General features: G+C 62.9%; 40 protein-coding genes (1 of these 40 running past the window's edge). 28 read left to right on the plus strand and 12 right to left on the minus strand.

Annotated elements, in window-relative coordinates; translation table 11 throughout:
• Positions 1 to 186: 186 nt before the first annotated feature.
• The 4 genes from AC1DCM_RS14530 to AC1DCM_RS14545 all read right to left on the minus strand — a co-directional run bounded on the left by AC1DCM_RS14530 (position 187) and on the right by AC1DCM_RS14545 (position 6,383).
• On the minus strand, positions 187 to 2,058 hold the full coding sequence (locus AC1DCM_RS14530; RefSeq protein WP_477518778.1) for an acetyl/propionyl/methylcrotonyl-CoA carboxylase subunit alpha: 1,872 nt from the start codon (positions 2,056 to 2,058) through the stop codon (positions 187 to 189).
• A 60-nt stretch (positions 2,059 to 2,118) separates the two neighbouring features.
• Positions 2,119 to 2,784 (minus strand): Maf family protein, encoded by a 666-nt coding sequence (locus AC1DCM_RS14535; protein ID WP_477518779.1) that lies wholly within the window; start codon positions 2,782 to 2,784, stop codon positions 2,119 to 2,121.
• A 352-nt stretch (positions 2,785 to 3,136) separates the two neighbouring features.
• Positions 3,137 to 5,662 carry an MMPL family transporter gene (locus tag AC1DCM_RS14540; protein ID WP_477518780.1) on the minus strand — a complete coding sequence of 842 codons (2,526 nt, stop codon included), beginning with the start codon at positions 5,660 to 5,662 and terminating at the stop codon, positions 3,137 to 3,139.
• 1 nt (position 5,663) lies between these two features.
• Positions 5,664 to 6,383, minus strand: coding sequence for a TetR/AcrR family transcriptional regulator (locus tag AC1DCM_RS14545; RefSeq protein WP_477518781.1), 720 nt, complete (start codon positions 6,381 to 6,383; stop codon positions 5,664 to 5,666).
• A 202-nt stretch (positions 6,384 to 6,585) separates the two neighbouring features.
• Between AC1DCM_RS14545 and AC1DCM_RS14550 the strand changes: the two genes are divergently transcribed.
• Entirely contained in the window at positions 6,586 to 7,977 is a 1,392-nt protein-coding gene (locus tag AC1DCM_RS14550; protein WP_477518833.1) for an HNH endonuclease, read from the plus strand.
• 116 nt (positions 7,978 to 8,093) lie between these two features.
• Here the strand turns inward: AC1DCM_RS14550 and AC1DCM_RS14555 are convergent, their stop codons facing one another.
• The 5 genes from AC1DCM_RS14555 to AC1DCM_RS14575 form a co-directional block, all read right to left on the minus strand.
• Positions 8,094 to 8,564, minus strand: a complete 471-nt coding sequence (locus AC1DCM_RS14555; RefSeq protein WP_442019086.1) for a YbjQ family protein — start codon at positions 8,562 to 8,564, stop codon at positions 8,094 to 8,096.
• Between the two features lie 92 nt (positions 8,565 to 8,656).
• Positions 8,657 to 10,090, minus strand: coding sequence for a dicarboxylate/amino acid:cation symporter (locus tag AC1DCM_RS14560; protein ID WP_477518782.1), 1,434 nt, complete (start codon positions 10,088 to 10,090; stop codon positions 8,657 to 8,659).
• A gap of 351 nt (positions 10,091 to 10,441) precedes the next feature.
• The gene (locus tag AC1DCM_RS14565) at positions 10,442 to 12,124 is read right to left on the minus strand and encodes a DUF885 domain-containing protein (RefSeq protein WP_442019084.1); all 1,683 of its coding nucleotides are present in this window, start codon (positions 12,122 to 12,124) and stop codon (positions 10,442 to 10,444) included.
• A 74-nt stretch (positions 12,125 to 12,198) separates the two neighbouring features.
• Positions 12,199 to 12,447 (minus strand): acyl-CoA carboxylase epsilon subunit, encoded by a 249-nt coding sequence (locus AC1DCM_RS14570; RefSeq protein ID WP_442019083.1) that lies wholly within the window; start codon positions 12,445 to 12,447, stop codon positions 12,199 to 12,201.
• Positions 12,444 to 14,027, minus strand: a complete 1,584-nt coding sequence (locus AC1DCM_RS14575) for an acyl-CoA carboxylase subunit beta (RefSeq protein WP_477518783.1) — start codon at positions 14,025 to 14,027, stop codon at positions 12,444 to 12,446. The genes AC1DCM_RS14570 and AC1DCM_RS14575 overlap by 4 nt, the downstream gene beginning before the upstream one ends.
• A gap of 216 nt (positions 14,028 to 14,243) precedes the next feature.
• Between AC1DCM_RS14575 and AC1DCM_RS14580 the strand changes: the two genes are divergently transcribed.
• From AC1DCM_RS14580 to AC1DCM_RS14660, 17 genes are all read left to right on the plus strand, one after another.
• The gene (locus tag AC1DCM_RS14580; protein ID WP_442019081.1) at positions 14,244 to 15,104 is read left to right on the plus strand and encodes an SDR family oxidoreductase; all 861 of its coding nucleotides are present in this window, start codon (positions 14,244 to 14,246) and stop codon (positions 15,102 to 15,104) included.
• A 56-nt stretch (positions 15,105 to 15,160) separates the two neighbouring features.
• Positions 15,161 to 16,084 carry a biotin--[acetyl-CoA-carboxylase] ligase gene (locus AC1DCM_RS14585; RefSeq protein WP_442019080.1) on the plus strand — a complete coding sequence of 308 codons (924 nt, stop codon included), beginning with the start codon at positions 15,161 to 15,163 and terminating at the stop codon, positions 16,082 to 16,084.
• Positions 16,077 to 16,670, plus strand: coding sequence for a PH domain-containing protein (locus AC1DCM_RS14590; protein ID WP_442019079.1), 594 nt, complete (start codon positions 16,077 to 16,079; stop codon positions 16,668 to 16,670). The genes AC1DCM_RS14585 and AC1DCM_RS14590 overlap by 8 nt, the downstream gene beginning before the upstream one ends.
• The gene (locus AC1DCM_RS14595; protein WP_442019078.1) at positions 16,660 to 17,838 is read left to right on the plus strand and encodes an adenylate/guanylate cyclase domain-containing protein; all 1,179 of its coding nucleotides are present in this window, start codon (positions 16,660 to 16,662) and stop codon (positions 17,836 to 17,838) included. Before AC1DCM_RS14590 ends, AC1DCM_RS14595 begins: the two co-directional genes overlap by 11 nt.
• 786 nt (positions 17,839 to 18,624) lie before the next feature.
• On the plus strand, positions 18,625 to 24,714 hold the full coding sequence (locus AC1DCM_RS14600) for an Ig-like domain-containing protein (RefSeq protein ID WP_477518784.1): 6,090 nt from the start codon (positions 18,625 to 18,627) through the stop codon (positions 24,712 to 24,714).
• 54 nt (positions 24,715 to 24,768) lie between these two features.
• On the plus strand, positions 24,769 to 25,740 hold the full coding sequence (locus AC1DCM_RS14605; protein ID WP_416417455.1) for an AAA family ATPase: 972 nt from the start codon (positions 24,769 to 24,771) through the stop codon (positions 25,738 to 25,740).
• 34 nt (positions 25,741 to 25,774) lie between these two features.
• Positions 25,775 to 27,064 carry a DUF58 domain-containing protein gene (locus AC1DCM_RS14610; protein WP_477518785.1) on the plus strand — a complete coding sequence of 430 codons (1,290 nt, stop codon included), beginning with the start codon at positions 25,775 to 25,777 and terminating at the stop codon, positions 27,062 to 27,064.
• Positions 27,061 to 29,568: a transglutaminase TgpA family protein gene (locus AC1DCM_RS14615; protein WP_477518786.1), complete on the plus strand. Its 2,508-nt coding sequence runs from the start codon at positions 27,061 to 27,063 to the stop codon at positions 29,566 to 29,568. The genes AC1DCM_RS14610 and AC1DCM_RS14615 overlap by 4 nt, the downstream gene beginning before the upstream one ends.
• Positions 29,558 to 30,943 (plus strand): RDD family protein, encoded by a 1,386-nt coding sequence (locus AC1DCM_RS14620; protein ID WP_477518787.1) that lies wholly within the window; start codon positions 29,558 to 29,560, stop codon positions 30,941 to 30,943. The genes AC1DCM_RS14615 and AC1DCM_RS14620 overlap by 11 nt, the downstream gene beginning before the upstream one ends.
• Complete coding sequence (locus tag AC1DCM_RS14625; protein WP_477518788.1) at positions 30,940 to 31,836, plus strand: PP2C family protein-serine/threonine phosphatase; 897 nt, start codon at positions 30,940 to 30,942, stop codon at positions 31,834 to 31,836. The genes AC1DCM_RS14620 and AC1DCM_RS14625 overlap by 4 nt, the downstream gene beginning before the upstream one ends.
• Positions 31,823 to 33,601 (plus strand): FHA domain-containing protein, encoded by a 1,779-nt coding sequence (locus AC1DCM_RS14630; protein WP_477518789.1) that lies wholly within the window; start codon positions 31,823 to 31,825, stop codon positions 33,599 to 33,601. Before AC1DCM_RS14625 ends, AC1DCM_RS14630 begins: the two co-directional genes overlap by 14 nt.
• Positions 33,598 to 35,301 (plus strand): serine/threonine protein kinase, encoded by a 1,704-nt coding sequence (locus AC1DCM_RS14635; protein ID WP_477518790.1) that lies wholly within the window; start codon positions 33,598 to 33,600, stop codon positions 35,299 to 35,301. The genes AC1DCM_RS14630 and AC1DCM_RS14635 overlap by 4 nt, the downstream gene beginning before the upstream one ends.
• 48 nt (positions 35,302 to 35,349) lie before the next feature.
• Positions 35,350 to 36,054, plus strand: a complete 705-nt coding sequence (locus AC1DCM_RS14640; RefSeq protein WP_477518791.1) for a hypothetical protein — start codon at positions 35,350 to 35,352, stop codon at positions 36,052 to 36,054.
• Positions 36,051 to 40,511 (plus strand): FtsK/SpoIIIE domain-containing protein, encoded by a 4,461-nt coding sequence (locus AC1DCM_RS14645; RefSeq protein WP_477518792.1) that lies wholly within the window; start codon positions 36,051 to 36,053, stop codon positions 40,509 to 40,511. The genes AC1DCM_RS14640 and AC1DCM_RS14645 overlap by 4 nt, the downstream gene beginning before the upstream one ends.
• 68 nt (positions 40,512 to 40,579) lie before the next feature.
• On the plus strand, positions 40,580 to 42,895 hold the full coding sequence (gene ligA / locus AC1DCM_RS14650) for an NAD-dependent DNA ligase LigA (protein ID WP_477518793.1): 2,316 nt from the start codon (positions 40,580 to 40,582) through the stop codon (positions 42,893 to 42,895).
• Positions 42,892 to 43,716 (plus strand): inositol monophosphatase family protein, encoded by an 825-nt coding sequence (locus AC1DCM_RS14655; RefSeq protein WP_477518794.1) that lies wholly within the window; start codon positions 42,892 to 42,894, stop codon positions 43,714 to 43,716. The genes ligA and AC1DCM_RS14655 overlap by 4 nt, the downstream gene beginning before the upstream one ends.
• Before the next feature lie 33 nt (positions 43,717 to 43,749).
• Positions 43,750 to 44,958, plus strand: a complete 1,209-nt coding sequence (locus AC1DCM_RS14660) for an AAA family ATPase (protein WP_477518795.1) — start codon at positions 43,750 to 43,752, stop codon at positions 44,956 to 44,958.
• 30 nt (positions 44,959 to 44,988) lie between these two features.
• Here AC1DCM_RS14660 and AC1DCM_RS14665 read toward each other — a convergent pair whose 3' ends face one another.
• The gene (locus tag AC1DCM_RS14665; RefSeq protein WP_477518796.1) at positions 44,989 to 46,356 is read right to left on the minus strand and encodes an LLM class flavin-dependent oxidoreductase; all 1,368 of its coding nucleotides are present in this window, start codon (positions 46,354 to 46,356) and stop codon (positions 44,989 to 44,991) included.
• 311 nt (positions 46,357 to 46,667) lie between these two features.
• On the opposite strand from AC1DCM_RS14665, the gene AC1DCM_RS14670 reads away from it, so the two are divergent.
• On the plus strand, positions 46,668 to 47,174 hold the full coding sequence (locus AC1DCM_RS14670; RefSeq protein ID WP_477518797.1) for a GNAT family N-acetyltransferase: 507 nt from the start codon (positions 46,668 to 46,670) through the stop codon (positions 47,172 to 47,174).
• A gap of 76 nt (positions 47,175 to 47,250) precedes the next feature.
• On the plus strand, positions 47,251 to 47,661 hold the full coding sequence (locus AC1DCM_RS14675; RefSeq protein WP_477518798.1) for a RidA family protein: 411 nt from the start codon (positions 47,251 to 47,253) through the stop codon (positions 47,659 to 47,661).
• Here AC1DCM_RS14675 and AC1DCM_RS14680 read toward each other — a convergent pair.
• The gene (locus AC1DCM_RS14680) at positions 47,658 to 48,317 is read right to left on the minus strand and encodes a response regulator (RefSeq protein ID WP_442016957.1); all 660 of its coding nucleotides are present in this window, start codon (positions 48,315 to 48,317) and stop codon (positions 47,658 to 47,660) included. The genes AC1DCM_RS14675 and AC1DCM_RS14680 overlap by 4 nt on opposite strands.
• The gene (locus tag AC1DCM_RS14685; protein ID WP_477518834.1) at positions 48,310 to 50,025 is read right to left on the minus strand and encodes a sensor histidine kinase; all 1,716 of its coding nucleotides are present in this window, start codon (positions 50,023 to 50,025) and stop codon (positions 48,310 to 48,312) included. The genes AC1DCM_RS14680 and AC1DCM_RS14685 overlap by 8 nt, the downstream gene beginning before the upstream one ends.
• Positions 50,026 to 50,223: 198 nt before the next feature.
• Here AC1DCM_RS14685 and AC1DCM_RS14690 point away from each other — a divergent pair, with 198 nt between their 5' ends.
• The 8 genes from AC1DCM_RS14690 to AC1DCM_RS14725 all read left to right on the plus strand — a co-directional run.
• The gene (locus AC1DCM_RS14690) at positions 50,224 to 51,714 is read left to right on the plus strand and encodes a CitMHS family transporter (RefSeq protein ID WP_442006327.1); all 1,491 of its coding nucleotides are present in this window, start codon (positions 50,224 to 50,226) and stop codon (positions 51,712 to 51,714) included.
• Positions 51,715 to 51,915: 201 nt separating this feature from the next.
• Positions 51,916 to 52,737 (plus strand): cytochrome c oxidase assembly protein, encoded by an 822-nt coding sequence (locus AC1DCM_RS14695; RefSeq protein WP_477518799.1) that lies wholly within the window; start codon positions 51,916 to 51,918, stop codon positions 52,735 to 52,737.
• 61 nt (positions 52,738 to 52,798) lie between these two features.
• Positions 52,799 to 53,095: an Asp-tRNA(Asn)/Glu-tRNA(Gln) amidotransferase subunit GatC gene (gatC, locus tag AC1DCM_RS14700; protein WP_017199363.1), complete on the plus strand. Its 297-nt coding sequence runs from the start codon at positions 52,799 to 52,801 to the stop codon at positions 53,093 to 53,095.
• A 5-nt stretch (positions 53,096 to 53,100) separates the two neighbouring features.
• Positions 53,101 to 54,669 carry an Asp-tRNA(Asn)/Glu-tRNA(Gln) amidotransferase subunit GatA gene (gene gatA / locus AC1DCM_RS14705; protein WP_442006325.1) on the plus strand — a complete coding sequence of 523 codons (1,569 nt, stop codon included), beginning with the start codon at positions 53,101 to 53,103 and terminating at the stop codon, positions 54,667 to 54,669.
• The gene (gene gatB, locus AC1DCM_RS14710; protein ID WP_477518800.1) at positions 54,669 to 56,177 is read left to right on the plus strand and encodes an Asp-tRNA(Asn)/Glu-tRNA(Gln) amidotransferase subunit GatB; all 1,509 of its coding nucleotides are present in this window, start codon (positions 54,669 to 54,671) and stop codon (positions 56,175 to 56,177) included. Before gatA ends, gatB begins: the two co-directional genes overlap by 1 nt.
• Before the next feature lie 107 nt (positions 56,178 to 56,284).
• Positions 56,285 to 56,845, plus strand: coding sequence for a DUF5666 domain-containing protein (locus AC1DCM_RS14715; RefSeq protein ID WP_442006323.1), 561 nt, complete (start codon positions 56,285 to 56,287; stop codon positions 56,843 to 56,845).
• A 117-nt stretch (positions 56,846 to 56,962) separates the two neighbouring features.
• A complete protein-coding gene (locus tag AC1DCM_RS14720; RefSeq protein WP_442006322.1) occupies positions 56,963 to 57,295 on the plus strand; it encodes a helix-turn-helix domain-containing protein in 333 nt (110 codons plus the stop codon).
• Positions 57,295 to 57,671 carry the 5' portion of an ImmA/IrrE family metallo-endopeptidase gene (locus tag AC1DCM_RS14725; RefSeq protein ID WP_442006321.1) on the plus strand. 454 nt of this gene lie beyond the right edge of the window, so only the first 377 of its 831 coding nucleotides appear in the window; its start codon is at positions 57,295 to 57,297; its stop codon lies off the right edge, out of view. The genes AC1DCM_RS14720 and AC1DCM_RS14725 overlap by 1 nt, the downstream gene beginning before the upstream one ends.

Here is a 57,671-nt window from a genome sequence, read left to right on the forward strand (position 1 = left end):
CCACGGTCCGGAAGACCTCGAACACGTTGCCCAGGAACTCAACGGCCGCCCACGCAAAACGCTCGGCTGGAAAACTCCCGCCGAGCGTTTACGTGATTTACTACTAACCACCTAACCAACAGGTGTTGCAACGACCCCTAGAAACCGCCCTTCCAGTGCGGGGCCGACGTCGTTAAGTTTGGCTTCTTAGTCCTCGATGGTGGCGATGACAGCGCCGGCAGCGACCGTCTCACCCGCTGTGGCTGCCAGGCCGCGAACAGTGCCGGACTTGTGTGCGGTCAATGGCTGCTCCATCTTCATGGCTTCCAGGACAACGATCAGATCGCCCTCGGCCACGATATCGCCTTCGGCGGCTGCGACCTTGACGATGGTGCCCTGCATCGGCGAGGTCAATGCATCCCCACCGGCGGCAGCCGCTGCGGCCCCTGCCGAGCGGGAACGCTTCTTGGACTTGCCCGACTTGGTGCCCGAGCCGCTGGAAACAGCGGCGACGCTGGCGCCCAGGCCGGACGGCAGAACGACCTCAAGCCGCTTGCCGCCAACCTCGACGACGACGCGCTGGCGCTCACCGGCGTCGGGCGTTTCCGTACCCGCGCCGCTGGCCGTCCAGGCGGGGATGTTGTTGACGAATTCGGTTTCGATCCAGCGGGTGTGGACGCTGAACGGTCCCTCCACAGGTGCGAAGGCGGGGTCTGTGACAACGGCGAGGTCGAAGGGGATGACGGTTGGAATGCCTTCCACCACCATCTCCTCAAGGGCGCGGCGCGAGCGCTGGAGGGCTTGCTCGCGGGTGGCGCCGGTGACGATCAGCTTGGACAGCATGGAGTCGAAGTTTCCGCTGATGACGTCGCCCTGCTCAATGCCTGAGTCCACGCGGATGCCGGGGCCCGTGGGGTTCTTCAACGTGCTGACCGTGCCGGGTGCGGGCATGAAGTTACGGCCCGGGTCTTCGCCGGTGATGCGGAACTCGAAGGAGTGGCCGCGGACCTCGGGGTCCTCGTAGCCAAGAGCCTCCCCACGCGCAATGCGGAACTGTTCGCGGACGAGGTCGATGCCCGTAACTTCCTCGGAAACACAGTGCTCTACCTGGAGACGGGTGTTGACCTCGAGGAAGGAGATAGTGCCGTCCTGGCCCACCAGGAACTCGCAAGTGCCGGCGCCGAGGTAGTTGGCTTCCTTCAGGATCGCCTTGGAAGATTCGTAGAGCCGCTTGTTCTGCTCCTCGCTCAGGTAGGGAGCAGGGGCTTCCTCGACGAGTTTCTGGTTGCGGCGTTGCAGCGAGCAGTCGCGGGTGGAGACAACCACAACGTTGCCGTAAGCGTCCGCCAGGCACTGCGTCTCAACGTGGCGCGGGGCGTCCAGGAAGCGCTCGATGAAGCACTCGCCCCGGCCGAAAGCTGCTATCGCCTCACGGACTGCGGATTCGTACAGCTCCGGAATCTCTTCCATGGTGCGGGCAACCTTGATGCCGCGTCCACCGCCGCCGAAAGCARCCTTAATGGCGATGGGCAGGCCGAATTCCTCCGCAAACTTCAGGATCTCGTCCGCTGATTTCACGGGATCAGCTGTGCCGGGGACCAGCGGGGCGCCTACTTTTTCGGCGATGTGGCGCGCCTGGACTTTGTCGCCCAAGGCAGAGATCGCCTCGGGGGAGGGTCCGATCCAGGTGATGCCGGCGTCGATCACTTTGGCGGCGAATTCCGCATTCTCGGCGAGGAAACCGTACCCGGGGTGGATCCCATCGGCGCCGGCCTGCTTGGCGACGTCGATGATTTTCTCCATGACCAGGTAGGACTCAGCTGCAGTGTTGCCGCCAAGGGCATACGCTTCGTCGGCGAGGCGGACATGGAGGGCGTCACGGTCCGGGTCTGCGTAGACGGCTACGGAGGCGATGCCTTCGTCCCGGGCGGCACGGATGATGCGGACCGCGATTTCGCCGCGGTTGGCAATCAAGACCTTGGTAAGAGGGCTGGAAATGGGCTGCGCCGGGTTAGCTGACAAGTTGTTGACTCCTTCTGTCCTTGAGGAGCCTAGCGTGATTGTGAGGGTTCCGCCCATATTGATGGGGGATTCCGTGTGTGAGGAGAGGTTCCTTTGTAGGGTTGCTACAAATCGCTTCTACTGGCTCTTCGCGTCCCACAGCTCCGTGATGCCCACATTCGCATGGACCAGCAGGTCCCGGAGGGTGGAGATGGAAAGCCCGACGACGGCGTGCGGGTCACCGTCCACCTTGCGGATAAAGGCGCCGCCCAGGCCGTCGATGGTGAACGAGCCGGCGCAGTGCAGGGGTTCTCCGGTGGCGATGTAGGCGTCGATGTCGTTGGTGCTCATCTCTGCGAAATGAACCTCGGCGCTGGACACGGCGCCGACTGTTGCTCCCGAGCCGTCTGTTTCCTCAGTTCCGTCGTCGTCTACGTCCGCGGCGGTGTCCCGGCAGTCCACCAGCCAGTGACCGGTGTGGAGCACGCCCTTGGATCCGCTCATGCGCAGCATCCGCTCCCGGGCGACCTCCGCGGTGTAGGGCTTGCCGTGGGACTCGCCGTCGAACTCGAAAACCGAATCGCAGCCGATCACCAGGGCACCCTCGGCTTCGGGGAGCGCGGCCACAGCTTCAGCCTTTGCCCGGGCCAGCAGCAGCGCGGTGTCATGCGCGTCCGTCACGCCGTAATGCGCCTGCACCGCGTCCTCGTCCACGTCCGAAACCAGGACGTCATGCTGGATCCCCGCTTCCGTCAGTAACTTGGTGCGGGCAGGGGATTGCGAGGCAAGGATCAATCGGGTCACCGTCCCAGCCTAATACGACGTTCTCTCACGTCCTGCCCGTTTCCGGGCGATCTTCTCGCACTTCCTGCCGGTTTCCGGGGGATGTTCTCTCATATCACCTCGATGTGCCGCCGCCAACCCTCACTCGCCACAGTGCGGCCGAGGTAATCAATGCTCTGGTTCAGCTCGAGGCCAGGCACGACCTGATCCCGTGGCGCGGGCACCTGCCAACAATGCACCCAGAAATGCCCGACGTCGGCACCCAAGTTGAGTGCCGACGTCGGGCTTTCTGGGGGATGTGAGAGAACGTCGGTCAGATCGCCGGTGGATGTGAGAGAACATCTGTCACAGCCAGCGTGGATGTGAGAGAAGGTTAGTGGACGAGTTCCTCGGAGCCGGTCTTCGGACGGTCGGTGCGGTTCAGTTTGGCGCCTTCGACGTCCACATCCGGCAGGACGCGCTGCAGCCACTTTGGCAACCACCACGCCTTCTCGCCGAGCAGATACATGWCGGCGGGAACGATGGTCATGCGGACAACGAACGCATCAATCAGCACACCGAACGCCATTGCGAAGCCCAACGGCCGGACCATGGTGAGGTGGCTGAATATGAAGCCGGAGAATACACTGACCATGATGATCGCGGCCGCCGTGACCACTGCTGCGGCGTGGCTGAAGCCGGTGCGAACGGCGTGCTTGGCATTCTCGCCATGCATGAAGGATTCACGCATGCCCGATGTGATGAACACCTGGTAGTCCATCGCGAGGCCAAACAGCACACCGATCAGGATGATCGGCAGGAAGCTTAGGACGGCGCCCGGGTTGGCGACGTCGAAAATCGCACCCAACCAGCCCCACTGGTAAACGGCCACGACGGCGCCAAACGCTGCAGCCAGCGACAAGAGGAAACCACCGGTGGCGAGCAGAGGCACGACAATCGACCGGAACACCAGCAGCAAGAGGATGAGCGAAAGTCCGACGACGATCGCCAAGTACGGCGGGAGGGCAGCCCCGAGCTTGGCGGAAACGTCGATGTTGCCGGCCGTCTGACCGGTGAGGCCGATGCTGACGTCGAGGTCCTGGCGGATTTGGGTGCCCTTGGCGCGGACGTCGGAAACTACCTGGACTGTGCTGGCGCTTGCTGGTCCTTCTTTGGGAATGACCTGGAAGACGGCCGTCTGGCGATCTGCGCTCAGTGCCACCGGCACCGCGGCCGTGACGTTCTCCACGCTGCGCAGCTGATCCGCGACGTCGAACTGCTTGTTCTTGGCATCCGTTTCGCTGAGGCCTTCCGGGAACCCTGCGACGACGACGATCGGCCCCGTGACGCCCTCGCCGAAGCTGTTGCGTGTGAGGTCGTAGGCTTTGAAGGCTTGCGAATCGACCGGCTCGGATCCGCCGTCGGGAAGTGCCAAACGCAGCTGGGAAGCCGGCAGCGCCAAGGCGCCCAACAGCACCACGCTGGCCACGAGGGAAACCCACGGATGCCGTGTGACCAACCCGCCCCAGCCACTGCTGCTGCGCTTCTCTTCCAGGGCCCGGTCCGCGGCTTCGTGGCCCGGCTCGGCATTGTGCTTGGCAGCCTTGGCCCATGCACGCTTGGAAATCAGTCTGCGGCCGATCAAGGCGAGGATGGCGGGGGTCAGCGTCAAAGCCACGACGACGGCGACGGCAACTGTCGCTGCGGCGGCAACCCCCATCACAGCCAGGAAGGGCAGCCCCGGGACCACAAGTGCCGCCAGGGCGATGATGACGGTGAGGCCCGCGAACAGCACGGCGTTTCCGGATGTTCCGGTGGCGAGGGCTGCGGATTCCTCGCCGTCCATCCCGGCCAGAAGCTGGTTACGGTGGCGGTTGACGATGAACAGGGAGTAGTCGATGCCCACTGCAAGCCCAAGCATCAGAGCGAGCATCGGGGAAATGGAGCTCATGGTGATCACGCCGGTTAGGGCGAACGTTCCGCCGACGCCTACAGCCACGCCGATCAGGGCCATGACGAGGGGCAGGCCGGCTGCGATGAGTGTGCCCAGCATAAGGATCAGAACGAGAGCTGCCACGGCGACACCGACGATCTCCGCGACTCCGAAGATCTGCGAGACGTCCTCAGTGATTTCCTTGCTGGCATATGCTGTGACACCCGCGGAGGATACGCCCTGAACGATCTCCTGAACTTGCTTGCGGACGGCGGGATCAACGGCGTTGATGGAGGTCTTGAATTGGACCTGGGCGATGGCGGCCTTGTTGTCCGTGGAGACGAAGCGCATCCCCTCGGAGGCCTCCAACTGGCGCTTTCCCAAGGCCAACGCGGCGGCTCCGTCCGCTGCTTCCTTGGCGCCGGCGTCGAGCTTTGCTTTGTTGGCGGTTAGTTCGGCGTGCTGCGGCGCGAGTTGGGCCTCGATTTGTGCAGGTGTAAGGCCTGAGGCTGCCATCTGCTGTTCCGCTCCCGCAAGCTGGGCTTGGCCGGCTTCCAGTTGGGCGCGGGCGGCGTCCAGCTGGGTCTTGCCTTCGGCGGCCTTCGCTTCGCCAGCAGCAATCTCGCCGGCGGCCTTGTCCAACTGGTCCTGGGTGGTGAACGGATTCACCGTCCCTTGCACGTCCGGCATGGCTTCGAGCTTGTTGAGCGCAGTGGCTACGGCGTCCTTCTTGGCTTGGTCGAAACCAGAGTCTCCGGCGTCGAAGGCCACGCTCGCCGAGCCGCCTGACGCATCGGGCAGGGCTTCTTTGAGCTTGTCGGCCATCCTCTGCGTTTCCGTGCCGGGGATGCTGAAGTTGTTGGACATGGTGCCGTGGAAGGCTGCGGCCGAACCTCCCACGGTCACCAGGACTGCCAGCCACAGCGAGATGACCAGCCAGCGGCGGCGATAAGAAAACTTGCCCAGGCGGTAGAGGAACGAGGCCATGTCAGAACCGATCTGTGGAGGTGGGGGATGCTGCTGGTGAAGTTGACGCCGCTTGCGGGGTGACTTCCGACGACGGCGCGAAGCCGGCTCCCAGGAGGCCCATGGCGTCGATGAGGTGCTGGCGAAGAACCTCAAGCGAATCGGGCGATAGGTCAGGGCCTCGCTCGGCGAACCAGACTGTCATGGCCGCCTTGCCGCATGAGATGACAGATCCGGCAAGGGCATGCAGGTAGAGCTCGCTGGTGTCTGATCCGAGTCTGCTGCGGGCAGCGTCGATAATCTGCCCTGTGCAGTGTTCCCATGCTTCGAGTTCGGAACGGGCCAGGGAGCGGTTGTCCTGAGTGAGGCTGAAAAGTTCGGCCATGGGTGCTACCGACATGGGATCTGCGAGGGCCATCAGCGCGGCCTGCGCGGATTCGAGGATCGATTCCTCCGCCGGGCGCAATCGGAATTGCTCGAGGGCGCGATCCATGAAGCCGTCGGCGACGGACGCGAGGGCAGCTTCGAGGCTCGCGAAGTAGTTGAAGAAGGTCCGTCGGGAAACGCCTGCACTCGCGGTGATGTCCTCCACCGTGAAATTGCCGGGGCCGTTGCTGCGTAGAAGGTCCAGTGCCGCGGTGGCGATGGAGGCGCGGGTTGCTGCCTTGTTGAGCTCGCGCCGCGAGGGGCCGGCGGGCTCGCTGACTTCCGCGGTGATCGGTTCAATACTGTCTAGGGTCACATACTTACACTAAGTGCAACTTTGCACTCTGCGCAATATTAACCTGAGTGGTCGAAAATATCAGTTCTCATTGCCCGGCAAACCCATCCGGGCCGGGGGAGCTAATAATGTCGGCGCCTGCTGAAAGAGTGTGGGTATGGACTTGGACAGCGAAGGGCAAACGATGACCGCACTCTCATCGTCAGCTGTTCCTGCCCGCTTCATGCCTCCCGTTGCGGCCAGCGTGGTGAGCAGGGACCTTATCGATCAGATGCGTGCGCTGGAAGACATGAAGTCCGCTATAGCCGGTTTGCAGGCCAAGATTGCTGTGGCGTTCGACCTCGCCCAGCGCCAAGCCCAGGCCGAGATGGATGTCCCCTCCGCTGAGCGTGGTCAGGGTGTAGGTGCGCAGATCGCCCTGGCCCGGCGCGAATCACCGAACAAAGGGTCCCGGCTCCTCGGACTGGCCAAAGCACTGGTCTCGGAAATGCCGCGCACCATGGCCGCCCTGGAAACCGGACACCTGAACGAATGGCGGGCCACTCTGCTGGTGAAGGAAACAGCCTGCCTGTCCGTCGAAGACCGGGCAGCCGTTGATGAGGAACTCGCCCCCGACACCGGAACCTTCGACGGCGCTGGAGACAAAACCATCATCGCCGCCGCGAAAGCCGCAGCCTACCGGCGGGACCCGCGCTCCGTGACCCAACGCGCAGCCCACGCCGCGTCCGAACGGCACGTTAGCCTCCGCCCGGCCCCGGACACCATGACCATCCTCACCGCATTGCTCCCGGTCGCTCAAGGCGTCGCCGCGTATGCCGCCCTCAGCCGTCATGCTGACTCGGCCCGCTCGGGCGGGGACACCCGGACCCGGGGCCAGGTCATGGCCGACACCCTGACCGAACGCCTCACCGGCACCCCCGGCGGGATCAGCGGTGTTGATGTGCAGCTCGTCATGACCGACCGGACCCTTTTCCAAGGCGACAGCGAACCAGCACGGCTTACTGGCTACGGAATTGTCCCCGCCGAATGGGCCCGGACCCTCGTCGCCGGAGACAGCAGCCAGGCAGACGGCGATCCAGGGAATGGCGAGGCGGACGGAGAGTCGCGAATCAATGGTCAGAGCGGAACCAGCGGCGAGGCCGGGATTGTGGGAAAGGCCGGGACCGACAACCAAGCGGAATCCGGGCAGGCCAACTCGGGTACGAAACGCACGGACCGCGAGGACCTTAGGGTCTTGCTTCGCCGTCTGTACACAGCACCGGCCAGTGGTGAACTGCTGGCCATGGACTCCAAAGCCCGGCTCTTCCCACCCGGAATGCGGCGCTTCATCGAAACCCGCGACGACACCTGCCGCACCCCTTACTGCGACGCGCCCATCCGCCACACAGACCACGTGGTTCCCTGGCACTACGGCGGTGCCACGAGCCTGGCCAACGGCGCGGGGCTCTGCGAAGCCTGCAACCACACCAAAGAAAACCCCGGCTGGAACGTGAAAACAATCCCCGGCGGCAGACATGAACTCGAAGTCAACACACCCACAGGACACAGCTACCAATCCAAAGCCCCACCTTTGCCGGGTCACCCACCACGGTCAACATCGCCGTCCGAAACCTAGGCCAGCAACAGGAATTCACCTCCGGCACGACGAATCCCGCATTTGTTCGCTCTATTCACCGTTCAACTGCGAGTAGAGCGTACAAGGGCGGGACCCGTGGCGCGAAGGGAAGTAGGTCAGAACTGGTGCGGGGGTGCCTGCGGCGCAGGGTGAGTCGGCTGCGCTGGCTGTTGCTGGCCCTGCTGTGGTGCCTGCTGCCCTTGTCCCGGCTGGGACGCGGTCTTGGTCAAGTACACGGACTGCCCAGTGGCGCCGGGTTCGCCTTCGCCGAGCGGGAGCACGTATACGGCCGTGCCATAGGCGCAGACTTCAGTCCAGTTGGTCCCCATTTCGGAGGTGTCGAAGCGCATGGCGACAATTGCGTTGGCGCCGCGCTGCTGGGCCTCGTTGACCATGCGGGCCATGACTTCCTGTCGGCTTTCATAGAGTGCCCTGGTCATTTCAGGCAGCTCGCCGCCACCGAGGGAGCGGAAACCGGCCAGCATCTGGGAGCCGATATCGCGGGAACGGACAGTGAGGCCCATGACTTCGCCGAAGACGGCGTCGATGCGGTGGCCGGGTATCTCATTGGAGGTGACGATCAACATGCTCCGAGCCTATCCAGCTTTCGCCGTTAAACCGCGCAATCCCGGGGGGAGAAGTCCCCAAGGGATTGTGCGGTGCGAAAAGCCAGCTGGTGCTATGCCTTGGAATCGGCCAGTTCGCGCGCCTCGTTCTCGGCAGCAGCCGTGTCGTTGGCGAACTCGTCAGCGAACGCGGCGCCATTGCGGGGCGCGTTGTACAGCGATTCGTCCAGGATGCCCTGGCGCTTGGCGACGATTGCAGGGATGAGCGCCTGGCCTGCCACGTTGACGGCTGTGCGGCCCATGTCCAGGATGGGGTCGATCGCCAGCAGGAGTCCAACGCCGGCCAACGGCAGTCCCAGCGTGGACAGGGTCAGCGTGAGCATGACGACGGCGCCCGTGGTGCCTGCCGTGGCAGCGGAACCGAGCACGGAGACCAGCACAATGAGGAGGTATTGGCTGAAGTCCAGGTTGATGCCAAAGAACTGGGCCACGAAGATCGCTGCGATGGCGGGGTAGATGGCTGCGCAACCGTCCATCTTGGTGGTGGCGCCCAGCGGCACCGCAAAGGAAGCGTAGCCCGAGGGAACGCCGAGGTTACGCTCGGCGACGCGCTGCGTGAGCGGCAGCGTTCCGATCGAGGATCGGGAGACGAAGGCCAACTGCACGGCCGGCCATACACCGGAGAAGTACTGCTTGATGGAAAGGCCGTGGACACGGACCAGGATCGGATAGAGGACAAAGAGCACTAGTGCCAGGCCGATGTAAATGGCGGCGGTGAACTTGCCCAAGGAGCCGATGGTGTCCCAGCCGTAGATGGCAACGGCGTTGCCGATCAGGCCGATGGTGCCCAGTGGAGCGATGCGGATGATCCACCACAGGACCTTCTGGATGACGGCCAATGCCGAGGCGTTGAAGTTCAGGAAGACTTCTGCCTGCTTGCCGACCTTGAGCGCAGCAATGCCGACGGCGATCGCGACCACAAGGATCTGGAGCACATTGAAGCTGACGGAGGTGCTGACTGTGGTGGCCGCGTTGGCGCTCTCCGTGACAGTGGAGCTCGCGCCGAGTCCGAGGAAGTTCTTCGGGAAAAGCCCGATCAGGAACGCCCACCAGTCACCGGTCTTGCCGGCGTACTCGGCCTTCTGCGTGATCCCGGTAGCTGCACCAGGCTGCAGGAGCACACCCAGGCCGATGCCGATGAGCACCGAAACCAGTGAGGTGATGGCAAACCAAAGCAGCGTGTTCCAGGCGAGGCGGGCCGCATTGGAAACCTGGCGAAGGTTGGCGATGGAGCTCACCACCGCCGTGAAGATCAAAGGAACGACGGCGGTCTGCAGCAACGAGACGTAGCTGGAGCCAATCGTTTGAAGAGTTGCGCCGAGGCCGTTGGGGGCGGTCTTGGTACTGCCGGTGTACTTGGCGATGAGGCCAAGGACGAGGCCGATGATGAGGGCGGCAATGATCTGGACGCCGAAGGATCCTGCCCACTTGGGAAGCTGGAAGCCGCTCTTTGCAGGCGCTGAAGTGATGTTATTTGAGGTGCTCACAAGAACACGCTAGGTGCACCCCAAATAACATAGCGAACGGACGTTTAGAAATATTACGCCGCTACAACACCCCTATTCGGGCCGTGCCTTGAATACCGGCGAACTACCGCTCGAGTATGAAGTTATTCCCCAGCCCACTGTGGCCACTGTCTCGGTCAAGGGACGCGCTGCGCCGCCGTCGTCGAYTGGCAAGGCACCATGGCCGGAGGACAGACATCCGGCAGCGTGCGTCAAAGCGACGAAGTGGGCCCACGACGCCAGGGTTCCCTGGCCGAGCTTGCGAGGCGAGGGTGGCGTTGGGGCGCAGCACGCAGAGGATGTGTGTCCTCCGGACACGCCGGACCTTGCAACTTAACCAAGCAACGCCCGGCGCAATACGTCCAAACCGACCGAGCCAATGTTTAGTGCCTTGCTGTGGAAGGACTTCAGATCGAACCCTTCGCGGGTTTCAAGCTCGGCCCGGATCTGCTCCCAGAGCCGCTGACCCACCTTGTACGAGGGTGCCTGCCCGGGCCAGCCGAGGTAGCGGGTGAATTCGAACTGGAGCTGGCCTTCGCTGATGTCGAGGTTGGCCTTGAGGAAGTCAAAGCCCTTCGCGGGCGTCCAGGTTCCGGTGCCCCAGCGTTCGGGGACGGGTAGTTCCAGGTGGACGCCAATGTCGAAAACAACGCGGGCGGCACGCATGCGTTGGCCGTCCAGCATGCCCATGTGGTCGCCGGGGTCTTTTAAGTAGCCCAGTTCCAGCATGAGCTGCTCGGCGTAGAGTGCCCAGCCTTCGCCGTGTCCGGAGACCCAGCAGACGTTGCGGCGCCAGTTGTTGAGGAGTTCGCGGCGGTAGGTGGCGGTGGCGACTTGGAGGTGGTGGCCGGGTACGCCTTCGTGGAAGACGGTGGTTGTTTCGGACCAGGTGGTGAAGGTGTCTTCGCCGGCGGGAACGGACCACCACATGCGGCCTGGCCGGGAGAAGTCGTCGGAGGGGCCGGTGTAGTAGATGCCGCCTTCGTCGGTGGGGGCGATCATGCATTCGAGGGTTTTCATGACGTCCGGGATGTCGAAGTGGACGTCTGCGAGCTCGGATACTGCGCGGTCCGAGAGCTCCTGCATCCACGCCTTCAGTGCGTCTGTGCCTTTGATCTGGCGGGCTGGATCGTTGTTGAGGATGCTTTTGGCTTCTTCGATGCTGGCGCCGCGTTTGATCTGCGCGGCTACCTTTTCCTGTTCGCTGATGAGCCGTTCCAGCTCTTGGACGCCCCACGCGTAGGTTTCCTCGAGATCAACGGCCGCCCCCAGGAACGAACGGGAGGCCAGGGCATACCGTTCCCGCCCTACCGCGTCCTTTTCCGGGGCAGCGGGGAGAAGCTCGTCCTGGAGGAAAGTACCCAATGATTCGTAGGCTGATCGTGCAGCGGAGGCACCGGCGTCGAGCTTGGACTGAACGTCTGCGGGAAGCGGCTGGCCACCAAGGGCAGCGGATGAAGCCATCTTGGCGAAGAATCCGTCCTCGGCGGCGTACCGGGCAGTTTGTTCGATGACGATTCGAACCTGGCGCGCGGCGGCTACTTTGCCGTCTTCCTTGGCGGCACGAAGCGAGGAGATGTAGCCCTCGATGGCGCCGGGAACGTTGGCCGCACGGCCGGCAATGTGCTCCCACTGCTCCGCCGTATCCGTGGGCATGAGGTCGAAGATGGCGCGGATATCCTGGGCGGGCGAGGCGATGTTGTTGAGGTCGGCAGCATCCCAGCCGGTGTCGTGGATCTCCAGCTCCAGCCCGAGCCGCTCGCGCATAGCGTCCAGGGTGACGACGTCGGACTCGTCGGTCGGTTCCAGCGCCGCCAACGATTCCAATGCCTGCCGGGCAGCCTGTGCATGGGCCTCGGCACCCGCAGGCGAGTAGTCCTGATATTCGGTTTCGTGCCCCGGCAACCCCAACGTGGTGGCGAAGCTGGGGTTGAGTTCGATCAGCTTTTCCGTGTACGCGTCAGCAACGGAATCGATGGCGGTCTTGGGTCGTGCAGGCGTGTTTGCAGTAGTCACCCACAGAGCCTAACCGTGAGTCGGCTCACGTGAAAGGGTTGTTGCACTTTCTCGCGCCACCGCGATGAAGCGAACTATCCGCGGCTGCGCTTCCACGCGCCCGGACCCGGCGTGGGGTCCAGGCGCAACTGCTGACGGCGTACCCAATGACGAACGTTCGGCTTTGCAGGCTCCGTCGTCGGGGGTACTCCGACAGAAGCGACGACGGCGGCAAGGGCCGCGAGCTCCTCGGCGGTGGGTTCTCCCTTGACCACGGAGAACATGGGAGCGACGGGTTCGGGCGCTGAAGGGTTATCGTCTGCCCGATGCTTTGCAGGGCTCATAGGGGGATGTTCCCGTGCTTCTTGGTGGGCAGGCTGGAGCGTTTGTCGCGAAGGGCGCGCAGGCCGCGGATGATTTGGAGGCGCGTGTCAGAGGGTGCAATAACGGCGTCGACGTAGCCCAGCTGAGCTGCCTGGTAAGGGTTGAGGAGTTCTTCCTCGTAGCCCTGGATGATCTCGGCGCGCTTGGCCTCGACGTCGCCGCCGGCCTCGGCAACCGCTGCGAGGTCGCGGCGGTAAAGGATGTTCACTGCGCCTTGGGCGCCCATGACACCGATTTGGGCTGTGGGCCACGCGAGGTTCAGGTCCGCGCCCAGCTTCTTCGAGCCCATCACGATATATGCGCCGCCATAGGCCTTGCGGGTGATGACGGTGAGCTTGGGCACGGTGGCCTCAGCGTAGGCATACAGGAGTTTGGCGCCTCGACGGATGATTCCCTGGAATTCCTGGTCCTTGCCGGGGAGGAAGCCGGGCACGTCCACCAGCGTGATGATGGGGATGTTGAAAGCGTCGCAGTGCCGGACAAACCGTGCGGCTTTCTCGGATGCGGAGATGTCCAGGGTGCCTGCGAACTGCATCGGCTGGTTCGCAACGATGCCGACGGTGTGACCTTCGACCCGCCCGTAGCCAATGATCACGTTGGGGGCATACAGCGACTGCATTTCAAGGAAGTGGGCGTCGTCCACGATCTGCTCAATGACCTTGCGCATGTCGTACGGCTGATTGGCCGAATCCGGGATCAGTCCATCCAAGGCGAGGTCGTCGTCGTCGAGTTCCAATTCCTGGTCGTGTTCTACAACCGGCGCCTCGGAGAGGTTGTTGGAAGGCAGGAAGTCCAGGAGTTCGCGGACGAATTCAATGGCATCGGCTTCGTCGGAGGCAAGGTAAGTGGACGTACCGGTGGTGGCGTTGTGCTGGCGGGCACCGCCCAGCGTTTCCATATCCACGTCCTCGCCCGTGACGGTTTTGATGACATCCGGGCCGGTGATGAACATGTGGGAAGTCTTGTCCACCATGACCACGTAGTCGGTCAGGGCGGGGGAGTAGGCAGCGCCGCCGGCGCAGGGGCCCATGATGAGCGAGATCTGGGGGACGACGCCGGAAGCGTGGACGTTGTTGCGGAAGATATCCGCGAACATGGCCAGGGAAGCCACGCCTTCCTGGATGCGCGCGCCGCCACCGTCGTTGATGCCCACAACCGGGCAGCCGTTGCGGAGGGCGAATTCCTGGACCTTGACGATCTTCTCGCCGTTGACCTGGCTCAAGGAGCCGCCGTAGACGCTGAAGTCCTGGCTGTAGATGGCAACGAGCCGCCCGTCCACTGTGCCGTAGCCGGAGACGACGCCGTCGCCCAGGGGCTTCTTTTTCTCCATGCCGAAGGCTGTGGAACGGTGGACGGCCAGGGCATCGAACTCAACGAACGATTCGGGATCGACCAGGAGGTCAATGCGTTCGCGGGCAGTGTTCTTTCCGCGTGCGTGTTGCTTTTCGATCGCTTCCGGGCCGGAAGGCTGCTCTGCACGGGCCTGGCGGTCGCGGAAGTCTGCAATCTTTCCCGCTGTCGTTGTCAGATCGTGGCTCATCAAGTGTCTCCGGCTCTGTAGCTGATTTTCGCTGGCGCAGTTCTGTTGCGAACAAGTAGCTGACTTAAGTAGCTTCCGTACAAAGAAAAGGCCCCGCTGGCCAGTCTAGTGACGCCATTGCCGCGAACCGCTGTAGAAACCCTACAATTTTCAGCGCCCAAGCCAAAGCTGTCGCTATGTTACCCGTCAGTAACATACTTGGGTTAGAGTGTCTGCATGACTCCAACCCCTTATGTAGCCAGCGGTTCACTCAAGGGCCGCACCATCATCATGTCCGGAGGCAGCCGTGGAATCGGATTGGCCATCGCCACCCGTGCCGCACGCGACGGCGCCAATATCGTCCTGATGGCCAAGACCGGAGAACCCCACCCGAAACTGGAAGGAACCGTCTTCACAGCGGCCGATCAACTGGTTGCGGCAGGTGGCCAGGCGCTGCCGCTCGTGGGCGATGTACGCAATGACGACGACGTCGCCGCGGCGGTGAGTGCCGCCGTCGAGCGCTTTGGGGGAATCGACGTCGTCATCAACAACGCGTCAGCGATTGACCTCTCGCGCACGGATGCAATTGACATGAAGCGTTACGACCTCATGCAGGACATCAACGTCCGTGGAACCTTCCTGCTCTCCAAGCTGTCCCTCCCTGCGCTGCGGGAATCCGGGGACGGGCACATTCTCACGCTCTCTCCACCGCTGAACCTCGATCCAAAATGGGCCGGGATGCATCTGGCCTACACCATGGCCAAGTATGGAATGAGCCTCACCACCCTGGGACTCGCCGAAGAGCTTAAGGACGACGGCGTCTCGGTCAACTCGCTCTGGCCTTGCACCCTGATCGATACCGCGGCGATCCGGAACATGCCCGGTGGGCAGCAGATTGTGAAGGCCGCCCGCGGACCGGAGATCATGGCAGATGCTGCGCACGCTGTGCTGACCGGCGCCAACCTTGGCGACGGCTCCACGGGTTCGGGTAACTTCTACACCGACGAAGAAGTCCTCAGGGCTGCCGGTGTGAAGGAGTTTGCGCCATACAGCCTCGGCGCGCCTGAGGACCGCCTGGTGCAAGACATCTTCCTCTAAGCGGATTCCCATGTTTCGGGCAGGTTCTGCGGGCCGCAACTGGATAGGATTCAGCTATGGATGCCGAACAGCCTGCCAGCAGCGAACCCCTCGACCCCAGGCCCGGGGAAGACCGGCCGTCATTGGACCGCGAGGCACTGCTCCAGCCTGATTTCCTGTCGGCAACCGGAATTTCCCAAGTGAATATTGTCGAGTCCACGGGATCCACCAATCAGGACCTCGTGCGTGCCGTAACTTCGGAGCCCAAAAAATGGGCCGACCTTGCTGTGTTGACCGCCGAACACCAGACGGCGGCACGCGGACGGCTGGACAGGCACTGGGAATCGCCCGAGCGCTCCGCCGTCTCCGTGTCGATGGTGCTGCGGCCCGTCACAGCCGAGGGCATGCCCGTGCCGACGCAGAGCTACTCCTGGCTCTCACTGCTAGCCGCCGTTGCCCTGCGCGAAGCATTGCAGGAAACGGCCGGCATAACTGCAGAGATCAAGTGGCCCAACGACGTCCTGATTAATGGACGGAAGGTTGCCGGAATCCTGGCTCAGATGACGCCACTGGGTGACGGATCGGTCCCTGCAGTGATCCTGGGCGTTGGCCTCAACGTCTCGCTGGCGCAGGATGAATTGCCGGTACCAACCGCAACGTCCCTGGCCTTGGAAGGTGCGACGACGACGGACCGCACCGCGCTGCTGAAGAGCTACCTTTCCCGCTTCAGTCGGCTTTACCGCAGCTTCTGCAACTCAGAAGGCGATCCCGCGGCAGGGTTGGCAGGTGGCCCCTCGCTGCATAAGCGCGTTGAGTCGGCAATGGTCACCTTGGGACGCGAAGTGCGCGCGCACCTGCCCGGCGACCACGAAATAGTGGGCCACGCCTCCCGTTTGGACGAGCACGGATCGCTCCTGGTGGTGGACCACGGCGGCCGGGAACACGTTGTGACGGCTGGTGATGTGGTCCATCTGCGCGCCACGGAAAGCGGTTATGCGTAAAGAGTTGCTTCCGGGGGAGCAGGTCATCACCATCACGCGGCAACAGCCCCGCTCGCTGTTCTTGCCAACGCTGGCCTTCATCGTGATTCCTGCCCTGGCGGCGTACGCCTGTGCATGGATCATCAAAGGAAATCCGCAGCGCCTTGCCCCGTTCATTACAGTGGAATGGACGCCATGGCTTGTCGGTACCTGTGTGGGCCTGGCAGCGCTCGTCCTGATGGCCTACAGCGTGAAGCGGCTGTTGAAATGGCGTTCAGTCAGGTTCATCCTGACGAGCCGCCGGATAATTGCCAAGTATGGAATGTTTCGCCGCGGTGACTGGCAGGTGTCATTGATGGCGGTTCGCAGCGTGGGGGTCCACCAGAACCTGCTGCAGCGGACATTGCACTCCGGGAATATATCCTTGGATACCGGGCCCTCCGGCGAAGCCGTCTTGACGGACGTACCGGAGGTCGGAAAATTCAGGGGCTTCATTCTTGACGCCATGGATGAACTGCCCAAGGGTGGGATTTTTGAGGGTGAAGTCCTGTCGGATTTTGATGGGTTGCCGTGGGAATTGAGAGAAGGTGGAAGAGATGAGCGTTGAGGATCAGCAGTCCGGCGAGGACCTGGACGAGGAGTTCGACGCCGTACCCGAACCTTCAGTGGATGAGGACACGGAACCAGCGCCCATCCAGGCGCCCGTGACCACCGGCCCGCCCACCGGCGTGATGTCCGCCGAACGCCTGGCGATCAAAGCGCTTGAGGCGAGGTTGCTTGGTGGCGAACGCAAGCTCCGCCGTCGTGAAGTTGCTGCAGGTGCCGGTGTCTCCATTCTTTCCGCCCGGAAGTTGTGGAGGGCTTTGGGCTTCCCCAACTTCGGGGACGACGACGTCGCTTTCACCGAGCGTGACCAAGCAGCTTTGTCCACCATTCTTGACCTTGTCCGCGCGGGGATCCTCACCGAGGAAGCTGCCATATCCGTTACCCGCTCCATCGGCCAGATGACGGACCGCATGGTGGTCTGGCAGATCGAAGCGCTGGTTGAAGACATGGTCCAGGAACAGGGGATTCCGGATGCCGTGGCCCGCAAGCAGCTGGTGGGCCAGCTGCCGGCGCTGGTGGATTCCCTGGAAGAGATCCTGGTCTACTCGTATCGTCGTCAGCTCAATGCCGGTGTTCAGCGGCTTGCCGTTCGTGCCGAGGCAGGCCTGCAAGCGAGCGAAGAAGGCCGCGAAGGGGACGAGGACGATTCTCCTTTGCCTTTGGCCCGTGCCGTAGGGTTCGCCGACCTCGTCTCCTACACAAGCCTCTCCCGGCGCATGAACGAGAAAACCCTGGCCCAAATGGTCCAGCGCTTCGAGAACAAATGCGCCGAGATCATCTCCGTGGGCGGCGGGCGCCTGGTTAAGACCGTGGGCGACGAAGTTCTCTATATTGCCGAGACCCCAGCTGCGGGCGCGGAAATTTCCCTCGCTCTGGCCCAGGCTTTCACGGAGGACGAGATCCTGCCCCAGGCCCGGGTGTCCATGGTGTGGGGTCGCATCCTGTCCCGACTCGGCGACATCTATGGCCCCACCGTGAACCTTGCGGCGCGGCTGACCACCCTGGCCCAGCCGGGGACGGTGCTGGTTGATGCGATGACCGCTGCTGCACTCGGACAGGACGAACGCTTCGTGCTGGTCCCGCAAAAGTCCGAGAATGTCCGTGGTTTCGGCGAAATCCACCCCGTGATGCTCGCCCGTGGCCGCGGCAAGGGCCTGGTTCTGGACTAACGCTCTCTCACGTCCTGCTGATTTTTGGCGATTGTTCTCTCACGTCCTGCGGGTTTTTGGGCATCCTTCTCTCACGTCCTGCGGGCTTTTTGGGCGTCCTTCTCTCACGTCCTGCGGGCTTTTTGGGCGTCCTTCTCTCACGTCCTGCTGGTTTTTGGGCATCCTTCTCTCACGTCCTGCTGGTTTTTGGGCAATCCTTCTCTCACGTCCAGCGGGTTTTTGGCGATCGTTCTTTCACGTCCCGCCCTTACCGGTTTAGCCGCGAAAGCTTAAGCCCGACGTCGGGAGTTTGCGGTCCTTGGTTTTCCCGAGGCAGCCTCATGCCCCGCGAAGAAGAAGACACGATCAAGGCTGCTCAACGGAACTCCCGCGCGTCGGCCGAAAACCCGTTGGACGTGAGAGAGGATCGGCCAGAAACCGGTTGGACGTGAGAGAGGATCGGCCAGAAACCGGTGGGATGTGAGAGAGGATCGGCCGAAAACCGGTTGGATGTGAGAGAGGATCGGGGTGCGGGTTTCGCAAATCGATGGAATACCTAGAATTCTGATGAGCGGGCGAGGGGAGTTCTCCCCATCGCCACCTGCCCGGGGGAGGCCATAGGCTGTCACAGCCAATGGAGAGTTCAATCTCGGGTTTCCTTGGCTACTCGTGCGGTGCGTGGGATAGTCTTAGGGACTGAAAATTCCGCCGCCGTATGKGGGTACTGCGGAATGCGTGGCTGCCGGCACATGCCGGTTGGCCTGGACGCCGCCTGGGGGCGGCTGTACACAAGGGAATTTTGGGGCTGTGACATCTTTCTTCGGCAAGCTGGGGCTGAAAAAGCGTCGAAACAAGAAACTCGTATCTGCAACTGCTGTGACTGCGGCCGGCGCCTTGCTGGTAGCGGGCGCAGTCCTGTATCCGGGGTTCAAGACGGCCGAGGTCGATTTGAACGACGGCGGCGTGTGGGTTGTGAGCAAGACCAAGAACGCCGTGGGACGCCTGAATTATCCCTCTCGGGTTCTTGATGGAGCCGTGACACCGGCAACCACCACCTTCGATGTCCTGCAGCATGACGGCAACGTCTTTGTGGACGATGAGTCCGGCTCCACCATCAACCAGGTCTCGGCGGCGAACCTGAAGTTGGGTGGCGACAAGCAGCTGCCCTCATCCTCGCAAGTCAGCTACGGTTCCAGCGTCCTCTCGGTCACGGACCCCGCCCGCGGAAAAGTGTGGGCACTCTCGCCGTCCACCGTCAACGGCTTTGATGAAGAGTCCACGGAACCCGTCCTCACGGGCGCCCAGAACATGGTCTCCGCCGTCGGACAGGACAACCGCATTTACACGGCGGACCCCGGCAAGGGCGAAATCACCGTCACCACCGTGGATGCCAACGGCGAGCGGACTGCCTCGGAAGTAAGCAAGGTGGACGAGCTCAAGGGTGCGGGTGATCTGCAGATTGCTGTTGTGGGCGACAAACCGGTTGTGCTGGATGCCGCATCCGGAAACCTCTTCCTCCCCGGTGGCCGCAAGCTCCAGCTACAGGACGCCCGGGAAGCCAAGCTCCAGCAGAGCAGCGAAGACAGCGGCTATGTGGCCATCGCTACGCGCAAAGCCCTCCTGAAGCAGCCTTTGGACGGGTCCACGGCAGCGACAGTCACCGTGGACGGCGAGGGAGTTCCCGCCGCGCCCGTGCAGGTCAGCAAATGTGTTCACGCAGCGTGGGCCGGGGCCAACAAATACATTCGTGATTGCGACAATGACGCAGACGACAAGAAAAACGATGTCCCCAAGGCCAGCGCATCGCCCAGCTACGTCTTCCGTGTGAACCGGGACCTCGTGGTCCTCAACGACATCAACTCCGGTAGCGTGTGGCTGGTCAACCAGAACATGCAGCTCGTGAACAACTGGGACGATGTTGTCCCGCCAAAGAACCAATCCGATGACCAGGACCAGGAATCCGCGGACAACAACACCATCAACGTCCTCCCCGACCGTACCAAGCCGAACCGTCCGCCCGAGACCAAACCCGATGAGTTCGGCGTTCGTCCCGGCCGCACTTCCGTTCTGAGCGTCCTGGACAACGATTCAGATCCCGACGGCGATGTCCTCACCGCCTCGGTTGGCACCAACGGCCCGAAGTCGGGTGCGCTGGAGAACATTTACGGTGGCTCAGCATTCCAGATCAAGGTCCCTCCCACCGCGAAGCCCGGCACGGAGGTCTTCGACTACAACGCAGCGGACGGCCGTGGCCTGTCGGCTGGTGGCAAGGTGACGCTGCACGTCGTCGCGCCGGAAGAGAACAAGCCCCCACTGTTCAAGCGTGCCGAGCCCACTACGATGCTCGTGGAACAGGGCAAGTCCGTTAGTCAAAACATCCTTACGGACTGGATGGATCCCGACGGCGACGACCTCGTCCTGCTGGACGCCAAGGCTGACAATGACCAAGACCAGGTCAAGGTCCGCCGCGATGGGTTGCTCACGTACCAGGATTCCGGCGCAGCACCCGGCAAAAAGAACGTCACCATCACCGTCTGGGACGGCCGCGCCACCACCACAGGCCGGGTGGTGGTGAATGTGCAACCGCCCGGAGCCCTCGCACCGGTAGTTAACGCGGACCACGTCACAGCAGTGGTGGGCCAGGACCTGGTCATCTCCCCGTTGAAGAATGATGTTGACCCCAACGGCGGCGCCTTGCGCGTGGCCCATGTTGAGGCCGCCGGCCCGGCAGAGCTGGGTCCAGTGACCGACGGCGGAACCTTCACGTTCCGCAGCAACACCCCCGGTCCTGTGTATTTGAGTTACATCGCCAGCAACGGACCACAAAGCAGCCAAGGTTTGATCCGCGTGGATGTGGAGTCCGGCAAGGACGCCGGAGCCCCGGTTGCTGTCCATGACGTCGCCCTGTTGCCTGTGGGTGGAAGCGTGTTGGTTGATCCCCTCGCGAACGACTCCGATCCTTCCGGCGGAGTCCTCGTCCTCCAGTCGGTGACCGTGCCCGACGGGTCCTCGGCATCGGTCAGTGTGATCGACCACAGCGTCCTTCGCGTCACTGACGTCCTCGGCGCCAAGGAACCTTTCGTGTTCAGCTACACCATGTCCAACGGCCGCGCCTCGGCCACCGGAACGGTGGGCGTCGTCCCGGTGCCGGCCCCCGCCGTCGTCGAGGCTCCCCAGCCGAAACCCGACGAAGTGAACGTACGCGTCAACGACGTCGTCACTATTCCAGTCCTGGACAACGACACGCATCCGCAGGGCGAGAAGCTCTCTGTTGATCCGGTGTTGGCCCAGCCCATTGCCGAACAAGACGGCAAGGCGTTCGTTTCCGAAAACACGCTCCGCTTCATCGCAGGTCCTGCCCCCAAGACCGTGCGCGCCATCTACAACGCCGTGGATCCGCAGGGTCAGAAGAGCGCCGCTGCAGTGACCATCCACATCCTCCCGTTGGAAGGCGCCCAGAATTCGCGCCCACAGCCCAAGAACCTGACGGCGCGGGTAGTGGCTGGCGGCAGCGTCCGCATTCCGGTTCCGTTGGATGGCATAGACCCCGACGGCGACTCGGTCCAGCTCACCGGCATCGACAGCACACCCAGCATGGGAACCGCGACGGCGGGTAGCAACTTCATCGATTTCGTCGGCGCAGGCGACGGCGCAGGTACCGTTACGTTCCGATATAAGGTGATTGACCGCCAAGGAGCGGTCAACACGGGAACTGTCACTGTCGGGGTAGCGCCGCGCGGTGAAGACAACCAGAAGCCGGCTCCGGTGGATGACGAAGTCAAGGTCCGACCAGGCCGTCAGATTGCCGTGGATGCTATGGCCAACGACACCGATCCGGATGGTGACTTGATCCGGATCATGGCCGATGGCATTGAAGCTGACCCGGGCTTGGACGCCCATGTGAGCAAGACCAGTGGCCGCATCCTTATTACGGCGCCCTCTGCTGAAGGCACCGTGAACGTCCGCTATTTCGTGGCGGACGACCGCGACGCCGTGGGCCAGGCCAGCATCAGGGTGATCGTCAAGAACGATATCCCCCTGCAGGCCCCGATTGCCCGCGACGACCGCGTGACGTCGGCGCAAACTCTCGGGAAGACAGCCGTGGATGTTCCTGTCTTGAAGAACGACGAAGACCCCGATGGCGTGGGGGAGAATCTCAAGATCAGTACCGGGTTGGAGACGGCCCGACCCGGATCTGAGGGCAACGTGATCGTTGACCTCACGGAGCAGCCTCAACTGGTGCCTTACACCGTAGAGGACGTGGACGGACAGAAGTCCACGGCTATTATCTGGGTGCCAGGCATCGGGCAGCAGGTTCCCACGTTGGCCAAGGACGAGGTGGTGGAGTTGGTATCGGGCCAGTCCGTCACCGTAAATTTGGCCGACTGGGTCAAGGTCCGTGATGGACGTTCACCCCGCCTCACCCAGGCGGACCGCATCAAGCTCATCGGGGCCGACGGCAGCGATCCTATTGCCAATGGTGGTACTGCAATCAAGTACACCGCAGGCGCAGAATATGTGGGCCCGGGATCCATCAGCTTTGAAGTCACGGATGGAACCGGTCCTGATGATCCCAACGGCTTGAAGTCCACGCTCAGCATCCGTACCAAGGTGCTTCCGGACCCCAATAAGAACAATCCGCCCACGCTGCTTGGCAGCCAGGTTGAGGTTCCCAAGGGGGACTCGGCGAGCCTGGACCTGGAGAAGCTGACCTCGGATCCTGATGCCGACGACGTCCAGAACATGAGCTACGAACTGGTGGGCGCTGCGCCCGGTGGTTTCCGGGTGAGCGTCGACGGCAAGACACTCAAGGTGTCCGCTGATGATTCCGTGCAGATCGGCCAGAGCGGCACAGTCCAGGTGAAGGCCAAGGACCGCCGCGGACTGGAAGCACTCGCTACGTACAAGCTCTCCCTGTCCGCATCCAACAGGCCTAAACCCGTGGCCAATGATGACGTGGAACCCGATGCCCAATCTGGCAAACCGGTCACGGTCAATGCGCTGGCGAACGACTCGAACCCGTTCCCGGATACACCTCTGAAGATCGTCTCGGCTGTAACGGAGACTGGCCAGGGGACGGCGGATTCCAGTGGTGGAAACGTGACGGTGACGCCGGCAACGGGCTTCACCGGAACGATGGTTGTGGCATACACAGTGCAGGACAAGACGGGGGAGCTCTCGCGGTACGCCACGGCGCGCATCCGGCTCACGGTGAAGGACAAGCCGGCGGCCCCGACCACTCCGCTGGCACAGAGCGTCGGCGACCAAACAGCCTTGCTGACCTGGAATGCCCCTGCCGACCGTGGTTCGCCCATCACCAAATATACGGTGTACGGCGAAGGCGGCTTCAAACAGGAATGCCCTGCCAACACCTGCACGCTCACGGGCCTGACCAACAACGTGAAGTACCACTTCGCGGTGACGGCTACCAACGCCATCAACGAGTCCGATCGCTCGCCGCTGTCTGCCGAGGTTCGACCCGACGTCAAACCGGACACCCCCGTGGCGCCGACGCTCAAGTTCGGTGACAAGCAGTTGTCCGTAGCCTGGGTCCCGCCCGCCAGCAAGGGCTCGCCCATCAAGTCCTACGATCTTGAGATCTCCCCGGCTCCTGCGGGCCAGAATCCCCAGATCCAGAACCTCACCGGTGCAAGCTACGTCTGGAAAGGCCTGACGAACGGCGTTGCCTACCAGGTTCGCGTCCTGGCCAGGAACGACGCCAAAGAGCCCTCGGAGTGGAGTCCCTACTCGGCCGCCGAAACTCCGGCAGGGGTACCGGCAACACCGGCTGCTCCCTCCGTGTCCGGCGCAGGATCAGTAGGCAGCCAGAGCCAGTTGAAGGTCAGCTGGGTAGCTCCCAACAACAATGGCGACCCCGTGTCTGCCTACACGCTGACCACCTACCGGGGTGGCGCCGTCGTGGGTTCCCAATCTGTAGCCGCGACATCGCAGAATGTCACCGTGGCAAACGCTGAGGCTGATTACACCTTTACTGTTTCGGCTACCAACAAGGCCGGTGTCAGCGGAGTCAGCCAGCAGTCGGCTGCTATTCGTGCTGCGGGCAAACCCGGCACGGTGGGCAGTGGTTCGGTCGCTGCAACTGGAAGCAGTGGACAGCTCCGGGTGACGTTCACCCCGCTGACCGCCGCGGAACGCAACGGTTCGCAGGACAACGAGATCACCTACCGCTGGCAGACCGCCTACGGTTCGGGTCCGATTGGCCGGGGCGGCGGAGACATCGGTGGCCAGCCGAACGGCACCAACGTGGTGGTCAACATCATCGCCACTTCAGTGAAGAACGGCATGTCCGGCGATGCCAAAGCGATCGGCACGGGGAACCCCTACGGGCCTCCGAACGCGCCGAACGTCAACGGTGGAAAATCGGCAAAGGGTGACGGCCAGGTGCACTGGACGTGGAACAACCCATCCATGAACGGCCGTCCCTTGGATCACTACGAAGTCAGCCTGGATGGTGGCGGTTGGAACGGCGTGGGGAAGGCCACGAGCTTTGATGCCTCCGGTGGCGGTTGGAACAACACCCGCAACCTGAAGGTCAGGGCTGTGACTGTCGTGGCCGGACCGGCAGGCAGTGCCAACTCCACCAGCGGCGACGACCCCACCCCACCGCCGCCAGCGTCACAGATCCAGGTGGACGCCAGCAGCGTCCGCACCTGCCCGGGCAAACCCGGTCTGCCGGACTCCTACACTCCGGGCAGCCCTGCCGGTTGCGGCGTCGGCTGGGTGGAGCGCTCCTGGGGCAAGATCACCATCAATTGCACCAAGGACCTTTACGGCAACGGCACCCCCTGGTACCGGCTCCAAGGCAGTGCCAAGGACGGCTGGTTCGTCAAGTCCACCACGGTGGATCTCTACGGACCCCGGCCCGGCGGTTGCTGAATTGCCCACAACACGTCATCCCAACCCGTCGTACCCAGAAAAGGATTCAACCCCATGACCATGACAAACGAGCAGGCCGCATGGTTTGCAGAAACGTTCGAGAAGCTCGTTGCCAACGTGGGCCAGGCCGTTCTGGGCAAGGACCACGTGATCCGGCTGACCTTCACGGCGATGCTGGCTGAAGGCCATGTCCTGTTTGAAGATGCGCCGGGTACCGGCAAGACCTCGCTGGCCCGTGCCTTGGCTGCGACAGTGCAGGGTTCCCACAACCGCATCCAGTTCACTCCGGACCTCCTGCCTTCGGACGTCACGGGTGTGACCATCTATGACCAGAAGACCCAGAAATTCGAGTTCCACAAGGGCCCTGTCTTCAACAACATCGTCCTGGCTGATGAGATCAACCGTGCCTCCCCGAAGACCCAGTCGGCGTTGCTGGAGGTCATGGAAGAATCACGCGTCACCGTGGATGGCACCACGTACGAGGCAGGCCGTCCGTTCATGGTCCTTGCTACGCAGAACCCGATTGAACAGGCAGGTACCTACCGGCTGCCGGAGGCACAGTTGGACCGCTTCCTGATCAAAACATCCATAGGTTACCCGGACCACGCCTCCACCGTGAGGCTCCTGGGCGGGGCCAACCTGAAGGACCGTTCCAAGGACCTCACTCCCATCATCACCACCCAGGCTGTGGCTGACATGGCGGACCTCGCCGCCACCACCCATGTGGACACTGCAGTGCTGGAGTACATTTCACGGCTCTGCGAAGAGACGCGCAACGCTTCCGAGACCCGCCTTGGCGTCTCCGTCCGTGGTGCTTTGGCCATGGTGCGCGCCGCGAAGGTTTGGGCCGCCGGACAGGGACGCAACTTTGTCCTTCCGGACGACATCAAGGAACTTGCCCCCGTGGTCTGGACGCACCGTTTGGTGATGGATCCCGAGGCCGAATTCTCGGGCGCGACGCCTGAGGTCGTGCTCACTCGTGTCCTGGCCGAGGTGGCGGCCCCGCAGCAACGCGCGAGCGCATAGGGCTGTGCGAACGCTTAACAAAGTAGCCAGTGCATTGCAGCGCAAACCCGGCATCCAGAAGCCTGGCATACTCCATCCCTCGGCCGTATGGGCTGAAGCAGTGGGAACAGCAGGCGAGTTCGTCGCACCAGCATGGGCCAGGGTGCGGGAGCTCTGGCTTCGCTTCGCCTGGCCTGTCCTTTCCGTGGTGAGTGTGCTCGGCTGGGTGGTCCTTGCTGCGGCTATTGGGCTGTGGATCGCCGGGCAGGCCTGGGGTTGGCAGGAGGCGAAGTCTGCCGCGATGGTTGCTTTCCTGCTGTTTGTGTTGGCTGTTGGCTTCATCGTCGGCCGCTCGGCGTACGGCGTGGTCCTGGATCTGGCCCGCACCCGTGTGGCAGTGGGGGACGACGCAGTGGGCAGCATCTCCGTGTCCAACGTTTCGGCCAGGCCGCTGTTGCCTGCTGCCTTGGAGTTGCCGGTGGGCGCCGCGACCGCTGTCTTCCACTTGCCCCGCATGAAGCCGGCCCAGGTACATGAGGACCTTTTCACCATTCCGACGGCGCGGCGTGCTGTGATTGTTGTCGGTCCCGTACGATCCGTGCGTGCTGATCCGCTCCATCTCCTGCGGCGGCGCGTGCTCTGGACTGAGCCAGTGGACCTTTTCGTCCACCCGCGCACAGTACCGTTGGGAGGCTCGGCTGCCGGATTCATCCGCGACCTTGAAGGCATGCCCACCACTGAACTTTCCAGCGCCGATGTGTCCTTTCACGCATTGCGTGACTACGTTCCCGGGGACGATCGCCGCCACATTCACTGGAAGACAACGGCCCGCACCAACAAACTGATGGTCCGGCAATTCGAGGAAACGCGCCGCGCGCACCTGGCTATTTCGCTCTCCATCAACACCGACGAGTACGATTCCGAACCCGAATTCGAAATGGCCATTTCCGTTGCCGCGTCGATCGGCCGGCAAGCCATCCGGGAGCAGCGTGAGCTGGACGTCCTGACCCAAAAGGGACCGCTCCGCTGTGAAACGGGCCGCAACCTGCTGGACGACATGACCAGGATTGTGGGGGCGCCGCTTCGGAAGACCGCCGTCGACCTCGCCCGGAACCTCTCGGATACCGTTCCCAACGCATCGGTCGTGTTCTTCGTGGTCGGGAGCCACGTCACGGCAACGCAGCTTCGCACCGCGGCCGCGTCCGTTCCGCCGGGCGTTCGGAGCCTGGCCGTCCGCGTGCAACCTGGAGCGGCGCCGTCGAGGGCCAACATTGCAGACCTGACGGTCCTCACAGTTGGCGACCTCGATGACCTGGCAATCGTGCTGAGAAAGGCGGCAGCATGAGCACCGCACCAAATCTTCGCGCGCGCCGCAGGGACACCAACCGCAGGGACACCAGCAGTGGCGCCAGGCGTGCCAACGCACGCTCGGTATTCGCCGACGGCCGGCCCCTGTGGCATTTTGCAGTGGACTCCGGCGCCCTGGTGGTCCTGCTGTTCCTGGGCGTGCTTGGCTTCAGCCTGAGCTTCGGTGGCGACCCGCGTTACATCATCGCGGGCCTGGGCGGCATTTTCCTGGGGCTCGGTATCGCGATCCTGAACGCGCATCTCCGTTTGGGACTGCTGATCACCTCCGCACTGGGTTTCGGTGCGTACATGCTGTTCGGTTCGGCGTTGGCTGTGCCGGACTCAGCCGTCCTCGGGGTCCTGCCGAGCCTCGACTCGCTGCGGACCTTGCTCCTGGGCATCGTCTTTGCGTGGAAGGACATGCTCACGGTCGGCGTGCCGGTGGGAACAGCCAATGGCATGCTCATTGTGCCGTTCCTCAGTTCAATGATCACCGCGCTGGCCGCGGGTTTGTTGACCTGGCGGCTGAAGAGTCCGTACTGGCCGCTGTTGCCGGTGCTGGTCCTTTTCGTCACCGGCATCGCCTTCAGTACCAGCGCGGGCTTCCTTAATGTGGAGCGCGGCATTTCGCTGACTATTGTCTCGATCCTCTGGGCGACGTTCCGCCGTGACGCACTCCGGCAGAGCAGCACCAAGACCGTTTCGGCCAACAGGGCTGAGTCCGACGCCGGTGCTGCCCGCCGCGGGAAGCTTCGCCGCCTGGGGACTGCTGCTGTCGTGGTGGTCGCCGCCGTCGGAATCACGGCAGTCGCTTCGCCTTTGGTGACTGCCAGCGACGACCGGAAGGTACTGCGCAACACGATCGTTCCGCCGTTCGACCCCCGCGACTACATCACCCCGCTTGCCAGCTTTCGGAATTTCGTGAAGGACGAGAAAGACCAGACGCTGTTTACTGTGAAAGGTCTACCCAAGGACGCACGCGTGCGACTGGCGGCGCTGGATGCCTTTAACGGCCTGAACTACACCATGGATCCCAACAGTTCCGGGAACTTCAGCAAGGTGGGGGATGCCCGTTCGCTGAACACGCTGGCCGACACGGGAAGCCCTGTAGCCGGAACCAATTACACGCTGGAAATCAGCATCGAGGACTACCAGGGGTACTTTGTCCCGGGCGGCCGCCACACCACAGGTATGAGCTTCCTGCAGAGCTCCGGGGCGGCGTCCGGCCTGTACTTCAATGCCGGCACCGATACGGCAGTGACCACGAAGGGCCTGGCAAAGGGCGACAACTACACAGTCCAGGTTTCTGATCCGGGAACTCTTGAACATGGCCAGCTGACGCAGTACGACTTCGCCAAGCTCACGTTGCCCGAAGCCCAGGAAGTACCGCCGATCGTCGCCTCGCAGGCAAACGAGCTCTCGGCTGACGCTCCCACGGCAATCGACCGGGTGCGGCAGATCGAAGCCCATTTCCAGAAGAGCGGGGCGTTCAGCAACGGACTGGTGGCTGACGGCCAGTTGCCTAGCTTGCCTGGTCACAGTGCGGCACGTGTTCGCAGCCTGCTCTCCGCCAAGCAAATGCTGGGCGATGACGAACAGTACGCCGTCGCGATGTCACTCATGCTGCGCCACCTGGGCATCCCTTCGCGCGTTGTCATGGGGTTCTATCCGGATCCCAAGAGCCCGGAAAACGGTGCAGGGGACGTCAAGATCCTGGGCAAGGACGTGCACGCCTGGGTGGAAGTGGCCTTCGACCGCGTCGGTTGGGTATCGTTCGATCCCACTCCGCCCAAAGACAACATCCCGATCCCGCCGGACCCGGAGAACAAATCCAAGCCCAAGCCTCAGGTGCTACAGCCGCCGCCCCCGCCGCAGGAGCCCGCGGACCTCCCACCGGACTCCACCCCGGATGCCCTGGATGCTGATGAGAAGAAAAACAACCCGTGGCTGTTCTGGGGGCCGCTGCTTGCCGCGATCGGCGTGGCAATGATTCCGCTGGGGATTCTCGCCGTGCCGCTGCTGCTGATACTTCTGCTGAAATCACGACGCCGGAAAGCACGTTTTCGTGATGGCCACCCCGCCCAGCGGGTCGGCGGTGGGTGGAACGAGGTGTTGAGCCTTGCCACTGACATGGGCGCCTCGATCGACACCAAGTCCACGCGGCGGGAATCGGCTACTGTCATCGCCGATGCCTTCCCTGTTACAGGGACGACCACCACGATGTTGGCGCACAGGGCTGACGCCGCGGTTTTCGGGGCGGGGCAACCCAGCGAGGAAGAAGTCAAGGAGTACTGGGAGATCGTGGATTCCTCGCTTGAGGACATCACCGGAAGCGTTGGTTTCTGGAAACGGCAGCAGGCCCGGTTCTCGCCGAGGTCGTTGCTTTCCGATGGCAGGGCCGCGCTGCGCCGGCGGGAACAGACACCCCCGGCCCCCACGAAGGGTGGCATGTTCACCGCGGGCAACCTGTTCAAGAAAAAGGGCAGCATTGATGAGCAGTGAAGCTGAGCTGTGCCCGGCCTGCAAACACCCGGTCCGCCCCGGCGCAGCTTTTTGTACTCATTGCGGATCGCCGCTGACCAATCGTGGAGCCCGGAAGGAACGCAACGTCAACCGTGCCCAGGCTGCGGCCCTTGATTTCGCAACCCGGCAAGGCCTGCCTGATCCCGGTAGTATCTCGGTAGTGCCGGCGTCAACAGCACCGATGCAGCCGGGACGTGAAGCAGCTGCAAACGTACATCCGGGGCCAGGGGGAGGGACCACAATGACTGCACAGCTCGAGCTGGTGCCGGCATCCGCAGGAAAACGACTGGGTGCGGCAGTGCTGGACTGGTTGGGACCTGTTGCCGTCCTGGCAACCACGTTCGCACTTGGCATCGCGGGCATCACCCAAAGCCGGCGGAACGGCTTCATCGTCTACGACACCTCCCTGCTGGTCCTCTTGGGGAGCATCGGCCTCGGTGTCACAGTTCTGTACGTGTTTGTGCTGCTCGGAATCGAAGCCCGGTCCGGAAACACCATCGGTAATCAACTGATGGGCATCCGCAGCTCCGATGCCGATGGCTACGCACCGGGCGCCGGCGTGGTTTTTGTCCGTGGCCTTCTCACAGGCGGACTCCTTCTGCTCGGGACAATCCTGGGTGCTGTGCTGTTGGGCCTTGGCTTGCTTGGGTTGGTCCTGTGGATCACCCTCCCTCTCATGGTCCTTGGTGCGGTTTGGGCCCTCCTGGTGGTTGTTTCCAATGCCTGGGACAGGAACGGCAAGCTACGTGGCTGGCATGACAAGGCAGCGAAGTCCTTGGTGTTCGACGTCCACGCGGGCCGCAATCCGGTCGCTACTGGAGGGATCCAGGGGCCCTACAGCTTCGCGCCCGTGGAGCTACCGCCCGTGCAGCCAGTGGTGTCACCCATGCCATCAATGTCCAGGGCAACCGCAATGGCAAACCCGGTTCCAGCCCCAATGCCAAAGCCAGCTCCCGTTGCCCATGCCCACCCGGACGACGACGTCGAGCGGACGCAGATGCGCCCCGGAAATGCCCGGGCGGAGGCCGTGCTCCGCATCCGTGTTGACGACGGCCAGGACGTCGAGCTGGGTGGTACCGTCCTTGTTGGCCGCAATCCCGCACCCCACCCTGGGGAAGCTGCGGAGCAGTTGTTGGCCGTCTCGGATCCTGGAAGGTCCATCTCCAAGACCCACTTGCACCTCCGGGTTGATCGAGATGGAGTGTGGGTTACAGACCGCAACTCAACCAATGGCAGCGCTGTCACTACCCCCGATGGCCTCCAGACCCGGCTTCAGCCCGGGGAAGCAGTTTTCGTCAGACCCGGTTCCATCGTTCACTTCGGGGACCGTTCCTTCCACCTAGGACAAGCATGAACTCACAGCCGGCCAGCCCCGCCGACGCCAACGCCGCTGGATCCGCCTTCCAACTCAGCTACGGATACGGCACGGACCGCGGACTGCGTCGCGAGCTGAACGAGGACTCCTTCATAGCTTCGGATCCCGTCTTCGCGGTGGCCGATGGCATGGGAGGCCATGAGGCAGGCGAGATCGCCAGTGGCGTGTGTGTGCGGACCCTGGGCAGTTCCCCTGTCCTCGCGGCAGGGGTCCGTTCGGCTTCGGCGGCGGACTTGCAGGAGTGCCTGTTGAAGGCCGACGCCAGCATCCGCGAAGCCACGGGAGGGCGTGCGGGCACCACGCTCTCCGGCGTCGTGGTGGTGGAACAAATGGGCGTGCCCTATTGGCTGGTCATGAACATCGGGGATTCCCGGACGTATCGCCTCAGCCAAGGGAATTTCGCCCAGATCAGCGTTGACCATTCAGAAGTCCAGGAGTTGGTGGACTCCGGTGACATCACAGCCGAGCAGGCTGCCGTTCACCCCCGCAGGCATGTGGTCACACGCGCTTTGGGCACTGGCGACGAAACCGAGGCGGACTTCTGGTTGCTGCCCATCCAGGAGGGGGACAGGATCATGGTCTGCTCCGATGGGTTGAACGGCGAACTGGGGGATGACCACCTGTTCCGCATCCTCAGCACCGTGGCCCATCCGCAGGACGCAGTTGATGCGTTGATCCAGGCTGCACTGCGCAGTGGCGGACGGGACAACGTCACGGTGATTGTGGTTGACGCCAAGAACGTCCTTAACGACGCCGGCATCGCCACCACCGCGCCACGCCCGGAGACCGAATCCGAGGTGGAGGAGGACACTCTCCCCAGGGCCTGGGTGACAGGAACTGACCAGGAGGAGGGCCTGGATGGAAAGCAGTAACAACCCGCCCCACGCCCGATACCAGCGCGGAGACTGGTTCGGGGTCGTCCGTCAGGGCACTGTGGTGCTGCTCGGCCCGGATACGTCGCCTGCCCTGATCGATTCCGTGTGGGAGCTTCTCGCGTCCGCGCCCGAAGCCCATGAGGTCCTCCACGAAGTGACCGAGGCTTTCGGAGTTTCCCTTAGTCGCATCCCGCCCTTTGGCATCATCGACTCCAAAGACGCCCTGCGCGTGTTCCTTCGCGGCGACCTCGAACTCGTTGTGAAAATGTCCGCGGGGGAAGAGGTGCTCTCTGGACGCGACGTGACCACCTGGACGGAGCGCCGGCTCACCGCGGCTGATTCGTACAGCCTGCGGATAGGCTCAAACCCTGGTAAAACCTCGACGCCGGATGGCAGCTTGCCGCTGGAGGAGGGCGTGGTTCTGCTTGCCTCCCTCGTGGTGGTGCTCCAACCCGCCACTGTGAAGGTTCCGGGGCTGGCAGTGGTTTCCGATGAAACCATGATTGGCTACGCCGATGCGGACCTCGGTCTGACCATCGCGCCCGGACATTCCGAAGGTCACCTGCAGCCGGAACAGCCCGAAAGTCATGTTGAGCCGGAGAGTCCCGAACAGCCCGAAAGCGCTGAAGAATCCTCGGGCGTTGGCGTTCACACCAGCACCACGGATCCCATAGTTCCTTCGCTGGAGACCACCACCAACTATGACCACCTGTGGGACAAGACGGTCATGCGCAACATCGAAGACGCAGCTGTGCGCGTGGACGACGAATCTGACGCTCACGATGCTCCGGCGGCCCATACGCCTGCGCCACAAACTCCGGCACCAGAAGTTCGGGCACCAGAAACTCCAGCACCAGAATCTCCGGCGTTAGAAAGACCCACGTCAGCATCGGCATCAAGTCCTGGGCATGTGCCTGCACTGATCGAGTCCGTTCCCTGGCTGCGAAGCCCTGGCGAAGTACCCGCCTCTGATGGACAGTCCGAATCGATAGCTCAGCCACAATCCCCTCCCGCTTCAGCGAATGGCAACCGGCCTGCGCCTCAGGTTCCGGCGGGATGGGAGTCGGCCCCGGCGGGTTTGACGTCGATGCCCGCGCTTCCACCCACCATGCCAACCAACAGCATGCCAACCAACAGCATGCCAACGAACAGCGCGCCAGTGGGCAACCTGCCTTTGGACGGTGTCCCCGCAGAGGGCGATGCTGATCATGACGGGCAGACGATCATGAAGAGCAGCATCGTCAGCCAGGACGCACAAGGTGCTGTGCCCGGGGTTGCACCGAAGGATGCCGCGGCTGGCAATGGTCCCAGCGTTTTAGCACGGGTGTGCTCCCAAGGTCATGCCAACCCGCCTACGTACTCCCAATGCGCTACGTGTGGTTCCGCCCTATCCGGTGATTCCCTCCAGGTCCCGCGTCCCCGCTTGGGCAGGATGCGGTTATCCACGGGTGAACTGATCGACTTGGATCAGTCGCTCATTATTGGGAGGCAGCCGTCAGTATCCCGCGTCCAAGGCGGCACGATGCCCAAGTTGTTGCAGGTGGAGAGCCCCGGCGGGGACATTTCCCGCTCACATGTCGAGGTTCGCTTGGAGGGTTGGCACGTCATGCTGTGCGACCTCAAAGCGACGAACGGAACCGTGCTCATTAGAGAAGGCCAAGCACCCCGCCGACTCGCCCAAAACGAGATGGCCATCCTTTTGGACGGCGACATCGCTGAACTGGGCGACGACATTTCATTGCGTTTCGAGGAGATTCTTTGAGTTCCAAGAGGCCCCCCGCGCCGCCTCCACCCATCCCCGGTTTCAAGTACGTCAGCCTGCTGGGCTCCGGTGGCTTCTCTGACGTGTACCTGTACGAGCAGGACAGGCCGCGCCGTAAAGTAGCCGTCAAGGTGCTGCTGTCCGACTTGAAGACCGAGGGCGCGCGCCGCCGATTCGAGTCCGAAGCGAATCTGATGGCGCAGTTGTCCTCGCACCCGTACATCGTGACGATTTTCGAAGCGGAAATCACGGAGAGCGGCCATTCCTACCTGGCCATGGAGTACTGCTCCCGGCCCAGCCTCGATGTCCGCTACCGCCATCAGCGCTTCAGTGTGGATGAGGTCCTTGCCGTCGGCATCCAGGTGGCATCCGCCGTCGAGACCGCCCACAGGGCCGGCATCGTGCATCGGGACATCAAGCCCGCCAACATCCTGGTCACCGACTACAACCGTCCCGCCCTCACCGACTTCGGCATTTCCGCAACCATCGGGGCCGATACCGAGGACGACGCCGGAATGTCCATCCCGTGRTCACCGCCGGAGCAATTCCGCGGCGGGGCAGTTGATGGCGTTCCGGTGGACATTTGGGCGCTTGGTGCCACGCTGTACACGCTCCTTGCGGGTCGTTCACCGTTTGTTCTTCCCGGCCAGGACAACTCGCAGCGGGAACTGATCTCCCGCATCACCAATTCGCCCCTGCCAAGGCTCGGCCGTGCCGACGTTCCAGAGTCCCTGGAACTCGTCCTGTCCACGTCAATGGCGAAGTCCCCGGAATCCCGCTATTCGTCGGCCCACGCTTTTGCCTTGGCGTTGCAGCGGATCCAGACTGAGCTGAACCTGTCCGTGACGCCCTTCGAGGTGCTTGAAGAACCGGGTCACGGGGACGAGCAACACCCTGACGACAACTTCGAGGAAACACGTGTCCGCAGCATCGCCTCGATCGATCCGGACGCGTCGGGAACTGCTACCACTGGCTCGGCTCCCACGTTCCCGGCACGGACCTTCCCGTCTACCGTTCCCAGTGCCACCCAGGCTCCAGCACAGCCTGGCCAGGCCCACGCCCAGTCAAACCCGGCCCAGCAAACCCCGCCGCAGTTCCACGTGCCAATCAGGGAATACCGACAGGCCGGGGAACCGGCGGTGGCGGAGTCGACGGTTCTCCGCGGCTGGCAGCCTTCGCGTCCGCAGGACGACGTAGGCGCAACGGTCCGGCGGTCGAAGGCACCTGCCGGCGCATCGCCAGCGTCCCAAGACGATGCGCCCGCTCTGGACCATGGCAAGCGCAATCTCTGGCTGGCGGCGACCGGTGCCACGGTTTTGGTGGTCGCCATTGTGGTTGGCGTGGTCCTGGGTGCCCAGGCGCAGCCGAAAGTGGTCCCCACGGAGACCTCAAGCAAGCAGCCCGTCGACGCCTTGGGCGATGGTGGGGTTCCTGACGTGGAAGGCTTGGTCGGCAAGCGCAGGGCGGACAAGCCCGACTTCGCCGATTTCGAGTGGAAGAACCCGCAGCCCAAGAAGGGCGACACGTACAAATGGCGATACAAGACAGCCGTCCTCGACGGTGAATACAGCAGTTCCGAAGTGGAACCCCATGCACTGGCCTACGGTACGGAATCGCCTCTTTGCATCCAAGTGCTGATAGTACGTGCTGACGGCAGTGCCTCGTCCGGAGGACAGGGATCCATTGCCTGCGTGGATTAGCAGGAGTCACATGAAGCTCATTTACGGCCATCTGAGGAGGCACAGATCATGGGGGATCTAGCAATAGATTTCTGTGGCGAATGGTACGAACCATCCGACGAAGACGTCTTTGACATCGGTCGGGAAGGCGACCTGGAGGTCGACGACAACCCGTACCTGCACCGGCGCTTTTTGCAGATTGCACGCTATGACGGCATGTGGTGGCTCAGCAATGTAGGCAGCATGCTCTCGGCGACCGTCGCGGACGGATCGGGCGGGATGCAGGCCTGGCTGGCTCCGGGCGCCCGGATTCCGCTCGTTTTCAGCCACACCAACGTGATCTTCACCGCCGGGCCTACCACTTATGAGTTCGCCGTGCATCTGAAGACGCCGTCCTTCCGGCATGAAGCCAGGGATGAGGACCAAGCGGGGGACACCACCATCGGGCCGGTGGTCTTTACCGACTCGCAGAAAGCACTGATCGTCGCCCTCGCCGAGCCCATGCTGCGGCGGGATGGCACCGGCTTCAGCGCCATCCCGTCGTCGGCGGAGGCGGCCAAGAGGCTGGGGTGGGCCCTGACCCGCTTCAACCGCAAGCTGGACAACGTCTGCGGCAAATTGGATCGCGTGGGCGTCGTGGGCCTGCGTGGTGGCGTGGGCAAACTCGCTACCAACCGCCGTGCCCGCCTGGTGGAGCACGCCGTGACCTCACACTTGGTGACAGCCGCGGACCTGTACCTTCTGGAAACCATGTCGGGAGCAGACGAAGCATGAAGTTCCGCTTGACCTTGCGGCGAGACCCCGCGGAAGCAAAGGACCTCGCCGTTACGGTGGATGGTCGCGCCACCGTGGCGGACATCGCCACCGAACTTTGGACCGCCGACCCCGCACGCAAGGGGACCGAACCGCCGTCGAACCTGTCCATCAGCGTGGACGAAGCGTTCGTGGGCGGAGGGCTTTCAGGCCATGTCCTCAGGCCCTCGGATAATCTGCTCGAGTCCGGGCTGCGGCCAGGCTCCAAGGTTTCGCTCGCGCAGGTGAGCGAGCAGTTCGCCTCGAACGGCAACGGCGGTACCAACGGCCAAAACCGCGGACCAGCAGCGGCGACCCTGCGCGTTATGTCAGGGCCCGACGTCGGACGCGAATTTTCGCTGCCATTCGGCACCAGCTACATTGGCCGGGACAGGGACGCCGACATCCGTCTCTCGGATCCGCTGACGTCCAAGCGCCACGCGCGCATCACCGTTGGCGAGACCGTGGAGATCGTGGACACGAACTCGGCCAACGGACTCCTCATGGAGGGTTTGCCAGTCACTCGGGCAACCCTTGAATCCTCGGATAYGGTGACCCTGGGCGATACCACCGTGGGAGTTGTGTCACTGTCGCGGAACCATGGAGGCGGTCCGTCATCGCCGCTGGTCGACTTCAACCGCTCGCCTCGTGTGCTGCCGAGATTTGAATCTCCCAAGCGTGTGCCGCCAGCTGGCCCCAAACGTCCCGAACACCAACCCTTCCCGTACATCATGTTGATCGCACCGCTGCTGATGGGTGGCGTTCTTTTCGCATTCACCCAGAACCTGCTCTCGGTGCTTTTCATGGCCATGATGCCGCTGTTCATCGTTGGCCACTATGTGGACCACAAGATGCAGAGCAAGCGCCAGGCGAAAGAAGGCCATAAGCAGTTCCAGGCTTCCATGCTTGCGTTCCGCGAGGACATTGACCGGCAACAGAACATTGAACGGGCCGTGCGGCTTCAGGAAGCGCCATCCGTCAGCGATACCGTGGATGCCATCTACAAACTTGGCCCGCTCCTGTGGACCAACCGGCCTGAGCATCAGCATTTCCTTGGCGTCCGGTTCGGACTCGGATCTTCGCCGTCGCGGATTCAGTTCGAAGAACCCGGCGCCAACGAAACCGAACCCCGGTACATGAGGGAAATCCAGGAATGCCTGCAGCAGGTCCGCGTCATTGATGGCGTGCCGATCGTGTCCCAGCTGCGCACTTCGGGTTCGTTCGGAGTGGCAGGGGACCGCAGCGTGGTGGACGATGTCGCCCGGGGCATGGTGCTTCAGTTGGTGGGCCTCCACTCGCCCGCGGAGGTGGTGTTGACTGCACTGACCTCGGCCCGCTCGCGTGAGCGTTGGGACTGGTTGCAGTGGCTCCCGCACGTTGGTTCCGGCCACAGCCCGCTCTCCGGCGACCATCTGGCCGCCGGCCCTGCTGCTGGTGCCTCGCTGCTCTCGCGCCTGGAAGACCTCGTGGAGCAGCGCGAGGCCCAGGCCACAGAGCCCGGTCCGCAGCCACGCCCCGCGCTCAAGGACGAGCACGAAGAGATTCCCGGCCCCGTTGTACCTGCTGTCCTGGTAGTTGTTGAGGACGATGCGCCTGTGGACCGGGGACGGCTGACGCGGCTGGTGGAACGCGGCCCGGACTTCGGGGTGCACGTCATGTGGGTGGCAGCGAATGTGCAGTCCCTGCCTGCTGCTTGCCGGGACTTCCTCTCCGTCGACGGCGATCACGGCACCACTACCGGCCAGGTCCGCCTTGGCCGCCACACCTACCCGGTGAGTTGCGAAAGTCTCGACGCCGGTCTCGCCACGCAGCTGGCGCGCATGATGTCGCCGCTGGTAGACGTCGGAAATCCGCTCGAGGACGATTCGGACCTCCCGCGTGCTGTTTCCTACGCCACCTTGATCGGCAAGGAACTGATGGACAACCCGCAGGCCGTGGCCGAGCGCTGGCAGGAGAACAATTCAGTCCATGCCACGGCCGTGCCCAACCGCAAGGACAACGGAAGCCTGCGTGCCTTGGTGGGCTCCAAGGGCGTTGAACCGTTCTACCTGGACCTCAAGAACGAAGGACCACACGCGCTGGTGGGCGGAACTACTGGCGCGGGCAAATCAGAGTTCCTTCAGTCATGGGTGATGGGAATGGCAGCGGCCTACAGCCCGGACCGCGTCAGCTTCCTGTTCGTGGACTACAAGGGTGGTGCTGCCTTTGCGGACTGCCTGCACCTGCCCCACACCGTGGGGCTCGTCACCGACTTGTCTCCGCACCTGGTACGCAGGGCCCTGACCTCGTTGCGGGCCGAACTTCACTATCGTGAACGCCTCCTGAACCGCAAAAAGGCCAAGGACCTGCTGGCGCTACAGCGGGAAGCAGACCCCGAAGCGTCGCCGTACCTCATCATCATCGTGGACGAATTCGCGGCGCTGGCCACCGAGGTTCCTGAGTTCGTTGACGGCGTGGTGGACGTTGCTGCCCGTGGACGTTCTCTGGGGCTGCACCTGATCCTGGCCACCCAGCGCCCTGCGGGCGTCATCAAGGACAACCTGCGGGCAAACACGAACCTCCGCGTTGCGTTGCGCATGGCAGATGAAGTGGATGCGGTGGACATTCTTGGGGTCCCCACGGCAGCCTACTTCGATCCTTCCATTCCAGGCCGCGGTGCTGCGAAGACCGGGCCAGGCCGCATCCAGGGCTTCCAGACCGGATATGCCGGTGGCTGGACCACCGAGAAGCCACAGCGCCCACGGATCGACATCGTGGAGATGGCCTTCGGATCCGGTCCCTCCTGGGAACCACCTCCTGCCACAGCTGTGGAGGAAGAACCCGCAGGCCCCAACGACATCGCCAGAATGACCGGCAACATCATCCGGGCGGCGGACTTCCTTGCGATTGAACCACCACGCAAGCCGTGGCTGAACGAACTCGCCATGACCTACGACTTCTCCAAATTGCCAAACCCACGCACGGACGAGCGACTCCTGCTGGGCGTGGCCGATGACCCCGCGCACCAGGACCAGCCCACCGTGTTCTATGAACCGGACAAGGACGGCAACATGGCCGTCTACGGTACGGGTGGTTCGGGCAAGTCAGCAGCGTTGCGCGGAATTGCCATCGCCGCCGCCGTCACGCCTCGTGGTGGTCCCGTCCACGTGTACGGTGTCGATTGCGGTTCTTCAGGTTTGAAGATGCTGGATGGACTTCCGCACGTGGGTGAGGTCATCAACGGCGACGACGTCGAGCGGGTTGGACGCCTTCTGCGTTGGCTCAAAGAGGTGGCCGATGACCGCGCTACGCGGTTCGCCGAGGTCCGGGCTTCCACCATTGTTGAATACCGGCAACTCGCAAACCGTCCGGACGAAAAGCGCATCTTCATCCTGGTGGACGGTATGTCCGCCTTCCGTGAAGGCTATGAGTACAGCAACCTGTCCGCACTCTGGGACATCTTCCTGCAGTTGGCCACCGACGGACGTCCCCTGGGTATCCACCTGGTTGTGAGCGGTGACCGAACCAACTCTGTTCCGGCGTCGCTCCTTGCCTCGATCCAAAAGCGTTTGGTCCTGCGTCTTAGCTCCGAAGACGACTACATGACGCTCGATGTGCCCAAGGACGTCCTCAACGCAGCCTCGCCTCCCGGCCGCGGTTTGCTCGATGGCCTGGAAGTCCAGCTGGCCGTGCTGGGTGGCAACTCGAACCTGGCGCTGCAGGCCCGCGAAGTGTCCAAACTCAGCCAGGCCATGGTGCGCCAGGGCCTGGAGCAGGCACCACAGATCCAGCGGCTTCCGGAACTCGTGGATTTGGATATCCTGCCCACCGGTGCCCCGGACACTCCTGTTATTGGTGTGGACGACGAGACCTTGGGTTCGGCCACCATCGCTGCCAAGGGTTCTCTCCTGCTCGCTGGGCCGCCTGGTGCCGGACGCACAGTTGCCTTGGTCACGTTGGCATACGCCCTGCGGCGGTCCAACCCGCGGACAGACCTTATCTACATCGGCTCCCGCCGCTCTGCGGTTGCCTCACTGAACATCTGGAGCAGGTCCCTTGTGGGGCCGGACGAGGTCTCGGACGTGGTGGATGACCTCATCGACAAAGCAACGGACAACCCCGGCAGCATGGYCATCTTCATCGAGGGCCTGACGGAGTTCACGGACACGTTGGCGGAATCGGGCGTGGGGCGGTTGGTCACGGCTGCCATCAAGGCCGATCAGTGGGTGGTAGGTGAGTCCGAAACGTCCACATGGTCCCAGGCATGGTCCTTGGCACAGCCCTTCAAGTCGGGCAGGCGCGGACTGTTGCTCAACCCTGGAGATGTGGAAGGGGATACCCTCCTGAACACCTCGCTGGGCCGGATCAGCAAGGACTTCATCCCTGGCCGCGGTTACATCGTGGGACGTGGAAAGGTACGCAAGCTGCAGATTGCCATGCCGCCGGAGAACCGCAGCTAGGAGTCGGCGGGCATGTGCTCTCATCCTGACGGGTCAATAATGTCCGTGGGTTGCGGCAAGATAGACCTGTGAGCACACCAGAGAATCCAGATCCGGTCCGCACCACAACCCAGGTTGCCGATGCGGCCTTAGTCGCAGAAGAGGGAACACCTCCTTCGGAGAGCCTGCGGGATGAGTACGAGCAACTTGCCGATCTTGTGCGCAAGTACCGGTATGCCTATTACCAAGAGGACGCGCCCACGGTTTCCGACGCCGAGTTCGATGAACTCTACCGTCGCCTGGAAGAAATCGAAGCGCTGCACCCGGAACTCGTCTCCAACGACTCACCCACGCAGGAAGTCGGCGGCGAAGTCTCTGCCGCCTTCACCGCCGTCGCGCATCTACAGCGGATGTACAGCCTGGACGACGTCTTTTCCCTCGAAGAACTCGAGGCCTGGGTACGCAAGGCTGAAGCTTCAGTGGCCAGACTCGGGGACAGCGTCCCGCCCATTGCCTGGCTGACCGAGCTGAAGATCGATGGACTCGCCGTCAACCTGCTGTACAGGGACGGAAAATTGGTGCGCGCGGCCACCCGCGGTGATGGCACAACCGGTGAGGACATCACGCACAACGTCCTCACCATCAAGGAGATCCCGCGTCAGCTCAGCGGCTCGGGTTATCCCTCGGAAGTTGAAATCCGTGGGGAAGTATTCATTCCTTCCAAGGCCTTCGTTGAGTTTAATGAAGCCCTGGTTGCCGCTGGCAAAGCGCCCCTCGCCAATCCACGCAATGCGGCCGCGGGCTCGCTCCGCCAGAAGGACCCGGCTGAAACAGCAAAGCGGCCACTGAGCATGTTCGTTCACGGCATCGGCGCCCGGGAAGGCTTGGATGCCAAGAGCCAATCCGAAACCTACAAGCTGCTGGCCGACTGGGGGTTGCCTGTCAGCCCTTACTTCAAGGTCCTGGATTCCTTTGAGGGCGTCCTGGAATTCATCGCGCATTACGGCGAGCACCGGCACGACCTCCTTCACGAAATCGATGGCATCGTGGTCAAAATAGACGACTTCGCCACACAACGTGCCCTCGGCTACACCTCCCGCGTTCCCAGATGGGCCGCCGCCTACAAGTACCCGCCGGAGGAAGTCCACACCAAACTGTTGGACATCCTCGTCAATGTGGGCCGTACCGGGCGCGTCACGCCATTCGGCCTGATGGAGCCCGTGAAGGTTGCTGGTTCCACCGTGGGGATGGCCACTCTGCACAACCAGGATGTGGTCAAGGCCAAGGGCGTGATGATCGGGGACATCGTCATTCTCCGCAAGGCCGGGGATGTCATTCCCGAGATCGTTGGACCTGTACTGGCGCTGCGTGACCAACAGGATCCACCCGTCCGCGAATTCGTGATGCCCACCGAGTGCCCATCCTGCGGTACCCCGCTGGCACCGGCGAAAGAAAGCGATGTGGACATCCGTTGCCCCAACGCCAAGTCCTGCCCGTCACAGCTGCGTGAGCGTGTTTTCCATCTGGCTGGCCGCGGTGCGTTTGATATCGAGGCCTTGGGCTGGGAAGCGGCAATCGCCTTGACCCAGCCGGCAGAGCCGGAGACTCCTCCATTGACCAGCGAAGCCGGGCTGTTCTCGTTGAAGCGTGAGGATCTGGCCAATGTCATGATCCGCCGGGAGAAGAGGTCCAAGGGCGTTGGCACGGGCCAGTATGAGCTTGTTCCGTACTTCTACTCAAGGGGGACGGCCAAGTCGCCATCGAAGCCAACGGCAACCACGGAAAAACTCTTTGCCGAGCTGGAGAAAGCGAAGAAGCAGCCCCTGTGGCGTGTCCTTGTGGCATTGTCCATTCGCCATGTGGGACCCACTGCTTCCCGGGCCCTCGCAACGGCGTTTGGCAGCATGGACGCGATTCGAAATGCCACTGAAGATCAGCTTGCGCATGTGGACGGCGTTGGACCTACCATCGCGGCGGCACTGAAGGAATGGTTCGCCGTGGACTGGCACAACGAGATCGTGGACAGCTGGGCAGCCGCGGGTGTGCGGATGGAAGACGAACGCGATACCAGCATGCCGCGAACCCTTGAGGGCCTCACTATCGTGGTCACGGGGACGCTGCCCAACTTCAGCCGGGACGAGACCAAGGAAGCCATCATCATCCGTGGCGGGAAGGCCTCCGGATCGGTGTCCAAGAACACCAGCTACCTGGTGGCGGGTGAAAGTGCTGGCACCAAGTTGGATAAAGCCGAGCAGCTCGGTGTTCCGATATTGGATGAGGATGGCTTCCGCGAGCTGTTGGCGAATGGCCCGGCAAAGGCCGACACTGACGTTGACCCCGAGGCCCAGTCCGACGCCGAAACCGACGCTGACGCCGCCGAGACCGTGAAAGTAGAAGCCGAATGACCGGCGCTGTTCAGCTGCTGGAGATTGCGAAACGTGCTGCTGCTGCGGGCGCGGCTGTCCTGTCCCGGAGATCTGCCGCGGGGACAGGCGGCTTGGGGTTGGGAATATCCAACAAAGGCGATGCCGGCGACTGGGTGACCGAGTTCGATATCGCGGCCGAGAACGCAGTCCGCGAGGCTATCCTGGCGGCACGGCCCAACGACGCCATCACGGGCGAGGAGCACGGTACCACGCGGCCCGAGCAAGCCTCGGGTTACCGCTGGTCCATTGATCCCCTTGATGGCACCACCAACTTCATCCGCAACATCGTCTATTACGCCACGTCAGTGGCCGTGGCAGATGCCGACGGCGTCTGGCTGGCCGGCGTAGTTCACGCGCCGGCCTTGGGCCGCGTCTATTCGGCGGCTCGAGGGGAGGGCGCCTGGTTGGAAGTCGCGGGGGAGACCAGCCGGCTGGCTGGCCCCGTTCCCGGACGGACCGGCCTCATCCTTGCCACAGGATTCAGCTACGATCCCGATACCCGCGCCAATCAAGCGGAAGGCCTCGCTGAACTGATGAACGGCTTCGCGGATGTTCGAAGACTGGGTTCCGCGGCTTTGGATCTATGCCTGGTGGCAGATGGCACTTATGACGCCTTCGGGGAGCGGGGACTGAACGAACATGATTTCTCCGCCGGTGCCCTGATTGCCGAAGAAGCGGGCTGTTGGGTGCGCAGGCCACGGCTTGAGAGCCCACTCGACGGCGGTCCAACCATCGAGGATCGCTTGGCCGCGTGGACGTGCGCAGGGGCCCTGGAACTGTCCGGCAAATTTCCCCTGTGACCCTCTTGTACCCGTGAACGGCATCCCGTCCCCGTGATCAAGACCCTTGCGATCGCCAACTACCGCTCCATCCGCGATCTCGCGGTTGAGCTGCATGGCCTTGACGTGGTCACAGGGGCCAACGGCAGCGGCAAATCCTCCCTGTACCGTGCACTGCGCTTGCTGGCCGAATGCGCCGGGGGCGATTCCGGAAACGTGGTGGGATCCTTGGCCAGGGATGGCGGACTGGCGTCCACACTCTGGGCCGGTCCTGAATCAATCAGCGAGGCAATGCGGCGTGGCGAAGTTCCGGTCCAAGGCACGGTGCGCAGGGACTCCGTCAACCTGAAGCTGGGCTATTCCGGGGACGACTTCGGCTACCTTGTGGACTTGGGGATGCCCGTGTCCAGTGGAGCCGGATTCGACCAGGAAACAGGGAAGCCTCGTCCTTCTGCCTTTAGCTTGGATCCCGAGATCAAGCGCGAGCAGATCTTTTCCGGAGCAGTGGCAAGGCCAGGTTCCCTGTTGGTGGATCGCAAAGGAAGCCTTGCGAAGCTCCGGGGACCTGACGGGGACTGGACTGAACTTTCGCGGCGGCTGGACACCTTCCAGAGCATGTTGACGGAAGTATCGGACCAGGACCGGGCTCCAGAAGTACTGCGGGTCCGGGACTCCGTGCGTTCCTGGCGGTTCTACGATCACTTCCGGACAGATGCCGAAGCCCCCGCCCGGCAGGCGCAACTCGGCACACGCACCCCCGTGCTGCACCACAGCGGAAAGGACCTGGCTGCGGCGCTGCAGACCCTGCGCGAAGTGGGATTTGAGCGGCAGCTGGATGCCGCCGTCGATCACGCCTTTCCGGGAAGCCGCCTCGGGATTGCCGTGAGCGACGGCCGCTTCAGTGTGGAGTTGCGGCAGCCTGGCATGCTGCGGCCCATGAAGGCAGCCGAACTCTCGGATGGAACTTTGCGGTTCCTCCTGTTGACCGCCGCACTGCTCACTCCGCGCCCACCGGAATTGATGGTCCTCAACGAACCGGAGACGAGCCTCCACGTAGATCTGATGCCGGCACTGGCTGGACTCATCGTCCAAGCCAGTACCAACAGCCAGATGATCGTGGTGACCCACTCCGAAGCGCTGCTCAGGGCGCTCCGGGAAAGTGGAGCGGCCCACGAGCACGAGCTCTATAAGGACTTGGGCGAGACCAGGATCAAGGGACTCGGTTCCTTGGAAGGCCCGTTGTGGAGTTGGCCCAAGCGCTGACAGCTACAGCCGGGCTTTACCGTAAGGTCATCAGAACGCCGAGCCGATGGAGGTGAGCTTCTGCGCCGCAGAGCCTGCAAAGCGGTTCGCAGGCCGTGCAAGTCCGTAGTGCCCGCGCAGCGTCGACGCCGTGTATTCGGTGCGGAAGAGGCCACGCTGCTGGAGGATCGGCACCACCTGGTCCACGAAGATCTCCAAACCGGAGGGGAGAACCGGCGGCATGATGTTGAAACCGTCGGCTGCGCCAGCTATGAACCAGTCCTGGATGGCGTCGGCTACCTGCTCGGGTGTCCCGGAGAAGGTGCGGTGGCCACGCCCGCCACCCAAGCGACCGATCAGCTGCCGCACTGTGAGCTGCTCGCGACGGGCAAGCTCCACGATCAGCGTGTAGCGGCTCTTCGCACCCTCGATGTCGTCTTCGGCGGGAAGGTCTGCCGGCAGCTGCTGGTCCAGGGGCAGGTCCTGGGGCGCCACACGCAGGGTCTTCGCCAACTGCTCCCGGGCATACTCGGGCTTGATCAGCTCATCGAGTTCGCGCTCAAGCTCCAGCGCTTCTGCCTCGGTGGAACCAATCACCGGGACGATGCCCGGCAGGATCTTGATGCCTTCGGGATCCCGTCCGGCGGCCAAGGTGCGGGCCTTAAGATCGGCGTAGAAAGCCTGGGCATCCTCCAATGTCTGATGGGCGGTGAAGACTGCCTCGGCGTATTGGGCGGCGAGCTTCTTGCCGTCCTCCGAGGAGCCGGCCTGCACGATCAGCGGATGGCCTTGTGGGGAACGGGGGACGTTCAGCGGGCCGCGGACGCGGAAGTGCTTGCCTTCGTGCTCAATGGCGCGGATCTTGTGGGCATCTCCCCACACACCCTCGGCCTTGTCAGCGAGCACTGCGTCATCCTCCCAGCTGTCCCACAGTTTCTGGGCTACGTCGATGAACTCGGCCGCCCTCTCGTAGCGAACCGCGTGTGCTGGCTGGTCGTCGACGCCGAAATTGCGCGCGGCATCCGGTCCCGCCGTTGTGACGACGTTCCAACCGGCGCGGCCCCCGCTCACCCAGTCCACCGAAGCGAAGCGGCGTGCCAGGTTGAAGGGGTCGTTGTAAGTGGTGGAGGCAGTGGCGATCAGGCCGATCTTCTCTGTGGCGGCGGCGATGGCGGTCAGCAGCACGGTTGGTTCCAGCTTGCCGGCAGGGCGACGGCCCACCTCGCCGAAGAGGACAGGGGAGTCTGCGAAGAAGATGGAGTCCAGCTTCCCGCGTTCGGCCGTGCGGGCCAGGTGCTGATAGTGCTCCACCTTGGTGGAGGCGAAAGGATCACTTTTGGGCAGGCGCCACGAGGCTTCGTGGTGGCCGGTGCTCATCAGGAAGGCGTTGAGGTGGAGTTGGCGTGGTGGCGTGGACATAAGGTTCTCCTTGTTTTTGCTGAGGGGTTGGGGGTCCGGTGAGGGCTGCGTGTGGCAACTCAAACACGGTCCCAGCACCCTTCGCCAGCTCTTCGACACGTGCCCGCAACACCGGGAAACCGGGCTTCACAGCACGCCATAGGACTCAATCAAGCGCCACAGAAGGCAACAGAAAAGCAGCCCGGCGATACCCGGCCTCATCCACATGACGCAACAATCCGCCGTCGGGAATTCAGCGCCGGACTGATAGTTCGGTCACGGAAAGGGCTGTTTGGCGTTTGGTGCCGTGACCGCGCCACTACCATTGATAAGTGCATTCGTCGATTACTGTCCGTCCAGCCCTGCCCGAAGACTATGACGACGTGGCCCGCATCACGCAGGATTCATACGTCGCCGCGGGGTACTACGGCAGTGCCGACCACCCGTACCTGCGTCAACTCCAGGACGTGGCAGCGCGCGCGGAGCACGCCGAGATCTTCGTCGCTGAACGGAACGGCCAGGTGATCGGTTCCGTCACGGCAGCACCAGCGGGTGGCGGTTTCTCTGACATCGGCCTGGACGACGAACTGGAACTGCGCACCCTCGTGGTAGATCCCGCAGTGCAGCGTTCTGGCGCCGGCCGGGCTTTGGTGCAGGCCGTCGTCGAACAAGCCAAGGCGATGGACGGCATCGGTGCTGTGTCCCTCACCACCGGAGCCACGTGGGAAAGTGCCAATGCCCTCTACGCCCGGACCGGTTTTGCCCGCGCTCCGCACCGCGACTGGTTCGTCCCCGGCACCGACATAAAGCTGTTCGTTTACAGGCTGGACCTCGCGTAGTCATAAAGTTTCCTTTCGTAAACCCCGTCACGTTTCGTATACCCGGGACGGGCACGGCGATCAGGAAAGGCGCGGCATGCGCAAGACATATGGCACGGGTTCCGTTTGGGAACAGACCCTTGGATACTCCCGCGCGGTCCAGGTGGACAACACACTCTTCATTTCTGCCACGGCGGCCAGTGGGCCTGACGGCATTGTGGGCGATGACTTCTACTCGCAGACCAAATACATCCTCGAGAAGCTCGGAGCGGTCCTGGAAGAAGCCGGTTTCTCCTACGAGGACGTCGTTCAGTCCAAGCTGTACCTGACGGATATCAGCAAGTGGGAAGACGCAGGCCGCGCCCACGGCGAGGTTTTCGGCGAGATTCGTCCCACCCTTGCCTTGGTGCACGTGCTGCCGTTCCTGGATTCCAAGATGCTGGTGGAGATCGAGCTCGTCGCGCAGAAGTCCCGCGTAGTTCACCCAACTGCGACCTACTTGGGCTAGCCCGGAATGCCGTAGCGGTGTTCCGGGCGGCCCGTGCTTCCGTAGCGTAATTGGATTTCGACGGCGCCGTCGTCGGCAAGCGAGGACAGGTACCTCTGCGCGGTCGCCCGGGAAACGCCCACCCGGTCTGCGACTTCCGCCGCTGAGTACTGTTCGCCAGGAAGCAGCGATTCCAGGACAGCGGCTTCGGTTGCCGAGCGTGGCTTTTGTGTGGGCGTCACGTCGCCTGGGATCAATGCCCGTTTGGCACGTTCAATGGTGGTCTGGTCAACACCCGTTTGCTGCCCAAGGATCCGGCGATACCGTGCATAGGACCTCAACTGCTGTGACAAGGATTCCGCGGTGAAGGGCTTCAACAAGTACCCCAGGGCGCCGCGCCGCATGGCAACCCTGATGGACGGGGCGTCAGAGGCCGCTGTCAACATAATCGCATCGATGTCCAGCTGGCCCAGCAAATCGAGTCCTGAACCGTCAGGCAGGTAAACGTCCAGCAACAACAAGTCAGGGCGGAGGCTGTGAATCGCCTGCAGCGCCTGGGACACCGAACCGGCCGGAGCGAGCGCCATGAATCCGGCCACCGAGTCCACGTAGGCTGCATGCAGTCTGGCAACGTGGAAATCATCATCCACAATGAGCACCCTCAAATCCTCAGCCACTGCTGTCCTCCCGCATTGTCGTACCGGCTTCAGCGCCGCCGTCGGCCGTTCGCCCCATTACGCCCGGTATTGTCGCCATGAAGACGGCTCCCGGGCCGCCTTTCCTGCCGGTCTCCAAGACACGTACGTCGCCACCTCTGTGCCGGGCCAACTGCCGCACCAAAGCCAAGCCCAAACCTTGTCCGGCGCCCGGGCGTACCGGTTGTTCCGACGTCGTGAATCCTTCGGTGAAGACTTCCTCGGGTTCCAGGCCACCCAAACCGTCCCCGGAATCGCCGACGACGATGTGCAGCGTTCCACTGTCCTGGCCGGCATCGTCCAGTAACTCAAGTTCTACCCAGCGCTCCGTAGCGGAACCGGCGACGGCGGCACTCACGGCGTTGTCGATCAGGTTGCCGAGCACTGTGGTGACATCCTGCGGATCGGCGACGTGTCCACGGACCAGCGTTTCCGGCCCGATTCGGAGCGCCACTCCGCGTTCTGAGGCCTCCACGCTCTTGGCGCCGACGAAAGCCTGCAAGTACGTGTCCTGAAGGAGTTCCGCCTGCTCCACAGGGAACTTCAGGGGACCGGTGGCGGAGAGCCTTGCCAGGTATTCCTTGGCCTGTTCGTGTTGGCCGATGCTCATGAAGCCGGCAATGGTGTGGAGCTGGTTGGCGAATTCGTGGCGCTGGGCGCGCAGGGCGGTGGACATGGTTCCCACCGCGTCCAACTGTCGGGTCAGTTGCTGCAGTTCGGTGCGGTCGCGGAGCATGACTACCCAGCCGAGGTCTTCCTTGCGGTGCCAGGCTTTTCGGGCGCTGGCCACCAGGACTCGTCCTCCTGCTACCAGTTCCACGGCTTCGGCGTCACGGGCTGCCGGTTGGGTGAGCTGCTTGAGTTGCCCGGGAACGTTGGCTGTGGCCCAGTCCTGACCGGTGGCGTCGGGCAGGTCCAGGAGCCTGGCGGCAGCTGCGTTGAACACGGAGATGCGTCCGTCCGCGGCGATCCCGATCACGCCCTCGTCCACGCCTTGGAGCACTGCCACTTGGTCGTGGACGAGAGTGCTGATTTCCTCAGGTTCCAAGCCCAACGTGAGCCGTTGCAGGCGGCGCCGGAGCAGGAATGAAGCGAGGACGCCCGCCAGGAGTGCCCCTCCGGCGGTCAGGGCGATGGGCACAATGTCCCGTGCCAGGCTCTTGCTGAGGGACTCCATGGAGTAGCCCACGCTGACTTCACCCACGATCGTGCCAGCGGTTGCAACGCCGCCGGACGAGGGCGAGTACACCGGCACCTTGGCCCCCGCCGATGGACCCAAAGTGCCGGTGTTGCGGGTGGTGATTTCCTGGCCGGCCAATGCTACGGAGGGATCTGTGCTCACGCGYTCACCGAGCCGCGCAATTTCCGGGTGGGCCAAACGGAGCCCGGTTTCATCCGTGATGACCACGAAGAGGGCCCCAGTGCGGATCCGGGCTGCTTCTGCCGCTGCCTGCAAGGGGCCAGCGGCCAGGACGCTGGCCGGCGGCGTTCCTTCTTCTTTGCTGATGGCCTGGACGTCTTCCCTGATATCGGGATCCGCCGCAACTGTGCGGGCGAGGGTGAGTGCTTGGTTTTCGGCTTCGTCGCCGATCCGTTCGTAGACCAGCCACGCGTGGACGGCACCGCTCAGGAGCACTACAAGCAGAACTACCCCCAGTTGGAGAAGGAGCGTCTGGGTGGAGAAACGCATACTGACCCTGGTAAAGCGCGGCACCGTTAGTCCTTTCCTCCAGCTCCATTGAAGCACTGAGCACAATGCGCAAAACGCTCGCAATGATCAGTATTCCCAACAATTCCCGGAAACCCCAGCCCGTGACGGGCGCCACTATAACGTCTGTAGTGCGCATCACACCGAAGTGGTGCCATTCACAGTAGTAAGGAGCCGGCCGTGCTGGTTTTGCTTGGATTCGCAATGATTGCGGTATTCATGGTCCTGATCATGACCAAAAAGTTGACGCCCGTCTTGGCGCTGATCATCGTCCCCACCATCTTTGGTCTCTTCGCGGGGGCCGGCTTGGGCATAGGCCCCATGGTCATGGACTCGATGAAGTCCATGACCTCCACGGCCGCGCTCCTCATGTTCGCCATCATCTACTTCGGCCTGATGATCGACGTCGGGCTGTTCGACCCCCTGGTGAAGTTCATTCTGCGCAAGCTCGGCAATGATCCCGCCAAGGTAGTCCTGGGCACAGCTATCCTCGCCGCGGCAGTCTCCCTGGACGGTGACGGCTCAACCACCTTCATCCTCACCACCGCCGCCATGCTGCCGGTCTACCTGCGCCTGAAGATGAGCCCCGTGGTCCTCACCTGCGTGGCGGGTCTTGCCAACGGCACCATGAACATCCTGCCGTGGGGTGGACCCACAGCCCGTGCCGCTACCGCGCTGAAGCTGGATGTCAACGACGTCTTCGTCCCCATGGTCCCGTCCCTCATCGTTGGCCTCATCGTCGTGCTCGTCTTCTCCTGGCTGCTCGGCCTGCAGGAACGTAACCGCCTCCGCACCACCGCTCCCGAAATCTGGGGCGACGTCGCCAATCCTTCCGACGCGTTCGACGGCGGCAATGGCCGCGGCGGTTCGGCCGCCACTGGTGCTGGTGGTTCAGGCTTCAGCAAGGGCCGCTTCAGCTTTGGCCGCACCGCACCCAAGCCGGTAACCGGCGGAGGGGCCGGCGTCGCAGTTCTTGAACGTACTGAAGAGCTGGTGGACGACCACGACACCGCCATGGCTGATACTGCATTGGATCCCAACCGCGCCACGCTCCGGCCCAAACTGTTCTGGTTCAACCTTGGGCTCACGGTCGCCGTCATGGTCACCCTGGTAGCGAACATCGTCCCGCTCCCGTTCGTCTTTATGGTGGGCGCGGCTATCGCACTGCTGGTCAACTTCCCCAAGGTCAAGGACCAGGGCGCCCAGCTGATCGCCCACGCACCGTCAATCGTCGCCGTCGTCAGCATGGTCATGGCGGCTGCAGTCCTCACCGGTGTCCTCAACGGCACCGGCATGGTCAAGGCAATGTCCGAGTGGCTCGTCCAGATCATCCCCGCGGACATGGGCCCATTCATGGCAGTCATCACCGGTGTGTTGAGCATCCCGATGACCTTCTTCATGAGCAACGACGCGTTCTACTTCGGCGCACTGCCGGTCCTCAGCGAAACCGCAGCCCACTATGGCGTTGGCGCAGCGGACATGGCCCGCGCTTCCATCACCGGCCAGCCGTTCCACCTCCAGAGCCCCCTGGTTCCCGCGATCCTGCTGCTCGTGTCCCTGGCAAAGGTAGACCTGGGCGACCACCACAAGAAGGTCCTCTGGCGCACTGCAGTCATTTCGATCGTCATGCTGGCAGTCGGAGTCCTGACCGGAGCCATCGGCATCGGCTGATCGCACAAAGCGCCCGGGGTAACCGGAAGCAGCACAATGAATGATCAGCCTGCCGGGTTAGTTGCCCGGCAGGCTGATCCTTTTGGGAGGTATTGACCGATCCTGCGAACGTCCCTTATCAGGAGACCGGCATATCATTGGCGGGTGCCACCCCTTGAACTAGTTCTCAGTGCCTGGCGGATCGACTGGGCAGCCCTCGCTATGATCACCGCCTTAGGCGTGCTCTATGGCCTTGGTATCAAGGCTGCCGCAAAGAACGGGCATCAGTGGCCGCTGTGGCGGGCCGTAGCTTTCTACCTCCTGGGCCTGGGATCCATGGCGGTCCTCACTTGCGGATTCACTGGTGTCTACAGTGCGGACCTCCGATGGGCTTTCACCATCAAGGTTGCCTTGCTCCTGTTTGTGGTTCCGCTCCTGATGGGTCTGGGCCGGCCCATCACGCTTGCCCGCGTTGCCCTGCCTCCTGACGGTATCGAGGTGCTCAACAGGGTACTGGCTCACCGTTTAGTCCGTTTCTTCAGCAATTCGCTGGCAGCGCCGCTGCTGGGGCTGGCGCTGTTCTCCACCTTCCTCACGCCGGCGTTCTACACCTTGCGTGCTGATCCCTTGGCTGAAACACTCCTGACGATCACCATTCCGTTGCTTGGCCTCCTCATGGCGCTGCCCATTATCGAAGAAGCGGACTTCCAGCGCTCCAGCGTGTACATCACGCTGGAGTTCGTGTTTGTTTTCATCGAACTCCTGGTCGACGCTGTGCCCGGCATCCTCCTGCGCCTCAACGGACAGGTTCTTGACCATGTGATGAGCACCCAGGCCATGCTTGGCTGGTTCCCTGATCCGCTCCGTGACCAGCAACTGGCTGGGGACGCATTGTGGTTTGTCTGTGAAATCGTTGACCTGCCACTCATCATCCTCATGTTCATCAGGTTTTCCCGGAGCGACAAACGCGAGGCGCGTGGCTTCGATGAGCTCACTGATGCGGAACTGGACGAGCTGAACGCGCAGCACCTGCACCGGCACTGAAGGCCGTGCGTGGCCAAGTAGACTGGTTCGGAAAACCATTTGAACTTTGCAGGGGAGATCCATGGCTGCGATCAACCGTGACGACGTCGCGCATCTTGCGCGTCTGGCTCACATTGAAATGAGTGCCGAAGAGCTGGACAGGATGGCGGTTGAGCTTGCCGTCATCGTGGATTCGGTGAAGTCCGTCAGCGAAGCCGCCGGGGAGGATGTCCCGGCCACGTCCCACCCGATTCCGTTGACCAACGTGTTCCGTGAGGACGTCGTGGGCCACACGTTTACGGCTGAGCAGGCATTGTCCGGCGCTCCGGATGCTTACGAGAACCGTTTCAAGGTCCCGGCAATCCTGGATGAGGACTAATTACCATGACTGAGCTTAAGAACGAACTCATTCGCCACTCCGCTGCCGATCTTGCTGCGAAGCTTGCTGCCCGCGAGGTTTCCGCTGTTGAAGTGACGCAGGCGCACCTTGACCGTATTGCTGACGTGGACGGCCAGATTAATGCGTTCCTGCACGTTAATACGGAGGAAGCCTTGGCTGTCGCGGCCGAGGTTGACGCCGCGCGTGCCGCTGGTGGCGCCGCTGCCGGGGAACTTCATGCCCTGGCTGGTGTGCCGATCGCGGTGAAGGACTTGATCGTGACGATTGGCCAGCCGACGACGGCTGGCTCGAAGATCCTTGAGGGCTGGCACAGCCCCTATGACGCCACCGTGGTGAAGAAGCTGCGCGCGGCCAAGATGCCCATCCTTGGCAAGACCAACCTTGACGAGTTCGCCATGGGTTCCTCCACGGAGCATTCGGCGTACGGGCCCACCCGCAACCCTTGGGATCTGGACCGCATTCCTGGTGGTTCAGGCGGTGGCTCGGCTGCCGCCGTCGCTGCTTTTGAAGCGCCACTGGCGCTGGGTACGGACACCGGTGGATCGATCCGCCAGCCCGGTGCTGTCACCGGAACCGTCGGCGTCAAGCCCACGTATGGTGCAGTTTCCCGCTACGGCGCGATTGCCATGGCATCCTCCCTGGACCAGATTGGCCCGGTGTCCCGCACGGTGCTGGACGCGGCTCTGTTGCAGGAAGTCATCGGCGGCCATGATCCGTTCGATTCCACGTCCCTGACTGATCCGTTCGACAACCTGGCTGCTGCTGCCCGCGTGGGCAATGTTGCTGGCATGAAGATCGGCATCATCAAGGAGCTGCACGGCGAGGGCTACCAGGCCGGCGTCGAGAACCGTTTCAACGAGTCCCTTCAGCTGCTGAAGGATGCAGGTGCGGAAATTGTTGAGGTTTCCTGCCCCAACCTGAAGTACGCCCTGGGCGCTTACTACCTGATCATGCCGTCCGAGGCGTCCAGCAACCTGGCCAAGTTCGACGGCGTTCGGTATGGCTTGCGCGCCCTGCCCAAGGACGCCCCGATGACCATCGAGCGTGTCATGGGTGCAACCCGTGCCGCTGGCTTTGGTGATGAGGTCAAGCGCCGCATCATCCTGGGCACCTACGCCCTGAGCGCTGGTTATTACGACGCCTACTACGGTTCGGCGCAAAAGGTCCGCACGCTCATTCAGCGCGACTTCGACGCCGCGTTCTCGAAGGCGGATGTCCTCATTTCGCCTACGGCTCCCACCACAGCGTTCAAACTGGGGGAGAAAGCGAACGATCCCCTGGCAATGTACCTGAACGACGTCGCCACCATTCCCGCCAATATGGCTGGTATCCCGGGCTTGTCGCTGCCCGGTGGCCTGGCTGACGAGGACGGCTTGCCCGTTGGCGTGCAACTCCTGGCCCCTGCCCGCCAGGATGCCCGCCTGTACCGCGTCGGTGCTGTGCTGGAGTCGATCCTGGAAGAAAAGTGGGGCGGCCCGCTCCTTGCGCAGGCTCCTGAATTGAAGACACCCGCTCTCGGTGCCGCATCCAACTCCGCCGGAGGTTCAAACTAATGTCCGTCGTCGCAACCCTGAGCTTCGAAGAGGCCATGGAGAAGTACGATCCTGTTCTGGGTTTCGAGGTCCACGTGGAGCTCAACACCAAGACCAAGATGTTCTCCTCCGCACCGAACGTCTTCGGCGATGAGCCGAACACCAACGTCAACGAGGTGGATCTCGGCATGCCCGGCGTCCTCCCGGTGCTGAACAAGACGGCTGTGGAGTCCTCCATCAAGATCGGCCTTGCCCTGAACTGCAAGATCGCCGAGTACTGCCGTTTCGCCCGGAAGAACTACTTCTACCCGGACACCCCGAAGAACTTCCAGACCTCGCAGTATGACGAGCCCATCGCCTACGACGGTTACCTCGACATCGAGCTTGAGGACGGCACGATCTTCCGCGTTGAGATCGAGCGTGCCCACATGGAAGAGGACGCCGGAAAGCTCACCCACATGGGTGGTTCCGCGGGCCGCATCCAAGGCGCCGACTACTCGCTGGTGGACTACAACCGTTCGGGTGTTCCGTTGGTGGAAATCGTCACCAAGCCGATCCAGGGTGCCGGAAGCCGCGCCCCGGAGCTGGCCAAGGCCTACGTTGCCGCGGTCCGCGAAATCGTGAAGAACCTTGGTGTTTCGGACGCCAAGATGGAACGCGGCAACGTCCGCTGCGACGCCAACGTTTCCCTGCGCCCGCACGGCCAGGAACGCTTCGGCATCCGCTCGGAGACGAAGAACGTAAACTCGCTGCGCGCCGTCGAGCACGCCGTTCGTTACGAGATCCAGCGCCACGCTGCGGTCCTGGACTCCGGCCAACCAGTGATCCAGGAGACGCGCCACTGGCACGAGGACACGCGTTCGACGACGTCGGGCCGCGCCAAGTCCGACGCCGACGATTACCGCTACTTCCCCGAGCCGGACCTGGTTCCCGTCGTCGCCTCCCGTGAGTGGGTGGAGGAGCTTCGCGCCACCCTTCCGGAGCCGCCGGCCGAACGCCGCAAGCGGCTCAAGGAAGCCTGGGGCTACTCGGATCTGGAGTTCCGCGATGTGGTCAACGCCGGCGTCATGGACTCCATCGAAGAAACCATCGCAGCCGGTGCCAGCGCAGATGTTGCCCGGAAATGGTGGATGGGTGAGATTGTTGGCCGCGCCAAGGTCGCCGACGTCGATCCTTCCGCTCTCGGTGTCACACCGCAGGTCATCGTCGAGCTGAACAAGCTGGTCGAGGACGGCAAGATCAACAACAAGATGGCTACGCAGGTCCTGGACGGCGTTCTTGCCGGCGAAGGTACACCGGCCGAGATCGTTGAAAAGCGCGGCCTCGCGGTGGTTTCCGACGACGGTCCGCTGCTGGAAGCCATCGACGCCGCCCTCGCGGCACAGCCTGACGTCGCGGAGAAGATCCGTGGCGGCAAGGTCCAGGCCATCGGCGCGATTGTGGGCGGTGTCATGAAGGCAACGCGTGGCCAGGCTGATGCCAACCGCGTTCGCGAGCTCATCCTGGAGAAGCTCGGCGTCGAAGGCTAAATTCGGCGGCGAATTGCCCAAGTAGCTCGCAGTTGTGGTTGTTTTGAGAGCTCAGAACAACCGCAACTGCGAGCTACTTTTTTCTGTAAGGGGCGCAGAATGGATACATGGCCACCATGACACCAGGCCTTCGCAAGGCCCTTATCGCCAGCGGCGTTGCCGTCGCCCTGACCGGCGGCGGGGCTGCCGCAGTGTGGGCAGGCACTCAGCCCAGCCCATCGCCGTCGAGCGCTACTGCCTCAGTAAGTCCCTCGGCATCTGACGGCGCCAAGCGCGCTGAGGGGCGGGCACAGGGGATCCATGGCGAGCACATTGTGAAAGAGCAGGACGGCACCTTCCGCACTGTGGTCACACAGACCGGCAAGATCGAGTCCGTGAGTGATTCCGCCATTACCGTCAAGAGCGAGGATGGCTTCACGCAGAGCTACGCAATCAACTCCGGGACCAGCATCTCACGCATGCCCACCGACCTCTCGGAACTGCGCAATGGCAAGGGTAAGCCCACGCTACCTTCGGCTACCGCGGCGGATCTCAAGTCCGGCGACACCGTACGGATAGCAGGGACCAAGGACGGCGACACTGTGACGGCACAGCGCATTGTGGCCGGTGAGCTTCCAGCTGTCCTCAAGGGGCATGGTCTCAGGGGGCACGGACACAAGGGGCTTTGACCGCGGAGTGGGCACCGCCTCCAGTGCCACCTGGCCCGCGCCGCCGTGTTGGTCAAGACCAAAATCAGCTATGCTTGAATCAAGTTTTTAAATATTGATTCAAGGTCGGGGATTAGTGTGAGAGTAAATGTCGGGGAGAGGATAGCTCGCCGGCGGCTTGAGACGGACCTCAGTCAGCGCGATCTTGAAGGTCTCACTGGGATTTCCCAGAGCACGCTGCAGCGTATCGAGTCCGGTAATCGTGTTGCCCGCATGGACGAGATCATCTCCATTGCCTGGGCTCTAGGCTGCCCGGTGGAAGCGATTCTGGACGAGACGCCGGTCCGGGACCGGGTGCTGGTAGCAAGCCGTGCCAGCACATCCACTGCCGACGCTGCGGCTGTCAAGGCGCGGCTGACACAATTCCTGGAAATGGACGCCTACCTAGCCATGCACGGCATCGGCGCGTAATGGCGGAAAAGGAATCCATTCCTGCAAGCGTCGGCCACAGCGAGCGGCCGGCCTATCTCGCGGCGAGGAAGATCCGTGACCAGCATGGGTTGGGCAGCGGGCCAATCGCTGATCTCCACGGGCTTATCGGCCTTGTCTCACCCGGAGCCGACGTTGCAATCCTGGACATGCCCGAGGGGATGGACGGCATGGTGGCGACGGACCCTGTGCGCGCAAAGACGGTGATTGGAGTGGCCACCACTTCTGTTCCCGAGCGCCAGCGATCATCACTCGGACACGAACTCGGTCACATCGTTTTTGCAGACTACGAAGCCGGCTTGCGGCATGACCCGTCTGAGCGGACGCCCCAAGAAATGCGCGCTGACACCTTTGCCAG

Source organism: Paenarthrobacter sp. 10N417 (assembly GCF_056394745.1).

What these genes read in the sequence shown, in the direction of transcription:
- AC1DCM_RS14655 (WP_477518794.1), top strand. Translation starts at nt 42,892, where the DNA reads ATGACCGGCGCTGTTCAGCTGCTGGAGATTGCGAAACGTGCTGCTGCT.
- AC1DCM_RS14595 (WP_442019078.1), top strand. Translation starts at nt 16,660, where the DNA reads ATGAGCGTTGAGGATCAGCAGTCCGGCGAGGACCTGGACGAGGAGTTC.
- AC1DCM_RS14605 (WP_416417455.1), top strand. Translation starts at nt 24,769, where the DNA reads ATGACCATGACAAACGAGCAGGCCGCATGGTTTGCAGAAACGTTCGAG.
- AC1DCM_RS14615 (WP_477518786.1), top strand. Translation starts at nt 27,061, where the DNA reads ATGAGCACCGCACCAAATCTTCGCGCGCGCCGCAGGGACACCAACCGC.
- AC1DCM_RS14620 (WP_477518787.1), top strand. Translation starts at nt 29,558, where the DNA reads ATGAGCAGTGAAGCTGAGCTGTGCCCGGCCTGCAAACACCCGGTCCGC.
- gatC (WP_017199363.1), top strand. Translation starts at nt 52,799, where the DNA reads ATGGCTGCGATCAACCGTGACGACGTCGCGCATCTTGCGCGTCTGGCT.
- AC1DCM_RS14665 (WP_477518796.1), bottom strand. Translation starts at nt 46,356, where the DNA reads ATGTCCACGCCACCACGCCAACTCCACCTCAACGCCTTCCTGATGAGC.
- AC1DCM_RS14575 (WP_477518783.1), bottom strand. Translation starts at nt 14,027, where the DNA reads ATGAGCCACGATCTGACAACGACAGCGGGAAAGATTGCAGACTTCCGC.
- AC1DCM_RS14675 (WP_477518798.1), top strand. Translation starts at nt 47,251, where the DNA reads ATGCGCAAGACATATGGCACGGGTTCCGTTTGGGAACAGACCCTTGGA.
- AC1DCM_RS14695 (WP_477518799.1), top strand. Translation starts at nt 51,916, where the DNA reads ATGATCACCGCCTTAGGCGTGCTCTATGGCCTTGGTATCAAGGCTGCC.
- AC1DCM_RS14570 (WP_442019083.1), bottom strand. Translation starts at nt 12,447, where the DNA reads ATGAGCCCTGCAAAGCATCGGGCAGACGATAACCCTTCAGCGCCCGAA.
- AC1DCM_RS14640 (WP_477518791.1), top strand. Translation starts at nt 35,350, where the DNA reads ATGGGGGATCTAGCAATAGATTTCTGTGGCGAATGGTACGAACCATCC.
- AC1DCM_RS14580 (WP_442019081.1), top strand. Translation starts at nt 14,244, where the DNA reads ATGACTCCAACCCCTTATGTAGCCAGCGGTTCACTCAAGGGCCGCACC.
- AC1DCM_RS14585 (WP_442019080.1), top strand. Translation starts at nt 15,161, where the DNA reads ATGGATGCCGAACAGCCTGCCAGCAGCGAACCCCTCGACCCCAGGCCC.
- AC1DCM_RS14630 (WP_477518789.1), top strand. Translation starts at nt 31,823, where the DNA reads ATGGAAAGCAGTAACAACCCGCCCCACGCCCGATACCAGCGCGGAGAC.
- gatB (WP_477518800.1), top strand. Translation starts at nt 54,669, where the DNA reads ATGTCCGTCGTCGCAACCCTGAGCTTCGAAGAGGCCATGGAGAAGTAC.
- AC1DCM_RS14625 (WP_477518788.1), top strand. Translation starts at nt 30,940, where the DNA reads ATGAACTCACAGCCGGCCAGCCCCGCCGACGCCAACGCCGCTGGATCC.
- gatA (WP_442006325.1), top strand. Translation starts at nt 53,101, where the DNA reads ATGACTGAGCTTAAGAACGAACTCATTCGCCACTCCGCTGCCGATCTT.
- AC1DCM_RS14550 (WP_477518833.1), top strand. Translation starts at nt 6,586, where the DNA reads ATGCCTCCCGTTGCGGCCAGCGTGGTGAGCAGGGACCTTATCGATCAG.
- AC1DCM_RS14555 (WP_442019086.1), bottom strand. Translation starts at nt 8,564, where the DNA reads ATGTTGATCGTCACCTCCAATGAGATACCCGGCCACCGCATCGACGCC.
- AC1DCM_RS14715 (WP_442006323.1), top strand. Translation starts at nt 56,285, where the DNA reads ATGGCCACCATGACACCAGGCCTTCGCAAGGCCCTTATCGCCAGCGGC.
- AC1DCM_RS14590 (WP_442019079.1), top strand. Translation starts at nt 16,077, where the DNA reads ATGCGTAAAGAGTTGCTTCCGGGGGAGCAGGTCATCACCATCACGCGG.